This window comes from Devosia sp. ZW T5_3 (assembly GCF_044987315.1).
GTDB lineage: Bacteria > Pseudomonadota > Alphaproteobacteria > Rhizobiales > Devosiaceae > Devosia.
Window position 1 is genome coordinate 1 of record NZ_JBJDRE010000021.1, and the last position, 55,973, is coordinate 55,973.

At 62.9% G+C, this 55,973-nt stretch carries 53 protein-coding genes (1 of these 53 running past the window's edge); 30 read left to right on the plus strand and 23 right to left on the minus strand.

From position 1 onward, the window contains the following. The first annotated feature begins 472 nt into the window (after positions 1-472). Together ACI3KW_RS20650 and ACI3KW_RS20655 are read left to right on the plus strand one after the other, a co-directional pair. The gene (locus ACI3KW_RS20650; RefSeq protein ID WP_404849651.1) at positions 473-2,449 is read left to right on the plus strand and encodes a bifunctional 2',3'-cyclic-nucleotide 2'-phosphodiesterase/3'-nucleotidase; all 1,977 of its coding nucleotides are present in this window, start codon (positions 473-475) and stop codon (positions 2,447-2,449) included. Positions 2,450-2,721: 272 nt separating this feature from the next. Next, the gene (locus tag ACI3KW_RS20655; RefSeq protein WP_404849652.1) at positions 2,722-3,255 is read left to right on the plus strand and encodes a GNAT family N-acetyltransferase; all 534 of its coding nucleotides are present in this window, start codon (positions 2,722-2,724) and stop codon (positions 3,253-3,255) included. Positions 3,256-3,266: 11 nt separating this feature from the next. On the opposite strand, the gene ACI3KW_RS20660 is transcribed toward ACI3KW_RS20655, so the two are convergent. After that, positions 3,267-3,722, minus strand: a complete 456-nt coding sequence (locus ACI3KW_RS20660) for a transcriptional regulator, SarA/Rot family (RefSeq protein ID WP_390888775.1) — start codon at positions 3,720-3,722, stop codon at positions 3,267-3,269. 90 nt (positions 3,723-3,812) lie between these two features. Here ACI3KW_RS20660 and ACI3KW_RS20665 point away from each other — a divergent pair, with 90 nt between their 5' ends. Continuing rightward, a complete protein-coding gene (locus tag ACI3KW_RS20665) occupies positions 3,813-4,241 on the plus strand; it encodes an organic hydroperoxide resistance protein (protein ID WP_262166567.1) in 429 nt (142 codons plus the stop codon). A gap of 61 nt (positions 4,242-4,302) precedes the next feature. Here the strand turns inward: ACI3KW_RS20665 and ACI3KW_RS20670 are convergent, their stop codons facing one another. Further along, the gene (locus ACI3KW_RS20670; protein WP_404849653.1) at positions 4,303-5,529 is read right to left on the minus strand and encodes an MFS transporter; all 1,227 of its coding nucleotides are present in this window, start codon (positions 5,527-5,529) and stop codon (positions 4,303-4,305) included. Positions 5,530-5,780: 251 nt separating this feature from the next. Between ACI3KW_RS20670 and ACI3KW_RS20675 the strand changes: the two genes are divergently transcribed. Further along, on the plus strand, positions 5,781-6,533 hold the full coding sequence (locus ACI3KW_RS20675) for an ABC transporter ATP-binding protein (protein ID WP_404849654.1): 753 nt from the start codon (positions 5,781-5,783) through the stop codon (positions 6,531-6,533). Then, positions 6,530-8,062, plus strand: coding sequence for a permease (locus ACI3KW_RS20680; RefSeq protein WP_404849655.1), 1,533 nt, complete (start codon positions 6,530-6,532; stop codon positions 8,060-8,062). Before ACI3KW_RS20675 ends, ACI3KW_RS20680 begins: the two co-directional genes overlap by 4 nt. A 6-nt stretch (positions 8,063-8,068) precedes the next feature. On the opposite strand, the gene ACI3KW_RS20685 is transcribed toward ACI3KW_RS20680, so the two are convergent. Continuing rightward, entirely contained in the window at positions 8,069-9,253 is a 1,185-nt protein-coding gene (locus ACI3KW_RS20685) for an MFS transporter (RefSeq protein ID WP_404849656.1), read from the minus strand. Positions 9,254-9,365: 112 nt separating this feature from the next. On the opposite strand from ACI3KW_RS20685, the gene ACI3KW_RS20690 reads away from it, so the two are divergent. Both ACI3KW_RS20690 and ACI3KW_RS20695 read left to right on the plus strand, forming a co-directional pair. Then, positions 9,366-9,704 (plus strand): ArsR/SmtB family transcription factor, encoded by a 339-nt coding sequence (locus ACI3KW_RS20690; RefSeq protein WP_404849657.1) that lies wholly within the window; start codon positions 9,366-9,368, stop codon positions 9,702-9,704. Between the two features lie 57 nt (positions 9,705-9,761). Next, positions 9,762-10,229: a GNAT family N-acetyltransferase gene (locus ACI3KW_RS20695; RefSeq protein ID WP_404849658.1), complete on the plus strand. Its 468-nt coding sequence runs from the start codon at positions 9,762-9,764 to the stop codon at positions 10,227-10,229. A 2-nt stretch (positions 10,230-10,231) separates the two neighbouring features. Here ACI3KW_RS20695 and ACI3KW_RS20700 read toward each other — a convergent pair whose 3' ends face one another. Genes ACI3KW_RS20700 through ACI3KW_RS20715 form a run of 4 tightly spaced genes read right to left on the minus strand, consistent with a single transcriptional unit; the run spans position 10,232 to position 12,949 of the window. Beyond that, positions 10,232-11,068: an aldo/keto reductase gene (locus ACI3KW_RS20700; protein ID WP_404849659.1), complete on the minus strand. Its 837-nt coding sequence runs from the start codon at positions 11,066-11,068 to the stop codon at positions 10,232-10,234. An 18-nt stretch (positions 11,069-11,086) separates the two neighbouring features. Continuing rightward, positions 11,087-11,260, minus strand: a complete 174-nt coding sequence (locus ACI3KW_RS20705) for a DUF1328 family protein (RefSeq protein ID WP_404849660.1) — start codon at positions 11,258-11,260, stop codon at positions 11,087-11,089. Between the two features lie 59 nt (positions 11,261-11,319). Further along, positions 11,320-11,592, minus strand: a complete 273-nt coding sequence (locus ACI3KW_RS20710) for a DUF2277 domain-containing protein (protein ID WP_404849661.1) — start codon at positions 11,590-11,592, stop codon at positions 11,320-11,322. Between the two features lie 52 nt (positions 11,593-11,644). Continuing rightward, entirely contained in the window at positions 11,645-12,949 is a 1,305-nt protein-coding gene (locus ACI3KW_RS20715; RefSeq protein WP_404849662.1) for an autotransporter outer membrane beta-barrel domain-containing protein, read from the minus strand. Positions 12,950-13,475: 526 nt separating this feature from the next. Here ACI3KW_RS20715 and carB point away from each other — a divergent pair. The 5 genes from carB (at position 13,476) to ACI3KW_RS20740 (ending at position 19,944) form a co-directional block, all read left to right on the plus strand. Then, positions 13,476-16,787 carry a carbamoyl-phosphate synthase large subunit gene (gene carB, locus ACI3KW_RS20720; RefSeq protein WP_404849663.1) on the plus strand — a complete coding sequence of 1,104 codons (3,312 nt, stop codon included), beginning with the start codon at positions 13,476-13,478 and terminating at the stop codon, positions 16,785-16,787. After that, the gene (locus tag ACI3KW_RS20725; protein ID WP_404849664.1) at positions 16,788-17,651 is read left to right on the plus strand and encodes an aminoglycoside phosphotransferase family protein; all 864 of its coding nucleotides are present in this window, start codon (positions 16,788-16,790) and stop codon (positions 17,649-17,651) included. A 170-nt stretch (positions 17,652-17,821) separates the two neighbouring features. Then, the gene (locus tag ACI3KW_RS20730) at positions 17,822-18,622 is read left to right on the plus strand and encodes a phytanoyl-CoA dioxygenase (protein ID WP_404849665.1); all 801 of its coding nucleotides are present in this window, start codon (positions 17,822-17,824) and stop codon (positions 18,620-18,622) included. 129 nt (positions 18,623-18,751) lie between these two features. After that, positions 18,752-19,393, plus strand: coding sequence for a type B chloramphenicol O-acetyltransferase (gene catB, locus ACI3KW_RS20735; protein WP_404849666.1), 642 nt, complete (start codon positions 18,752-18,754; stop codon positions 19,391-19,393). 56 nt (positions 19,394-19,449) lie between these two features. Further along, the gene (locus ACI3KW_RS20740) at positions 19,450-19,944 is read left to right on the plus strand and encodes a hypothetical protein (protein WP_404849667.1); all 495 of its coding nucleotides are present in this window, start codon (positions 19,450-19,452) and stop codon (positions 19,942-19,944) included. A 30-nt stretch (positions 19,945-19,974) separates the two neighbouring features. On the opposite strand, the gene ltaE is transcribed toward ACI3KW_RS20740, so the two are convergent. From ltaE to ACI3KW_RS20755, 3 genes are all read right to left on the minus strand, one after another. Then, positions 19,975-20,991, minus strand: coding sequence for a low-specificity L-threonine aldolase (ltaE, locus tag ACI3KW_RS20745; RefSeq protein ID WP_404849668.1), 1,017 nt, complete (start codon positions 20,989-20,991; stop codon positions 19,975-19,977). Between the two features lie 60 nt (positions 20,992-21,051). Next, positions 21,052-22,245 (minus strand): glycoside hydrolase family 5 protein, encoded by a 1,194-nt coding sequence (locus tag ACI3KW_RS20750; RefSeq protein ID WP_404849669.1) that lies wholly within the window; start codon positions 22,243-22,245, stop codon positions 21,052-21,054. A 63-nt stretch (positions 22,246-22,308) separates the two neighbouring features. Continuing rightward, on the minus strand, positions 22,309-23,307 hold the full coding sequence (locus tag ACI3KW_RS20755) for a class I SAM-dependent DNA methyltransferase (protein ID WP_404849670.1): 999 nt from the start codon (positions 23,305-23,307) through the stop codon (positions 22,309-22,311). A gap of 510 nt (positions 23,308-23,817) precedes the next feature. Between ACI3KW_RS20755 and ACI3KW_RS20760 the strand changes: the two genes are divergently transcribed. Next, complete coding sequence (locus tag ACI3KW_RS20760) at positions 23,818-24,027, plus strand: cold-shock protein (RefSeq protein ID WP_086470158.1); 210 nt, start codon at positions 23,818-23,820, stop codon at positions 24,025-24,027. A 371-nt stretch (positions 24,028-24,398) separates the two neighbouring features. Here ACI3KW_RS20760 and ACI3KW_RS20765 read toward each other — a convergent pair whose 3' ends face one another. Continuing rightward, the gene (locus ACI3KW_RS20765) at positions 24,399-25,541 is read right to left on the minus strand and encodes a PQQ-dependent sugar dehydrogenase (RefSeq protein ID WP_404849671.1); all 1,143 of its coding nucleotides are present in this window, start codon (positions 25,539-25,541) and stop codon (positions 24,399-24,401) included. Positions 25,542-25,739: 198 nt separating this feature from the next. Here ACI3KW_RS20765 and greA point away from each other — a divergent pair, with 198 nt between their 5' ends. The 5 genes from greA to ACI3KW_RS20790 all read left to right on the plus strand — a co-directional run bounded on the left by greA (position 25,740) and on the right by ACI3KW_RS20790 (position 31,699). Further along, complete coding sequence (gene greA / locus ACI3KW_RS20770) at positions 25,740-26,213, plus strand: transcription elongation factor GreA (RefSeq protein WP_113122318.1); 474 nt, start codon at positions 25,740-25,742, stop codon at positions 26,211-26,213. Between the two features lie 215 nt (positions 26,214-26,428). Further along, on the plus strand, positions 26,429-27,379 hold the full coding sequence (trxB, locus tag ACI3KW_RS20775) for a thioredoxin-disulfide reductase (RefSeq protein ID WP_404849672.1): 951 nt from the start codon (positions 26,429-26,431) through the stop codon (positions 27,377-27,379). 36 nt (positions 27,380-27,415) lie between these two features. Further along, positions 27,416-28,309 (plus strand): LysR family transcriptional regulator, encoded by an 894-nt coding sequence (locus ACI3KW_RS20780; protein ID WP_113122316.1) that lies wholly within the window; start codon positions 27,416-27,418, stop codon positions 28,307-28,309. Positions 28,310-28,639: 330 nt separating this feature from the next. Further along, positions 28,640-29,368: an HAD family hydrolase gene (locus ACI3KW_RS20785; protein ID WP_404849673.1), complete on the plus strand. Its 729-nt coding sequence runs from the start codon at positions 28,640-28,642 to the stop codon at positions 29,366-29,368. A 1,224-nt stretch (positions 29,369-30,592) separates the two neighbouring features. Further along, positions 30,593-31,699 (plus strand): hypothetical protein, encoded by a 1,107-nt coding sequence (locus ACI3KW_RS20790; protein ID WP_404849674.1) that lies wholly within the window; start codon positions 30,593-30,595, stop codon positions 31,697-31,699. Between the two features lie 197 nt (positions 31,700-31,896). On the opposite strand, the gene ACI3KW_RS20795 is transcribed toward ACI3KW_RS20790, so the two are convergent. Beyond that, positions 31,897-33,099: a pyridoxal phosphate-dependent aminotransferase gene (locus ACI3KW_RS20795; protein ID WP_404849675.1), complete on the minus strand. Its 1,203-nt coding sequence runs from the start codon at positions 33,097-33,099 to the stop codon at positions 31,897-31,899. 73 nt (positions 33,100-33,172) lie between these two features. Continuing rightward, positions 33,173-34,243 (minus strand): LacI family DNA-binding transcriptional regulator, encoded by a 1,071-nt coding sequence (locus tag ACI3KW_RS20800; RefSeq protein WP_404849676.1) that lies wholly within the window; start codon positions 34,241-34,243, stop codon positions 33,173-33,175. A gap of 166 nt (positions 34,244-34,409) precedes the next feature. Between ACI3KW_RS20800 and ACI3KW_RS20805 the strand changes: the two genes are divergently transcribed. Continuing rightward, positions 34,410-34,604: a hypothetical protein gene (locus ACI3KW_RS20805; RefSeq protein ID WP_404849677.1), complete on the plus strand. Its 195-nt coding sequence runs from the start codon at positions 34,410-34,412 to the stop codon at positions 34,602-34,604. Here the strand turns inward: ACI3KW_RS20805 and ACI3KW_RS20810 are convergent. After that, the gene (locus ACI3KW_RS20810; RefSeq protein ID WP_404849678.1) at positions 34,601-35,017 is read right to left on the minus strand and encodes a DUF4864 domain-containing protein; all 417 of its coding nucleotides are present in this window, start codon (positions 35,015-35,017) and stop codon (positions 34,601-34,603) included. The two genes, ACI3KW_RS20805 and ACI3KW_RS20810, sit on opposite strands and share 4 nt — an antisense overlap. Before the next feature lie 134 nt (positions 35,018-35,151). Here ACI3KW_RS20810 and ACI3KW_RS20815 point away from each other — a divergent pair, with 134 nt between their 5' ends. Then, a complete protein-coding gene (locus tag ACI3KW_RS20815; RefSeq protein WP_113122309.1) occupies positions 35,152-35,451 on the plus strand; it encodes a hypothetical protein in 300 nt (99 codons plus the stop codon). Positions 35,452-35,605: 154 nt separating this feature from the next. Next, the gene (locus tag ACI3KW_RS20820; RefSeq protein WP_404849679.1) at positions 35,606-36,034 is read left to right on the plus strand and encodes a CBS domain-containing protein; all 429 of its coding nucleotides are present in this window, start codon (positions 35,606-35,608) and stop codon (positions 36,032-36,034) included. Positions 36,035-36,123: 89 nt separating this feature from the next. Here ACI3KW_RS20820 and ACI3KW_RS20825 read toward each other — a convergent pair whose 3' ends face one another. The 6 genes from ACI3KW_RS20825 to ACI3KW_RS20850 all read right to left on the minus strand — a co-directional run bounded on the left by ACI3KW_RS20825 (position 36,124) and on the right by ACI3KW_RS20850 (position 42,422). Continuing rightward, positions 36,124-37,698, minus strand: coding sequence for a DHA2 family efflux MFS transporter permease subunit (locus ACI3KW_RS20825; protein ID WP_404849680.1), 1,575 nt, complete (start codon positions 37,696-37,698; stop codon positions 36,124-36,126). 61 nt (positions 37,699-37,759) lie between these two features. Next, positions 37,760-38,929 (minus strand): HlyD family secretion protein, encoded by a 1,170-nt coding sequence (locus tag ACI3KW_RS20830; protein WP_262166518.1) that lies wholly within the window; start codon positions 38,927-38,929, stop codon positions 37,760-37,762. Further along, positions 38,930-39,400: a MarR family winged helix-turn-helix transcriptional regulator gene (locus tag ACI3KW_RS20835; protein ID WP_113122305.1), complete on the minus strand. Its 471-nt coding sequence runs from the start codon at positions 39,398-39,400 to the stop codon at positions 38,930-38,932. It abuts the gene before it with no gap. 334 nt (positions 39,401-39,734) lie between these two features. Further along, positions 39,735-40,637 carry a 5-dehydro-4-deoxyglucarate dehydratase gene (gene kdgD / locus ACI3KW_RS20840; protein ID WP_404849681.1) on the minus strand — a complete coding sequence of 301 codons (903 nt, stop codon included), beginning with the start codon at positions 40,635-40,637 and terminating at the stop codon, positions 39,735-39,737. A 27-nt stretch (positions 40,638-40,664) separates the two neighbouring features. Then, the gene (locus ACI3KW_RS20845; protein ID WP_404849682.1) at positions 40,665-41,639 is read right to left on the minus strand and encodes a mannonate dehydratase; all 975 of its coding nucleotides are present in this window, start codon (positions 41,637-41,639) and stop codon (positions 40,665-40,667) included. Positions 41,640-41,702: 63 nt separating this feature from the next. Next, positions 41,703-42,422: a FadR/GntR family transcriptional regulator gene (locus ACI3KW_RS20850; protein WP_404849683.1), complete on the minus strand. Its 720-nt coding sequence runs from the start codon at positions 42,420-42,422 to the stop codon at positions 41,703-41,705. A 243-nt stretch (positions 42,423-42,665) separates the two neighbouring features. Here ACI3KW_RS20850 and ACI3KW_RS20855 point away from each other — a divergent pair, with 243 nt between their 5' ends. The 4 genes from ACI3KW_RS20855 to ACI3KW_RS20870 are packed head-to-tail and all read left to right on the plus strand — an operon-like array spanning position 42,666 to position 46,159. Continuing rightward, a complete protein-coding gene (locus ACI3KW_RS20855; RefSeq protein WP_404849684.1) occupies positions 42,666-43,694 on the plus strand; it encodes an ABC transporter permease in 1,029 nt (342 codons plus the stop codon). Positions 43,695-43,747: 53 nt separating this feature from the next. Further along, positions 43,748-44,593, plus strand: coding sequence for an ABC transporter permease (locus tag ACI3KW_RS20860; protein ID WP_262172011.1), 846 nt, complete (start codon positions 43,748-43,750; stop codon positions 44,591-44,593). Continuing rightward, positions 44,580-45,425: an ABC transporter ATP-binding protein gene (locus tag ACI3KW_RS20865; protein WP_404849685.1), complete on the plus strand. Its 846-nt coding sequence runs from the start codon at positions 44,580-44,582 to the stop codon at positions 45,423-45,425. Before ACI3KW_RS20860 ends, ACI3KW_RS20865 begins: the two co-directional genes overlap by 14 nt. Then, positions 45,422-46,159 carry an ABC transporter ATP-binding protein gene (locus ACI3KW_RS20870; RefSeq protein WP_404849686.1) on the plus strand — a complete coding sequence of 246 codons (738 nt, stop codon included), beginning with the start codon at positions 45,422-45,424 and terminating at the stop codon, positions 46,157-46,159. Before ACI3KW_RS20865 ends, ACI3KW_RS20870 begins: the two co-directional genes overlap by 4 nt. Before the next feature lie 199 nt (positions 46,160-46,358). On the opposite strand, the gene ACI3KW_RS20875 is transcribed toward ACI3KW_RS20870, so the two are convergent. Next, positions 46,359-48,275 (minus strand): DUF5054 domain-containing protein, encoded by a 1,917-nt coding sequence (locus ACI3KW_RS20875; protein WP_404849687.1) that lies wholly within the window; start codon positions 48,273-48,275, stop codon positions 46,359-46,361. An 11-nt stretch (positions 48,276-48,286) separates the two neighbouring features. Beyond that, positions 48,287-49,336, minus strand: a complete 1,050-nt coding sequence (locus ACI3KW_RS20880) for a LacI family DNA-binding transcriptional regulator (protein ID WP_404849688.1) — start codon at positions 49,334-49,336, stop codon at positions 48,287-48,289. A gap of 292 nt (positions 49,337-49,628) precedes the next feature. On the opposite strand from ACI3KW_RS20880, the gene ACI3KW_RS20885 reads away from it, so the two are divergent. The 5 genes from ACI3KW_RS20885 (at position 49,629) to ACI3KW_RS20905 (ending at position 55,501) form a co-directional block, all read left to right on the plus strand. Continuing rightward, entirely contained in the window at positions 49,629-50,978 is a 1,350-nt protein-coding gene (locus ACI3KW_RS20885) for an extracellular solute-binding protein (RefSeq protein WP_404849689.1), read from the plus strand. Positions 50,979-51,206: 228 nt separating this feature from the next. After that, complete coding sequence (locus ACI3KW_RS20890; protein WP_404849690.1) at positions 51,207-52,142, plus strand: carbohydrate ABC transporter permease; 936 nt, start codon at positions 51,207-51,209, stop codon at positions 52,140-52,142. Between the two features lie 3 nt (positions 52,143-52,145). After that, positions 52,146-52,976, plus strand: a complete 831-nt coding sequence (locus ACI3KW_RS20895) for a carbohydrate ABC transporter permease (RefSeq protein WP_113122293.1) — start codon at positions 52,146-52,148, stop codon at positions 52,974-52,976. A 12-nt stretch (positions 52,977-52,988) separates the two neighbouring features. Continuing rightward, positions 52,989-54,101: an ABC transporter ATP-binding protein gene (locus tag ACI3KW_RS20900; RefSeq protein WP_404849691.1), complete on the plus strand. Its 1,113-nt coding sequence runs from the start codon at positions 52,989-52,991 to the stop codon at positions 54,099-54,101. Further along, positions 54,098-55,501 carry a CehA/McbA family metallohydrolase gene (locus ACI3KW_RS20905; protein ID WP_404849692.1) on the plus strand — a complete coding sequence of 468 codons (1,404 nt, stop codon included), beginning with the start codon at positions 54,098-54,100 and terminating at the stop codon, positions 55,499-55,501. The genes ACI3KW_RS20900 and ACI3KW_RS20905 overlap by 4 nt, the downstream gene beginning before the upstream one ends. A gap of 229 nt (positions 55,502-55,730) precedes the next feature. Here ACI3KW_RS20905 and ACI3KW_RS20910 read toward each other — a convergent pair whose 3' ends face one another. Next, positions 55,731-55,973, minus strand: partial view of a GNAT family N-acetyltransferase gene (locus ACI3KW_RS20910; RefSeq protein WP_404849693.1) — the 3' portion only. The gene runs 144 nt beyond the window's last position; only the last 243 of its 387 coding nucleotides appear in the window; its start codon lies off the right edge, out of view; the stop codon is at positions 55,731-55,733.

Below are 55,973 nucleotides of genomic sequence, written 5' to 3' on the forward strand. Positions count from 1 at the left end.
GGGGGCGCCTGTCCAGTGGGGTTGGAAACTCGGCAGCCGGACCTGCAAGAATGGTACCGCCTGAACCGGACCCTGCACAAAAGCGGATCGTGACGGGCGGCCTTTGGCTCCCCTAGACTAAACTGGCTCGAGTCAAAGGCCGCCCGTTACCGTGCAACCGCGACGCCTCAGGGCCGGGCGGCGTTTTCGGCTGTCCAGCAGCGGCATTTGGCAACGGGCTTTGCTGACAATTGCCAGCCTCCAAACCACCTCCAAAAATTCCTTACCCGCCCCACCGTCATAAATTGACCAACCGGTCAAAGTTTCCTAGCTTGGCCGCCGTCCTGTCATGGCAACGTCACCTGCCAGCGGCATGAGCATGCCCACCCGGCTGTGCCGGTTCGCAAATTCGCCGGACCACTCCGGCTGCGCGGGAGCCAGCAGCCCCCGAGCTGATTTCAGTTCATCAGTGAATGCCCAAGGGAGACGGATAATGAATTTCCTGCCAAGACTGTCGCGACGCACATTCCTCGCCGGTTCGGCGAGTCTGGGGGCCATGGCCGCGATGCATCCTTTTGCCACCAGTGCCCAGGCCAATCAGGCCCATCTGCGCATCATGGAAACCACCGACTTGCACGTCGCCGTGTTCGCCTACGATTACTATGCCGATGCCCCCAATGACACGATGGGCCTGGCGCGTACTGCCTCCATCATCGAAGCGATCCGCGCCGAAGCGGGCAATTCCATGCTGATCGACAATGGCGACATCATCCAGGGCAATCCGATGGGCGATTACATCGCCTATGAAAAGGGCCTGGACGGCAATGTGCACCCCATCATCGCCGCCATGAACACCCTGGGCTATGAAGCCGCCACCCTGGGCAATCACGAATTCAATTATGGCCTCGAATATCTCGACAAGGCCCTAGCCGGCGCCACCTTCCCCTTCGTTTCGGCCAATCTGGTCAAGGGTGAACTGGCCGCCGATGCGCTCAGCGACACCACCTATATCAAGCCCTATCTGATCGTCGAAAAACAGTTGGTCGACGGCTCGGGCGCCACCAAGACCATCAAGGTCGGCCTGATCGGCTTCCTGCCGCCTCAGATCATGACCTGGGACGCCACCCACCTCACCGGCAAGGTCAGCACCCGCGATATCGTGGAAACCGCGACCGCTTATGTGCCCAAGATGAAGCAGGAAGGCGCCGATATCATCATCGCCCTCTCCCATTCCGGCATCGCCCCCGACCAGACCAATGGCGCCGAAAACGCCTCGCTCCAGCTTGCCGCCATTGACGGCATCGACGTCGTCCTCACCGGCCACCAGCATCTGGTCTTCCCCGGCCCCGATTATGAAGGCGTCGAAGGCGCCGATATCGCCGCCGGCACGCTCAACGGCAAGCCCGCCGTCATGGCCGGCTTCTGGGGCAGCCATATGGGCCTGATCGATCTGCTGCTCGAGCAGGACGCCGACGGCAAATGGACGATCGCCTCCCACACCTCCGAAGCCCGCCCGATTTCCGAGCGCGTCGAGGGCAAGGTCCACGCTCTAGTCGAAAACGAAGCCGAAGTCTCCGCCGCCGCCCAGGCCGATCACGACGAAACCCTCGAATATATCCGCCGCCCCGTGGGCGAAACCGCCGCCCCGCTCTATTCCTACTTTGCCCTCGTGGCCGATGATCCGTCCGTCCAGGTCGTGAGCCAGGCCCAGACCTGGTATATCGAGCAGATGATGAAGGGCACCGAATGGGAAAGCCTGCCGATCCTGTCGGCCGCTGCCCCCTTCAAGGCCGGCGGCCGTGGCGGCCCCGATTATTACACCGACGTCCCCGTCGGCCCCGTCGCCATCAAGAATGTGGCCGATCTCTACCTATATCCCAACACGATCCAGGCCGTGGTCATCACCGGCGCCGATGTGAAGAACTGGCTCGAACGCTCCGCCGGCATTTTTAACCAGATCGAGGCCGGCTCCACCGATGCCGAACTGATCAACCCCGATTTCCCGTCCTACAATTTCGACGTGATCGACGGCGTCACCTATAAGATCGACCTGACCCAGCCCTCCCGCTTCTCCTCGGACGGCAAGGCCGAGCCCAACCCGGACGCCAGCCGCATCGTCGAGCTGATGTATGACGGCAAGCCGATCGATCCGGCCCAGAAGTTCGTCGTCGCCACCAATAATTACCGCGCTGGCGGCGGCGGCACCTTCCCCGGCATCGGCGCCGACGTGATCGTCTTCAAGGGCCCCGATACCAATCGCGACATCATCGTCCGCTACATCGTGGAAAACGGCACCATCGACCCCAAGGCCGACAGCAATTGGTCGCTCGCCCCCATCCCCGGCACCAGCGTCCTCTTCGCCACCGGCCCCAAAGCCGCCAACTATGTCGATGACGTCACCGCGATAAAAATCGAAGCCACCGGCAACACCAATCCCGACGGCTTCGGCATCTACCGCATCACACTGTAGGACCAATCGACATTCAGCTTCCAAAGTCAATTTCGGGAGCCACGATCCACCTCCCTCCCCCTTGAGGGGAGGGATTGAGGGTGGGGGTGTCGGACTATCCACCGGCATAGGGTTCGTGGAGGGCAAACCGAGACGTGTAATGGGGCCTCCCCACCCACAATGTCACGCCTGCGCAGGCAGGGGCCCATCCCGAGATACGGCAACACACCACCAAGTCGATAAGTTATCCCCTCGGTCCTCACGGGGCCATAAGATGCCCACAAGGGGGAGCGATGCCACCAATTCTCAAAACACCGAACCTGACCTTGCGGCCCGCAATCCCCGCCGATGCGGACCGCCGGTTTGAAATTGGCGCCGAGCCTGATGAGAACCTTAGGCTCTATGGCATCCAACCCGAGACCGCCCCGCCCTTCACCCGCGAGCGGGCCGACCTCTGGGTGCAATCACTTATGGAGCACCCCTATGCCTGGCTCATCGAGGGGCTGGACCTCATCGGCACTGCCCGCCTGGATCGCGTTGATCTCGTCGATCGTCGCGCCTCGTTTGCCATTGGCATCTGGAAAACCGAGCATCTCGGAAAGGGCATCGGCACCGAAGCGGCCAGAGCGGTTTTGAACTTCGCCTTCTCCAGCCTAAATCTTCACCGGATTTCCCTGCGCGTTCTGGCCATCAACGAACGTGCCATCAAGTCCTATCAAAAATGCGGCTTCCAAATCGAAGGCTGCGAGCGCGAAACGGCTTTTCTCGATGGAAAGTGGCACGACGACCTGAACATGGGGCTGCTCGAACACGAGTTTCAGTCGTGAACCCCTGCTCCTCACTCAATCCCGTCCAACCGCTCCCGCAGGCTCACCAGCTCGCGCCGCAGCGCATCGGCGCCGTCCATGCTGAGCCCGCTCGCCTTGCCCACAGCCAGCGGAATGCTCTGCGCCTGCTCCCGCAGCGCCCGCCCCGCCTCGGTCAGCAAGACCCGCACCTGCCGCTCGTCCTCGGCATCGCGCCGCCGCTCGACCAGCCCGCGCGCTTCCAGCCGCTTGAGCAACGGGGTGATCGTGCCCGAATCCAGCAACAGCCGTTCCCCCAGCGCCTTGACGGTCAGCCCGTCGCCTTCCCACAGCACCAGGAACACCAGATATTGCGGATAGGTCAGCCCCAGCGCGTCCAGCCGGGGCTTGTAAAATCGCGTGAAGGCATGCCCGGCCGCATAGACGGCAAAGCACAGCATCGAATCCAGCTTGAGCAGGTCCGGTTTCTCGGTCACGCCAGTCTCCATTCCACAACCATTGTTGAGAGTGTATCACGATAAATTAGATTGCGCAAAATTCAATTGCGCGCTATGCATCCTCATCCAAGGAGACCCAAAATGATCAAATCAGCCATCTACACCGCCCACGCCACTTCGACCGGCGGGCGCACCGGCACCAGCGCCACCGATGACGGCCGCCTGTCGATCACCCTCGATACGCCCAAGGAAATGGGCGGCAATGGCGGTCCGGGCACCAATCCGGAACAGCTTTTCGCTGCCGGCTATTCGGCCTGCTTCCTCGGCGCCATCAAGGCCGTCGCCCGCGGCGAAAAGATCAAGGTTCCCGACGAAACCAGCATCAATGCTGCCGTCTCCTTCGGCGAAAACGCCAATGGCATCGGCTTCGGCATCGCCGTTGCGCTGGAAGTCACCATTCCCGGCATGGACCATGAAGCGGCCCTGGCCCTGGTCGAAAAAGCCCACCAGGTCTGCCCCTATTCCAATGCCACGCGCGGCAATATCGAGGTCAAGCTCAGCGTCGCCTGATAACAAACAGCCGCCCGGACCTGCGTCTGGGCGGCTGCAAACTCTTACAATGACGTTAGTTTCAGGCGGCTTCCGCCACCACATCCAGCGGTTCCCAGCGCTGCGTCTTGCGGTCCAGCGCCAGCGAGATGAAGAACAGGATCAGCCCGCCAACGGCCATGATCGCCCCGACCACGCCGGTCGATCCCCAGCCATAACCCGCCGAAATCGCCAACCCGCCCAGCAGCGCCCCCAGCGCATTGGCCATGTTGAACGCCGCATGGTTGAGCGTCGCCGCCAGCGTCTGGCCCTCTGCCGCCACATCCATCAGCCGGGTCTGCAACGCCGTGCCGATGGCCACGGTAAAGCCTACCAGCAGCACGCTGATCGAGGCCGTCAGCCAGAATTGCGCCGTGAACGGAATGATCGCCAGGCTGACAACATTGAAGGCCAGCATGCCGCCAATCGTCGCCATCAGCGCCTTGTCGGCCATATAGGCGCCCAAAATATTGCCCAGCGTCATGCCGACGCCGAACAGCGCCAACACCAGCGGCACCCAGACCATGGGAATACCCGTCACCTCGGTCAGCAGCGGCACCACATAGGTGAACACCGCAAACATCCCGCCGCAGCCAACCGCGCTGATCGCCAGCGTCAGCCACACCTGCGGGCGCTTCAGCGCACTCAATTCACGCAGCGGGCTCGCCCCATCGGCCAACGCCACCATGGGCACAAACCGCGCGATCATCACCAGCGCCAGCACGCCGACAATGCCCACACCGGTAAAGGTCGGCCGCCAACCCATATATTGGCCCAGCCACGTCGCCATCGGCATGCCGACCAGCGTAGCAATGGTCAGCCCCAGCATCACCCGGCCCACGGCGCGGGCGCGATAGCCGACATCGACCATGGAGGCCGCCACCAGCGCGACAATGCCGAAATAGGCGCCATGCGGCAGCCCGCTGACAAAGCGCAGCGCAATCAGCGACAGATAGTCCGGCGCTGCGGCGCTGCCGAAATTGCCCAGCGCAAACAGCGCCATAAGTCCCAGCATCAGCGGCTTGCGCGGCACTTTGGCAAAGAGGATCGCAATCAGCGGCGCCCCCACCACCACGCCAAGCGCATAGGCGCTGATCACATGGCCTGCCTCGGGCTCGGATATCCGCAGATCGCCCGCCAGATTTGGCAACAGGCCCATGATCGCAAATTCACCCGTACCGATGCCGAAGGCGCCAATGGCCATGGCAAAGATCGCAAGCTTGGTGGACAGCGAGCCGAGCCCGACAGAGGGACGGGAAGAATCGGTCACGGCAAATACTCCGGCAGACGCAAGGGCTCGGCGCGCTGGGCCGTTGCCGTCAGCAATGTGGGATGCCCGCAGGCGAGGCTGCGGTTCACCTCGACACTAAAATGTCAGCGCGCCACCCCGCAATGCCGCTTTGTGCAAGGCGGCGTTGCAGCAATCGAGTGTCCAACAAGGATAATCTTTAACGCTGCCGATTCACCGCGAGGAAAGGGCTGGCCGGATAGTCTCTATTCCGGATTTCCCGGAGCGAGCTCATGTCCGTCCCTGCCCTCGCCATCTCCAGCCTCTCCAAACGCTTTGATCGGCCGGTGGTCACCGATTTGGCACTCAATGTCCGGGCGGGCGAATTCTACGCCCTGCTCGGCCCCAATGGCGCGGGCAAAACCACCATTCTGCGCATGGTTGCCGGGCTGCTGCGGCCCGATGAGGGGCAAATCTCCATCTTCGGCATCGATGCCCGCCGTGACCCGATCGCCGCCAAACGCATCGTCGCCTGGGTGTCGGACGAACCCATGGTCTATGACCGGCTCACCCCGCTCGAATATCTCGAATTCGTCGCCGGCCTCTGGCAGATCGACGCCACGACCGCCCGCCAACGCGCCAGTGACCTGATCGACTGGCTGGGCCTGGGCCCACACGCCAATGAACTCTGTGGCGGCTTTTCCAAGGGCATGTTGCAAAAGGTAGCGCTGGCCGGCGCCTTGGTGCACGAGCCAAAACTGATCATTCTCGACGAGCCGCTGACCGGCCTCGATGCCGGTTCGGCCCGGCAGGTCAAGGACGTACTGCTGGGCAAGGTGCGCGACGGCGTCACGGTGATCATGACCACCCATATTCTGGAAGTCGCCGAGCGCATGGCCGAACGCATCGGCGTCATTGCCCAAGGCAAGCTGATTGCCGAGGGCACGCTGGCCGAATTGCGCACCCGCATCGGGCGCGAAACCAGCCTCGAAGAAATCTTCTTAGATCTGGTCGCCCAAGGCGAAGCCGCGGCCGCCGCCGCATGAGCGCCCAACCGGCGACCCTCGCCTGGTTTGCCCGCCACGAGTTGAACCTGGCCTGGCGGGAATGGGTCGCTATGATGACCGGCGGCCGCCGCGCCCGCGGTGTCGGCGTCGCCATCGTCATCGCCGTGGCCTTGCTGCTGTTTCACCTATTGGCCTTTGGCCTCGTCCGCCCCTGGCTGACCCACGGCATTGCACCCGACAAACCAACCCTGGTCATGCTGGTCGGCAGCGGCGCGCTATTCTGGTCGGTCATGCTGTCCCAGGCCCTGGAGGCAGTGACCCGCGTCTACTACGCCCGCTCCGACCTCGACCTCATCCTCTCCTCCCCCGCCTCCTCGCGCCGCCTCTTTGCGGTCCGCACTGGCTCGGTCGCCCTCTCCACCACCCTGCTGGCGGCGCTGCTCGCGAGCCCTCTGATCAATATGCTGACCCTGCTGGATGGCCCCCGCTGGCTGGCCGGCTATGGCGTGCTGGCCGCTGCCGGGGCCCTCGCCACAGCCTTGGCGGTCGGCGCCGCCATCCTGCTGTTCCGCTTTGTCGGCCACAAGCGCGCCCGCCTCGTCGCCCAGATCATCGCGGCCATTGTCGGCGCCGGTTTTGTCATCGGCATTCAGGCCGCCGCCATCCTGCATTATGGCAGCCTCTCCCGTTTCACCCTGTTCCAATCGGCCGATGTCGTCGCCATGGCGCCGGCACTCGACAGCGCCTTCTGGATACCCGCCCGCGCCGCCATGGGCGATCTGCCCGATCTCGCCATCGTCATGGCCGTCGGCTTCGGCGCCCTCGGCATAGTCCTCGCGCTCACTGCCTCAAGCTATGGCCGCCACGCCATTTCGGCCACCGGCCTCAGCCATATTCGCAGCCGCCGCAATCCGCGCGCGGTCAGTTTCCGCCCCGCTTCGCAGCGCCAGGTGTTGCGCCGCAAGGAATGGCGGCTGTTGCAACGCGACCCATGGCTGCTGTCACAAACGCTGATGCAGATCCTTTACCTGCTGCCGCCCGCCCTGATGCTGTGGATCAACTATGGCGACATCGCCGGCGCCAATGTGGTAGTGGTGCCCGTGCTCGTCATGGCCGCCGGGCAATTGGCCGGAGGTCTCGCCTGGCTCGCCATCTCCGGCGAAGACGCCCATGACCTGGTGGTGACGGCCCCGGTTAGCCCCCGCTCGGTCCTGGTCGCCAAGATCGAGGCGGTGCTCATCATCATCGCCGTGATATTGATCCCGCTGATCGCCATGCTGGCGCTGTCGTCGCTCTATATCGCTGCCGTCACCGCCCTCTGCGCGGGGCTGGCGTCGGGCTCGGCCACCGCCATCCAGCTCTGGTTCCGCGTCGTCGCGCGCCGCTCCATGTTTCGCCGCCGCCAGGTCGCCTCCCGCGCCGCCACCCTGTGCGAGGCCTTCGCCTCGATCATGTGGGCTGGCGCAGGCGCGCTTTTGGCCGTGCAATCCGTACTCGCCGCCGCCCCGATCCTGATCGCGATTGCTGTGCTTGGCATCGCCTTGCTACTCAGTCCGAAGCGGCGTTAAGAGGAACTAGCCGAGGCGCGCCATGCTGGGACGTGCCTCATGCCGCCGGATTGCCGACAACCCGATGCCCACCAATGCCAGCGCCGGCAGTGTCGCACCGACCCAACCCAGGTCATTCACCGTGCCGAATTGCAGCACTAGCCCCGCAATCAGCGACCCACTGGCAATGCCCAGATACAGCGCCGAAGCATTGAGCGAGAGCACCAAGGGCGCGCTATTGGGCGCCAGGCCCAGAAGATAGCTCGACTGTGCCGGCGGAAAGGCCCAGCCCGTCGCGCCCCAGGCCAAGATCAGCACGAAGAATGCCGGCCCGATGATGCCGCCCGGCAAATGCGCCACCAGCGAGATCCCCACCAGCATCAAGGCATTCAACGCCGCCGCCGCAATCACCGTCGGCCGCGCGCCGATCCGGTCAGCCAATTGCCCGCCCGCCGCATTGCCAAACGCCGCACCGATGCCAAAAGCCAACAACACCGCCGGCACCAGTTCTGGCGCCAATCCCATCGACCGAGTGGTCACCACCGCAAGATAAATAATGACGGTGAAAGCCCCGGCCAGATTGAGCCAGGTGGTCAGCAATGCGCCGGGAACGCCGGGCAACGCCACCGCCGCAATACGTTGACGCAGGCTCAACTGGGCGCCGCGCAATCCCGCCGGCAGCATGACCCAGATCGAGGCCGCCGCGATAATGCCGAACAGCGCCACCATCCCATAGCTGCCGCGCCATCCAACGAGGCCCGCCACCAGCGCCCCCAGCGGCGCGCCGAACGCCACTGCCATGGTCGTGCCGCCAACGATGACCGAGATAGCCCGCGCCCGGTGATCGGCCGACGAGATCGCCACCCCGGTTGCCTGCGCCGTTGCCGTATAAAGCCCGGCGGCAAAAGCCATCATGATACGGGCCGCCATCAGGTCGAAATAGCCCCGCGAGAATGCCGCGCCAATCGCCCCCAGCGAGAAGACCAGCGCAGTGATCGTCAGGGTCCGGCGCCGATCTGCCGTGCCGGTCAGCGCCGCCAATACGGGCGAGCCGAAGGCATTGGCCAGCGCAAAGGCAATCACCAGATAGCCAGCCTGGGTCAGGCTGACGCCGGTGGAATCGGCGATTTGCGGCAACAGGCTCGGTACGGCAAAGCTCTCGACGCCGATCGCGAACGTGCCAACTGCCAGCCAGATGAGACGGATATCCATGAGCAGCGTCCTTGTCCAAAATTTATTGAACAATTGAACCTCACGGATCATTGTGTCAACTGCTAGTCCAAAGCTTATTGAACAAAACGCCGTCCGGAGCTACATATCAGCCATGTCACCGCCGCATCCCGATGCCGATCAGATCACGCTGTCCACCGTTCTCGCCGCCCTTGGCGATGAAACCCGGTTGGCCATCGTCGGCCATTTATCGCTCTGCGAGAATGTGGGCATGGTCTGCGGTCAATTTCTGGATCTGACCTCCAAGACCAACCTCACCTATCACATTGCCAAGCTGCGCGAGGCCGGTGTGGTCAATGTTACGCCCGAGGGCACGCGCCGCCGCGTCACGCTACGCCGCGCCGATCTCGATGAGCGTTTTCCGGGTTTTCTCGACACCATCATCGCCGCCGCAATCAAGTCGCCCCTCATGGCCTCGGTTTCTGCCGCCTGACTTGCCATCGCGCCGGCAAACTGGTCATTTGCTCCGGCATTTCCCAGAGCGACGACCATGACCGACCTGACCTTTCGCGACGCCACACCCGCCGATATTCCCACCATGCTTAGGCTCAGCCATGCCGGCGATGCCCGTGGCGCCGATACGCCACCGCTCGATCCCGCCACACTGGACGATCCGCGCTATCGCGCTGCCTTTGACGAAATCGTTGCCGACCCCAGGCATCGCCTGGTGGTCGCCGAAAAAGACGGCGAAGTCGTCGGCACCTTGCAGATCAGCTTTTTGCCCGGCCTGCCCAATTTCGGCATGAAGCGGGGCCTGCTGGAAAACGTGCATATCCGCAGCGACCTGCGCGGCGGCGGCCATGGCAGCACCATGGTAAAATGGGCTATCGAGCGCTGCCGCGAGGCCGGCTGCGGCTTGGTCCAGCTGACCTCCAACAAGGTCCGCGTGGACGCCCACCGCTTCTATGAAAAGCTCGGCTTCGCCAAAAGCCACGAAGGCTTCAAGCTCAAGCTGTAGCCCTACCAGATCGCGTTATTGGTCGCCGGATCGCTGCCGATCTTGCCATTGGCGCGGTCCAGCGCCGCGATCTTGGCCATGTCATCCGCATCGAGTTCAAAATCGAACACCTCCGCATTGGCGCGGATGCGGTCGGGATGGACCGATTTTGGAATGACGATCAGCCCCTCCTGGATATGCCAGCGAATGATCGCCTGCGCCGGGCTCTTGCCATGCTTGCTGGCGATTTCGCCAATCGCGGCATTGTCCAGCGCCGCACCACTGCCCAGCGGGCTATAGCTTTCAATGGCGATATTGTGCCGCTTGTGCAGTTCGCGCACGTCGCGCTGCTGGAATTCTGGATGCAGCTCGATCTGGTTGACTGCCGGCGCCACCCCGCTATCGCCAATAATGCGCTCAAGATGCTCGGGCAGGAAATTGGACACCCCGATCGAGCGGATCCGGCCGTCGCGCTGCAATTGCACAAAGGCCTTCCAAGTGTCGGAATATTTGTCCTCCGCCGGCACCGGCCAGTGGATCAGGAACAGGTCCAGATAGTCGAGACCCAGCCGGTCGAGCGACCCCATGAACGACTTGAGCGTCGCATCATATCCCTGGTCGCGCGTGCGCAGCTTGGAGGTGATGAACAGCTCCTCCCGCGCCAGCCCGCTATCCCTGATAGCGGCGCCCACGCCCTGCTCATTGCTATAGCCCTGCGCCGTGTCGATGGAGCGGTATCCCGCCTGCAGCGCCACGGCAATCGCCGCGCCCACTGCGTTATTGGGAATTTGCCAGACGCCAAACCCCAATTGGGGAATGGTTCGGCCGTCATTGAGCGCGATTGTCGGAATACCCGCCATCGTCAAAAATCCTTTGATCTAGAAAATGATTGCCAGGCCCGTCAGCGCCAGCACGACAATGATGGCGATGCCGATCAGCATGATGAAGAAGATGATCTTGGCCAGCGCTGCGGCGCCCGTCGCTATGCCGGTGAACCCCAGCACACCGGCCACCAGGGCGACAACGACGAGAAGAATGAGCAATTGCAGCATGATGAATTCCTTGTGGCAGTCTACGCTCGACAACGCGCCGCCACCACAGGCCGTTCCCGTTAGGTCATGCCGTAGCGCTCCTTGGCCCGCTCCCGCGCCTTGGCCGCGACCACTTCGCGGTCTTTGGGCGGCGCATCGGTATCGAGCGATTTGAGCAGTTTGCGCACCACCGCCTCGATCTCCTCGACCGCAGCGTGGAACGCGGCCTCATTGGCCTTGGAAGGGTGCGTATAGCCCGAAATCTTGCGCACGAATTGCAGCGAGGCATCATGCATTTCGTTACGTGTGGCGGGCGGCTCGAAATTGAACAGGGTTCGAATATTGCGGCACATGGCGTCTCTCCTCATGCCCCAAGGCTGACTCCATCTTGTTCTCGGTGCAAGCCTATCGCAGCGGCACCGTCAGCGTGCCACTCGCATTGAACAGGCGATTATCCGTGCCGATGCCGCCATAGCCCAGCGTGGTTTTCCAACGCATCCCCTCGGGCAACGCGATTTCGACATTGCCTTCCAGTCGCCCTCTCAAGCCTTCAAAGCCATCCGCGCTGTCGCTGCTCAACACCGTCGCGCTGGTATCGAGCCGCAGGCCGGCATTGATGACCACATTGTTTTGCGTCGTCAGCCGATAGGACACGCCCGGCCCGATGGCGAGCCTGCCGCGGCCCAGTTCCTGCCCGAACACCAGATTGCCGGCGCCATCGAGATATGGCGCAACCCGCTCGTCGAAATAGCTGAACCGAGCTTGTGGGCTGAACGTCCACCGCCCCGAAGTCCATTGCCCCAGCAAGGCCGCCGTCATCAGCCACGTGTCTGCCGCAAACCGGCCGTCTATGCCCTGCGCCCGGGTAATCCCGGCCGACGAGCCGCCGCTGCCCATCACGTCGAGATAGACATTGTCGAGCACCCGCATCGTGGCATAGCCCCCGGCCATCCAGCCGCCCCGCACCAGTGCAGAAGCATCGCTCCAGTCCCGGATCATCGTGTCGGCCTCGACAAAGCTGCCGACCAACAAATCCTCGCCCAACACCCGGTCGATACCCAGCGCCGCCACGCCGTACCGGCCCGCCGCCCCCTGCTCCGTCGCCAGTGCAAAAGTGCCGCGCATCCACACGTCCCAGGCATTGCGCTGCTCATTGCCCAATAGCTTTTCAAAAGCGCCCAGCGACGCTGCCACCGGAATGGGTCGTCCGGCTACAATGCCCGGCAGGGCATTCATGAACCGCTGCGGGGAGGCCGCCACCGACACCGCGCCCTTGAGCCGGTCGATGCGATCCTCGCTCGGCGGCAGGCTGGCCAGCAGCAAATCCCCTCGCGCCGGCACCAGGCTCTCAATCAACGCGGCGGCCCGTTCAGGCGCGCTCGTGACGCTGAACGTGCAAACCAGCAACTCGCCCGGGTCGAGCACCAGTTCCGCCGAACCACTGGCCCCGTCGCCCACGCTGTTGTCGTCCGAGCAATCGATCGCCCGCACGCTCATGCCCATGCCACTCAGATCATCAATGCCAATGCGGTAATCTCCCGCCGGCAGGGTGATCGGCAAGCTCTCGGCCATCCCGCCAATACTGGCCAGATGCAGATTGAGCGGCGGCGTCAGCGAGGAAAAGCCGAACATCGCATCGGCGCCGCTGACCCGGATAACCACCAGGCCCGGCTCGCTCGCGGGCTGGGCCAACGCCGGAGCAGCAGCCACCAGAACCAGCCACAAAGCGTTTAGCCCGCGCCGGAAAAGCCGGGCGAGCGAGAATATCCCGCATTGTCTCGCCCGGCATGGTCCGGGCAATCCAGTCATGTGCAATTGCGGTCCTTGCCTGCTCGGCGCCTTGCGCGCGACCGGGCCGGCCACACAGCGCGTCACTGCGTCTGGAGAGCCCCAGGACTGACGCTGGCTCTCCGCTCACCCCTCGGGGCTACAGCCATGGTCGCCCCATTTGGCGTCACGAGCCACCCCGCTGACCGCAAGGGAGTCATGACCTGAGAGGGCAACTGGCCGATTGGGGACAAGCACACCCCGCCGCGGTGTCCACGACAAAGGGGCAAACCACCCCTTCCCTTTCCGACGCTTCTCCGCTAGACAGCCCACCTAACCACCCCGTCCAAGCCTTCCCCAAGCGCCGCAACGCCCTGTTGTCGTGCGCGAATGGTGCGGGTGGCCTGAGCGCCGGGTGATTCTTCCTCGCCCGCCCCGTCTGTAGACCGAGCCGAGCGAGCCCAAAGAAATGCCAAAACGTACCGACATTAAATCGATCCTCATCATCGGTGCGGGTCCGATCATCATCGGGCAGGCTTGCGAGTTCGATTACTCGGGCACCCAGGCGTGCAAGGCGCTCAAGGAAGAGGGCTACCGCATCATTCTGGTGAACTCGAACCCGGCAACGATCATGACTGATCCGGACCTGGCCGACGCCACCTATATGGAGCCGATCACCCCCGAAGTGGTCGCCAAGATCATCGAAAAGGAACGCCCCGATGCCCTGCTGCCCACCATGGGCGGCCAGACGGCACTGAACTGCGCGCTCTCGCTGCGCAAGATGGGCATTCTCGAAAAGTACAATGTCGAAATGATCGGCGCCACCGCCGAAGCCATCGACAAGGCCGAAGACCGCGAGCTGTTCCGCGACGCCATGAAGAAGATCGGGCTGGAAACACCCCGCTCCATGCTGGCCCACAACACCATCGAAGCGCTGCAGGCCCTTGAGGTCATTGGCCTTCCCGCCATCATCCGCCCCAGCTTCACCCTGGGCGGCACCGGCGGCGGCATTGCCTACAATCGCGAAGAATATCTCGCCATCGTCGAAAGCGGTGTCGATGCCTCCCCCACCAATGAAGTGCTGGTGGAAGAAAGCGTGCTCGGCTGGAAAGAGTACGAAATGGAAGTTGTCCGCGACAAGAAGGACAATTGCATCATCATCTGCTCGATCGAGAATATCGATCCGATGGGCGTCCACACCGGCGACTCCATCACCGTCGCCCCGGCCCTGACGCTGACCGACAAAGAATACCAGATCATGCGCGACGCCAGCTTGGCCGTTTTGCGCGAAATCGGCGTCGAGACCGGCGGCTCCAACGTGCAGTTCGGCATCAACCCCGCTGATGGCCGCATGGTCGTCATCGAGATGAACCCGCGCGTGTCCCGCTCCTCGGCCCTCGCGTCGAAGGCCACCGGCTTCCCCATCGCCAAGGTCGCGGCACGCCTCGCCGTCGGCTACACGCTGGACGAATTGGACAACGACATCACCGGCGGCATGACCCCGGCCTCGTTCGAGCCGACCATCGACTATGTCGTGGTGAAAATCCCGCGCTTTGCCTTCGAGAAATTCCCCGGCGCCGACAATCGCCTGACCACCTCGATGAAGTCGGTCGGCGAAGCCATGGCCATTGGCCGCACCTTCCAGGAAAGCCTGCAAAAGGCCCTGCGCTCGCTCGAAACCGGCCTCACCGGTCTCAACGAGATCGGCATTCCCGGCCTGGGCGAAGGCGAAGACAAGAACGCCATCAAGGCAGCCCTTGGCACGCCCACGCCCAATCGCCTGCTGCACGTTGCCGAGGCCATGCGCCTGGGCATGAGCCTTGAAGACATTCACGAAGCCTGCAAGATCGACCCCTGGTTCCTGGAACAGATGCAGGGGATCGTCGATACCGAGGCCAAGGTGCGCGAATTCGGCCTGCCGCAGGACGCGGTCAATCTGCGCGCCCTCAAGGGCATGGGCTTCTCCGATGCCCGCCTCGCCCAGCTCGCCGCCCTCAAGCCATCCGACGTGCGCAAGCTGCGCCACTCGCTCGACGTGCGTCCGGCCTATAAGCGCATCGACACCTCCGCTGCCGAATTCGCTTCGCCAACGGCCTATATGTATTCGACCTATGAGACGACCTTTGCCGGCGCCGTGGCCGACGAGGCTCGTCCGACCGACCGCAAGAAGGTCGTCATCCTGGGCGGTGGTCCCAACCGTATCGGCCAGGGCATCGAGTTCGATTATTGCTGCTGCCATGCCGCCTTCGCGCTGGCTGACGCCGGCTATGAAACCATCATGGTCAACTGCAATCCCGAGACCGTCTCGACCGACTACGACACCTCCGACCGGCTCTATTTCGAGCCGCTGACCGAGGAAGACGTGCTCGAAATCCTGCTGCGCGAAAAGCAGAACGGCACGCTGCATGGCGTCATCGTCCAGTTCGGTGGCCAGACCCCGCTGAATCTGGCCGAAGCTGTGCTCAAGGCCGGCGTGCCGATCCTGGGCACCCAGCCGGACGCCATCGATCTGGCCGAAGACCGCGATCTCTTCTCCAAGCTGCTCAACAAGCTGGAGTTGACTCAACCCAAGAACGGCATCGCCTATTCCCTTGAACAGGCTCGTCTTGTTGCCGAACGCCTGGGCTATCCGCTGGTCATCCGCCCCTCCTATGTGCTGGGCGGCCGCGCCATGGCCATTGTCCACTCGGCCAATGATTTCGAGCGCTATGTGCAGGACACGCTGACCGGCTTGGTCCCGCCCGATATCCTGCAGCGCTACCCCAACGACAAGACCGGCCAGATCAATTCGGTCCTCTCCGACAATCCCCTGCTGTTCGATGCCTATCTCAGCGGCGCCACCGAAATCGACGTCGATGCTCTTTGCGACGGCAAGGACGTGTTCGTTGCCGGCATCATGGAGCATATCGAAGAGGCCGGCATTCACTCCGGCGACAGCGCCTGCTCGCTGCCCCCGCAGAACCTGACGCCCGAGGTCATGGCCGAGCTCAAGCGGCAGACCGCCGAACTGGCCTTCTCCCTCAAGGTCGGCGGGCTGATGAATGTGCAATATGCCCTCAAGGACGGCGTCATCTACCTGCTCGAAGTCAATCCGCGCGCCTCGCGTACAGTGCCCTTCGTCGCCAAAGTGATCGGCCAGCCCATCGCCAAGATCGCCAGCCGCATCATGGCCGGCGAGAGCCTGGCCAGCTTTGGCCTCGTGGAAAAGACCTTCAAGCATGTCGCCGTCAAGGAAGCCGTGTTCCCGTTCAACCGCTTCCCCGGCGTCGATACGGTCCTCGGGCCCGAAATGAAGTCGACCGGCGAAGTGATTGGCCTCGATACCAATTTCGCCATGGCTTTCGCCAAGTCGCAAATGGGTGCCGGCTCCAAGGTCCCCACCAGCGGCACCGCCTTCATCTCGGTGCGTGAGGCCGACAAGCCCTATATCGTGGACATGGCCCGCCATCTCGCCGAAGCCGGTTTCACCATCCTCGCCACCAGCGGCACCCAACGCTATCTGGTGGAAAACGGCATCGCCGCCACCAAGATCAACAAGGTGCTCGAAGGCCGTCCGCACATCGTGGACTCCATGAAGAATGGCGGCGTGCAGCTGGTGATCAACACCACCGATGGCATGAAATCGATCTCGGACAGCCGCGACATCCGCCGCACCGCCCTGCTCGCCAAGATCCCCTACTACACCACCATCGACGGCGCCCTCGCCGCGGTGGAGGGGATCGTTGCCCTCAAGCAAGGCAGCATGCAGGTCCGCTCGCTGCAAAGCTACTTCGCGGTTTAGATGAGCCAGAACCTCTCCCCGGACACTACGGCGAGGGTTGAAAAGCTATTGGGCTGGGCGCCGGAGCACTGGCGTCCAGTTTTCGGAGGCTACACGCCGGCCGCGCGCTATGCCGTGGCGGCCGGCGAGCGCACCGGCTTCGTCAAGATCGCGACGACCGAGATTTCGGCGCGGCAGGTCAACAGCGAAATCATCGCCTATGCCGGCATTTCTGGCCCGTTCGTCCCCCGCCTTCTCGGGGCGGAGCCGCATCCGACAACCCCAATCCTCATTATCGAAGACCTCAGCAGTGCGACGTGGCCTCCGCCATGGACCGACGAGCTGCTTGGCCGGGTTCTCGACACCATCGCCGAAATGCATCGAACGCCATCCATGCTCGCTCATGGTGGTCTGTTGCAGGGCCGTGAAGCAGGTTGGCCGAGCGTCGCGGCCAAACCCGACCCTTTCCTCTCGCTCGGGCTCGTTTCGTCGCAATGGTTGGAACGCGCCTTGCCCACGCTGCTGGCCGCCGAAGCGGCTTGTCCGCTAGCCGGCGATGCGCTGACCCATCTCGACCTCAGAAGCGACAATCTTTGCGTCACTGCTGAGGGTGTCAAAATCATCGATTGGGCCGAGGCCTGTCGGTCCGATCCTGGCGTTGATCTCGGCTTCTTCCTGCCAAGTCTGGCATATGAGGGCGGGCCGCTTCCCGAAACCATTCTGCCGGAGCGCGCCGACGTTGCCGCGACTGTCGCCGGCTTCTTTGCCGCCCGCGCCGGGCTGCCCGATATTCCGCTCTCGCCCTTCGTCCGGCGTGTGCAGCGCGAACAATTGTCCACGGCCCTGCCATGGGCAATCCGCGCACTGGGCCTGCCGCAGAGTTGACAGCGGATCACTCCTGCCTATGATCGATCTCACCATGATGATGTCCGAAGCAACTAAGTTCGCAGTGCACTTGAACGCCTAACGGCGCTCATTGGAGCACGTCCGACGAGCGGTTACCGCTCGATCCGGCTGTCCGCTGCGACGGCCACGCGAACTTATGGACATATCTCATGCCCTCTCATTCTGCTGCGCTTAGCCAAGCGCAAATCGCTGCCTTCATTTCCGACGGCTTTGTCCGCATCGACAACGCCTTCCCCCGCGAACTAGCCGATCAAGGCCGCGCCATCCTCTGGCGGGACACCGGCTGCGACCCGGATGACCCCACAACCTGGACCAAACCGGTGATCCGGCTAGGCGGTTATTCCGACCTCCCCTTCCGCACCGCGGCCAACACGCCGCTCCTGCATGCCGCTTATGACCAGCTTGCCGGCAAAGCCAGGTGGGTACCGCCGCAAGGTCTGGGGACGTTCCCGGTGCGCTTCCCCTCGCCCGATGATCCCGGCGATGCAGGCTGGCATGTCGATGTCAGCTTCGGCTGGCAGGAAAACCCGACCGACTTCCTGGCCTGGCGCGTCAATGTCAGCTCGAAAGATCGGGCCCTGCTGATGCTGTTCCTCTTCTCCGATGTGGGGGAATTGGACGCGCCAACCCGTATCCGGGTCGGCTCGCATCGCGACATTGCCCGCCAGCTGGAACCGGCCGGGGAAGCCGGACTAAGCCTGCGCGAGCTGGCCGCTGACGGTTTTGCCGGCACGGCCCACTGCCCGGAAGTCCTAGCGACCGGCGAAGCCGGCACGGTCTATCTGTGCCATCCGTTCCTGGTCCACGCAGCCCAGCCGCACCGGGGAACGCGACCGCGCTTCATGGCCCAACCGCCGCTCCAGCCCAGCGAACAACTCTCGCTCGACCGGTCCGACGGCGCCTATTCCCCGGTCGAAACAGCCATCCGCCAGGCGCTCAACCGCGCCTGACATCTACCAGTAGACCTCATGGTGAGCCCGTCGAACCACGAGGTCGTGGCACCATCTCGCCACGACCTCGCCCTTCGACAAGCTCAGGGTGAGGTCTGCTGGGGAAACCACCATTCCTCAGAGACAAAAATGACCAACTATTTCAAAGACGCCTTCAGCGGCATCCGGCTCGATGAGCAGGTGACCAATCCCAACATCATCGTGGGCCGCTACAGCTATTATTCCGGCTATTACCACGGCCATAGCTTCGACGATTGCGCCCGCTTCCTGATGACCACGCCCGGCGTCGACAAGCTGATCGTGGGCAGTTTCTGCTCCATCGGCTCCGGCGCCGCCTTCATCATGGCCGGCAATCAGGGCCATCGCTACGATTGGGTCAGCTCCTTTCCGTTCCACTACATGCCCGAAATCCCCGGCTTCGGCACGGCGGCGGACGCCTTTGCTCCAGCCGGCGACACAATCATCGGCAATGACGTGTGGATCGGCACCGAAGCCATCATCATGCCCGGCATCACTATCGGGCATGGCGCCGTCATCGGCACGCGGGCGCTCGTCACCAAGGACGTCGAGCCCTACGCCATTATCGGTGGCAACCCGGCCAAGGTGATCCGCAAACGCTTCAGTGACGAGCACATCGCCATGCTGCTTGAAATGGCCTGGTGGGACTGGCCACACGAGCAACTGCTCGCTGCAATGCCGCTGATGACCAGCGACGATATCCCCGCTTTGCACGCCCATTGGTGCAATGTCGTCGCGCCTTTGGGGGATTGACGCCAAGCCTACCGGGGACCCAATTTGGGTCCTCGGCATTTCCTCTCGGAGACATTATGCGGCTCATCTGCACCATCCTGCTGGCGGCCTCCATTGCCACGCCAGCCCTGGCCCAGAGCACGGATTTCAACCCCTACCAGGCCGTACTCGATCAAATGCCCCAGGCCGAGGCAGAGGCCCTGATCGAAGCGGCCTATGGCCCGATCACGACCCGTCAGCCGGGCAATCCGGAGGTCGATGGCGATAGCGAGATGGTTTACGCCGAGGGCAGCGGCCAGAATTTAAAGGTGTTTCTCTTCTGCGATGGCAAGCTCGCCTATGCGTCGGCACCGATTACCGCAAAGGTCGCTATGGACATCCTGCGCCCGATGACGAGTTCACCAGATTTGGGCAAAGTCTACCCAACCGAAGACGGCGTCACCTTCTTGCTGCGCGATGGCGCCTTGAACGTCACCTATTGGGGCACTGGCACCGACGCCAGCGGCGTAGGCGTTGCCTACCCCACCCAGATATTTAACAATTACGAAGGCTGCAAAGGGATCTCGAAGTAAGCGCCGCTTTCGCGCCGCCCGCCTTGCCGACTAGCGGAAAAATTCCGCCACGTCGGTCAGCGCGCCTTCGATAGCCTCGTCATCGACATCGAGATGCGTCACCCAGCGCTGTCGGCCATAGCGGCCGGTGGTCCCGATGCCGCGCTCGGCGAGGAACGTATTGAACCGCTCGCCCAGCTCCGCCTCGCAATTGAGGAAGATGATATTGGTATGCGGCTCGGTCACCTTGAGCTGGTCAAACGCCGCCAGCCCCTCGGCCAGCCGCTTGGCCCGGCGATGATCATCGGCCAGCCGCGCCACATTATGCTCCAGCGCATAAAGCCCCGCCGCCGCTAAAATCCCCGACTGGCGCATGCCGCCGCCCAGCATTTTGCGATTGCGCCGCGCCGTCTCGATCAGATCGGCCCGCCCGACCAGAACCGACCCCACCGGCGCGCCCAAGCCCTTGGACAGGCAGATCGAAACCGTATCGAAATCAGCGGTAAAATCCTTGATATCCATGCCCAGCGCCACGCTGGCATTGAACGCCCGCGCACCATCGAGATGCAGCCCTAGCCCATGCCGCCGCGCCAGCTCGGCCACCGCGGCCATATACGCCACCGGCAGGATCTGCCCGCCATGGGTGTTTTCCAGCGCAATCACCCGCGTCGTCGCAAAGTGGCTGTCATCGACCTTGATCGCCGCCTCGATATCACTGAGCGCCAGCGTGCCGTCGGGCTGATGGGCGATCGGCTGCGGCTGGATCGAGCCGAGCACCGCCGCGCCACCGGCTTCCCAGCGGTAGCAATGGGCATTCTGCCCGGCGATATATTCGTCGCCGCGCCCGCAATGGCTCATCAGCGCCAGTAGATTGGACTGCGTCCCCGACGGCACAAACAGTGCCGCGTCCTTGCCCAGCATGGCCGCCATACGCTGCTCGAGCTGGCTGACGGTGGGGTCGTCACCAAACACATCATCGCCCACCTCGGCCTCAACCATGGCCGTCCGCATTGCAGCGGATGGCCTGGTGACAGTGTCGGAGCGGAAATCGTAGCGAATGGTGTTCATGCGGCAACCTCAATAGACTTCGCCATGAGGTCTATTGAGGCGCGGCTGGCTTGTCAGCCCCTACTCGTGCAACCCTGCCTGAATGGCATCCCATAGCGGATTGGGCTTGTAGGGCATGACGGGCGTCTGCCCCTTTTCCACGGCTTCCCAATATTTCCAGCCCAGCGCGTCGCTGCCCAGCTCATAGTCGAACCCGTCATATTCATCCTCGCGGAACGAATAGAAGGCCCAGTGAATGTCATGCGCGTTGAGATTGGCCATCACGTCGGTCAGGTAATCAGCGCAGCCCTCATTGCGCCGCATACAGCCAAATTCGGCAGCCACAATGCGGTTGGCGGGGATGGCCTGCTTGTCCGCCCAATCATAAACCGGCTGCAGGAAGGCATTGATTGTGCTGGCATTCCAGGCCACATCGCCCGTCCCGAACGGCACCGTGCCGGGATAGACGTAGCCCAGCTTGTCGCGGAAATTCTTGCCGGCGGTAAAGTTATAGGGCTCGTACATATGGAAGGCGTAGAGCACCTTGTCGTCGCTTAAGGCATCAGGCCAGCCGCTGAACGCTCCGGCATTGGCGTACCAGCCAGCATCTACCATGATCGGCGTATCGGGATCGACCGAGCGGATAGCGGCGATGACCATTTCGTAAAATGCCGGCAGGTCGCGCGCCGTACCTTTGTTGGCCTCGGCAAAGGCAATGTGGCTCGAAACGTCGCCCGGCGCGGTGTTTTCCGCCGAACCCGTGCCGCGCTCCGGTGCCGGTTCATTGACGATATTATAGGCCAGCACGCCCGGATTATCCTTGAGCTCAGCGGCCAGATCGCGCCAGAAATCGGCCGTCTGCTGCCAATAGGCCTTGTCCTCCCAGATGCGGCCATCGAACTTGTCGCCATTGTTCTGGCTCCAGCGCATTCCTGGCAAACTCAGTGGCGTGATGACCATGTCGACCCCGGAATCGTGAGCCATTCCAAGCACTTGCTTGAGCCGCGCCAGGTCCGGCTGCACCAGCCCGTCATAGTGATCGGCATCCCCGATCAGGAAGTCGCGCTCGGTGGCGTCCCACTTGTCATAGGCCAGGCGGCCCCATTGAATGCCGGCGGCATGCGCCTCGACAAACCGCTCGGCTGAAGGCTTGACGGAAAAGAAGTTACTGCCTTTGCGCTGGGTGTCCCAGAAGCCGATCGTATCGCCCGCCAGCGCCGGAAAGCTGGCCAGGAACAATGCGAGCACGAGGCCCGCCTTTGCTGCAATTTTCATAAAAGTCCCGCTTGTTGTGCTGGCCGGGACACGAGGCCCCAAACGGGGCGCGACTATGGCGGGCTAGGCCGCGGCGACGCCGGAGACGGCAAATTCGGCTACCATCTCGTCATCTAACGTTAGCAGACTGTTAACGTTGACGGGCTTGCGCGCTAAAACCAGGATACCCTCGATGGGCGAGCCTCGGTCCTGCCGCAGCGTCGCCTTCTCGAACCTCAGGATTTCGAGGCCCGCATCGAGCAAAGCCTGCCGCGTTGCCGCAACGCCATGGGCATAGCGCAACGATGGCCGCAGGAACACCGCCTCCTCGCCGTCATGGGCTTCGAGTGAAAATGCCAACAGCCCACCGGGCAGCATGGCCGGCACCACGGCGGACAAAACCGGCCGCAGCGCGCCGCAATAGATGAACACATCGGCTGCGGTCACGAGATCCGCCTCGGCCATCCGGCCTGCCAGCGCGGCGACCAGTTCGGCCTTGTCGAGGCGATCGTAAATGCCCTTCTTGCCGGTCTCGGCAATCATGGCGGCACTGAGGTCGACGCCTTCGAGATAGGACACCTTGGCCCGCACCCGCTCGCCCATCAGTCCCGTGCCGCAGCCCAGATCGATGGCCAAAGCGAAACGCTCTATGCCCAGCCGCCCCATCTCCGCGACCAGCATGGCGTCGAGCAGGGCCGGCACCTGATAGCCCAGATTTTGCAACAAGGCGCTTTCAAAGCGCGGCGCATATTGGTCGAACAGCGCCTCGACATAGCTGACCGCGGTGCCTTCGCTGGCGCTGGCCGCGCCATGGGCCGCCAGTTTCAGGCCGGCACCGAACAGGCCATCATCGTCCAGCGCTTCAAGATGGCGCCAGGCCGAAATGGCGCCGGAAATATCGCCCGCCTTCTCGCTGTAATTGCCCAGCAATTCCCAGCCGGCCGCCCATTGGGGTGTCAGCTCGAGCGCCTGCGCCATCAGATCGGCCGCGGCAGCATGATCCCCGCCCTCGGCCAGCATCTTGGCATAGCCGGCACGACGGTCGGCGATGACATCGCCGGAAGAATGAAACGCCTTGGTCAAGACGAAGTGATCTCTGGAGGGCTACCGGTCCCGTTGGCCCGGCGAGCGGGGGATTTGCAGCAAATCCGGGCCGAAATCAAGCAGCTCTTTTGCACTGCATAGCTGGGGTGCGACCAAGAGCGCGGTAGCCAATGCCTGCAATTGGCGTAGTATGCCTTGGTCCCAGTCGCATTGTTCGCATCCGATCGGCGACAGGATGCCTTTGGCCGCAGGCTCATCGCGTGTCCGCACCGGGTTCCCCAAGACCTGGCGCAAATACTTGACGGAATTCAGCTTTCCCCCGGCAAATCAGCAGATTGGCCGGGCGCTTTGTCATGTGTAAACAAATTATTGAACGCCGCTTTTTTTGGGGCTAAGCTCATCGGATCGAATATTGCGGCCGACCGATCTGATCCTGCGAATACCATTCGCGCATGCTGACGTCACTTTCCGATATTTCGATATCATCAAGTCCTGGTCATCATGACTGGGACCGTCTACCGCAGCGATTGCACGAGGGAAACGCGCATCATGGCAACCGGCACTGTAAAGTGGTTCAACGGCCAAAAGGGATATGGCTTCATTCAGCCGGACGAAGGCGGGGCGGACGTGTTCGTCCACATTTCCGCTGTCCAGCGCTCGGGCCTCAATGGCCTGGATGAGGGCCAGAAGGTCAATTACGAGATCGTCAAGGACAAGCGGACCGGCAAATCCGCCGCCGACAATCTGACGGCCTCCTAATCTAATCTAGCTTCAGCAAATCAATGAAGGGCGCATCGAGGGGATGCGCCCTTTTTGTTTGTGGGGGTGGTGGCCACCATTGCTCCCAACATCACCGCATCTCCCTCGGGCCCGACCCGAGGGCCTCTATGGGCTGGCGCAAGCGGCGAGTGGCCCTCGGGTCGAGCCCGAGGGAGAGCGGTGGGGAGGTGAGATTTGGCGCCTCCATTCGGTGGAATTGTGCACCGATCGTTCAACGAACCACGGCGTCATTCCGGCGCAGGCCGGAATCCATGCTGCGCCCTCTCCCCACACTGGATGCTAAGGATGATCCTCAGCATGGATCCCGGCCTGCGCCGGGATGACATTGTGGGTGGGATGGTTTGGGGGCCTCACACCCCTTCCGGCGCCACCCGGATCACTTGCCCATTACCTGCATCGGTCAGCGCATAGATCGCGCCATCGGGGCCCACCCGCACGTCGCGGATGCGGCCCAGCTCGCCCTCGAACAGGGGCTCTTCGCCGACGACCGTGTCGCCGTCCATGTCGAGCCGCACCATGACCTGGCCGCTGAGGCCGCCGGTGATCAGATCGCCTTGCCAGCCCTCGATCAGGTCGGCGTCATAAAAGGTCAGGCCCGATGGCGAAATCGAGGGGTCCCAATAGTGCAGCGGCTGCTCCATGCCGTCCTGTTCGGTGCCCTCGCCAATCGGCGCGCCGGAATAATCCACGCCATAGGTAATGACCGGCCAGCCATAATTGCGCCCGGCCTGCGGCATGTTGATCTCGTCGCCGCCGCGCGCGCCATGCTCGACGGTGAACAGCGCGCCATCGCTCTGGCGCAGCGTTGCGCCCTGCGGATTGCGATGGCCCTTGCTCCACAATTCGGCTGCCCAGCCCTCGAGTTGTGGATTGTCTGCCGGGATCGAGCCATCCGGCGCAATCCGCACCACGGCGCCCGCCAGGTCGGCCATGTCCTGCGCCCGTTCGGCCTCGCCCCGCTCGCCCAGCGTCACGAACAGATTGCCGTCCTGGCCGATGACGATGCGCGAACCGTAGTGCCGGTCGGTGCCGGTGAACTTGTTCATGCGGAAAATCACATTCTGCTCGCTGAGCGAGCCGCTATCACCCTCGAGCGACAATGTGGCCGAGAGTACCGCCGTGCCCTGCCCGCCTTCGCCCGCTTCGGAAAAGCTCAGATAAATCCGCCCGCTTTCGGCAAAATCGGGCGCCAGCGCCACGTCGAGCAAGCCGCCCTGCCCCCGCGCCACGACCTCCGGCACGCCCTCGATCGGCGCGCCGACTGACCCATTCTGGTCGACCACACGCAATTGCCCGCTGCGCTCGGTCACCAGCATGCGGCCATCGGGTAGGAACCCCATGGCCCAGGGATGATCGAGCCCTTCGGCGATGACCGTCGCGGTCAGCGGCCCCGCCGAAGTCTCGATAGTTTGTGCCGATGCGGGCGCGGCCAGCAGCAGGGCCAAAGCGACGCCGGTCAAAACCGGCAGGCGAGAGGGAGAAAGATGAAACATCCTTGGGCCTTTCGTTTGCAAATGCGCTAAATCTTGAATGGGCATGTGGAGATAACCATCTTCATTGTGCACACCCGCTTGACCGCAACGCGGCGGGCGGGCAATTTGAACCTATCTCCCCCAAAAACTTATCGTGATGCACACGCCGGGTTTGGCTGGGGAGTTTGACGTTTTTGCCGTGCCGAATGGAGGCGACGAATGGACAAGATCCCGATGACGGTCGGAGGCCACAAGGCTCTGACCGCCGAATATGAGCACCGTACTGCAACTGAGCGCCGTCGCATCATTGAGGCGATCGCCGAAGCACGCGCCCATGGGGACCTGTCGGAAAACGCCGAATATTCGGCCGCCAAGGAACAGCAGAGCCTCAATGAAGGCCGCATCCAGGAACTGGAATCGATTCTGGCTTTGGCCGACATCATCGATGTGACCAAGCTCTCCGGCGCCAGCGTCAAGTTCGGCGCCACGGTGACCTTCCTCGATGAGGATACCGAAGAAGAAAAGACCTATCAGGTCGTGGGCGATCCCGAGGCCGACGCCACTGGCGGACGCGTGTCGATTTCCTCGCCGATTGCCCGCGCCATGATCGGCAAGGAAGAAGGCGATTCGTTCGAAGTTTCAGCCCCCGGTGGGTCCCGCAGCTACGAGATCGTCAAGATCCAGTACATTTAAGACGTCCCGGCGCTCATTTCTTGGGCATTTGCCCAAGGCAGGCTGTGACATTTTAGTGCGATCCACAGCCGCGAGCGCCACAAAAGCGACTTAGCCTTGAAAGAGTACACCTTCGGCCATTAACCTAGGACCAATCGACATTCAGCTTTGGCTGGATGGCGGCTGGCCCAAAAGGGAGGGCCGAGGGCTACTCGCATTTGTTGGAGAGCGTTGCGATGCACGCGAAAGTCATCATCATCGGTTCCGGTCCAGCCGGCTACACCGCCGCCATCTACGCGGCGCGCGCCATGCTGGAGCCTGTGATGATTCAGGGCCTGCAGCCCGGTGGCCAGCTGACCATCACCACCGATGTGGAGAACTATCCCGGCTTTGCCGACGTCATCCAGGGCCCATGGCTCATGGACCAGATGAAGGCGCAGGCCGAGCATGTCGGCACGAAAATTGTCAACGACCTCATCGTCAATGTCGATTTCGACAAGCACCCCTTCATGCTGACCGGCGATAGCGGCGATATCTACACCGCCGATAGCCTGATCATCGCCACCGGCGCCCAGGCCAAATGGCTGGGCATCCCATCCGAGCAGAAGTTCCAGGGCTTTGGCGTATCGGCTTGTGCCACCTGCGACGGCTTTTTCTATCGCAACAAGGAAGTGCTGGTGGTCGGCGGCGGCAATACCGCGGTCGAAGAAGCCCTGTTCCTCACCAATTTTGCCAGCAAGGTCATCGTTGTGCACCGCCGCAACGAATTCCGCGCCGAACGCATCCTGCAGGATCGCCTGTTCAAGAATCCCAAGATCGAAGTGCGCTGGAATACCGAAGTTGCCGAAGTGGGCGGCTCGTCCATGCCCACCTCGGTCAATACGGTCACCCTGCGCGACACTACGACCGGCCGCACTTATGAACAGCCGATCGACGGCATTTTCGTTGCCATCGGTCATGCCCCAGCAACGTCAATATTTGCCGGCAAGCTGGATATGAAGCCGGGCGGCTATTTGCAGGTCAAGGCCGGCACAACCGAAACCAATATACCTGGCGTCTTTGCCGCCGGGGATGTCACGGACGATGTTTACCGTCAGGCAATCACTGCCGCAGGCATGGGTTGCATGGCAGCGCTTGAAGCAGAACGATACCTGGCTGAACACGAGCTCGCCGAAGCGGCGGAGTAGACTGACCGACGACCCAAATAGAAAGCGTCACAAGAAATGCTCGACTGGGACAAGCTCCGGATTTTCCACACCGCCGCCGAGTCGGGCAGTTTCACTCATGCCGCTGAAAAGCTCGGCATGAGCCAGTCCGCCGTCAGCCGCCAGATCTCGGCGCTGGAGGATGATCTGGGCTTAAAACTCTTCATCCGCCATGCGCGCGGGCTGGTGCTCACGGAAGTCGGCGAGCAATTGTTCCGCACCGCCCACCGCATGCATTGGGAGCTGCAGCAGGTCGAAACCCAGATGTCCGAAAGCCAGGACGTCCCCACCGGCCCGCTCATCGTCACCACCACCGTGGGTATCGGTTCGACCTGGCTATCCTCGCGCCTTGATGAGTTCCTGAAGCTCTATCCGCTGATCCAACTCGAAATCCGCCTCAATGATGCCGAGCTCGATCTGGCCATGCGCGAGGCCGACGTCGCCATCCGCCTGCACCGGCCCAACCAGTCCGAGATGATCCAGCGCAAGCTGTTCACGGTGCACAATCACTTCTACGCCACCAACAGCTATATCGACGAATTCGGCATGCCCGCCACGGTCGACAACCTCGAAGACCATCGCATCATCAGCTTCGGCGAACCGGTGCCGTCCTATCTGGGCGACATCAACTTCCTCGAACGCATGGGGCGCTCGGATTCCAGCCCCCGCCGCGCCGCGCTCAAGGTCAATTCGATCTATGGCATGCTGCAGGCCTGCCGCGCCGGCATCGGCATCGCCATGCTGCCCGATTACGTGACGGAAAAGGAAGACGGCCTGGTCCAGGTGCTGCCTGAGATCGAGCTGCCGGCCTATGAAGCCTATTTCGTCTATCCCCCCGCGCTGAAAAATTCCAAACGCGTCGGCGTGTTCCGCGATTTCCTCGTCGGCAAAGCCCGCGAATGGAGCTTCTAATATTCCTCTGAGACCTCATGGCTGAGCTTGTCGAACCACGAGGTCGGGCGCACTAGATCGCCCCTCTCACAGTGTCATTCCCGCGAAAGCGGGAACCTCTGTTTGGGAAGCTCTGATTCGGTTTGAGGGGAGCCACGATCCAATCCCCTCCCCCTTGAGGGGAGGGCTAGGGTGGGGGTTCTGCGCCCTCAGCGAACTCTATGCCGGTGCAGAATTCAGAACCCCCACCCTCAATCCCTCCCCTCAAGGGGGAGGGAGGTCCGCTTTTTCGCATACGCGAAAAAGCTGGGATCGGGGCTCTCGCAGTAAATGTGGAATATGGAAAGCACCATGCCCCTCATCACCACCATCGCCTTCGATGCCGATGATACGCTCTGGCAGAACGAGCAGTTTTTCCGGCTGACCGAGCAGCGTTTTGCCGATCTGCTCAAGGACTATACCGACGCGCCCGATCTTAATGACCGCCTGATCAAGGCCGTCACGGCAAACCTGCAATATTACGGCTTCGGCATGAAGGGCTTTACCCTGTCCATGGTGGAAACCGCGCTGGAAGTGACCGATCACCGCGTGCCCGGCACCGTCATTGCCGAAATCCTCGCCGCCGGGCGCGAATTGCTGACCTACCCGCTGCAGACCCTGCCCTATGTCGACCAGGTGCTCGGCCAATTGCAGGATAGCTATCGGCTCATCATCATCACCAAGGGCGACACGTTCGACCAGGAGCGCAAGCTGGCGGCCTCCGGGCTGGCCGATTATTTCGCTGCGGTCGAAATCGTCACCGACAAGAATCCCGCCACCTATGCCCGCATCTTCGAGCGCCATAGCGACGGGGCCGCGCGCACGCTGATGGTGGGCAATTCACTGCGTTCCGATATCCTGCCCCCGCTCGCCGCCGGCAGTTTCGCCGTCTATGTGCCGCATGCGCTGACCTGGTCCTATGAGCATGCCGACGAGCCGGAAGGAGAATCGCGCTATGCAAAAATTGAGCATATCGGCGAGTTGCCTGCCGCTATTGCCGCCTTCGAATCCAGCCATGGCGGAGCGGGCGTGCCTCTATAAAGGCATTTTCACCGCGAGCCTGCCTGCGACATACTGTACCGGGCTGTGCGGCACTATTTGATTTCATTGATATTTCGGCGCCAGCATGCTCGAGGCGCATGGCTGGCATGAGGTCTGCCTAATTGTTGAGCGCGGTGCCGCCTCTTATATGAGCGTCATCACAGCGGCGCTTCCCTCCTCCCTTGCGCGCTGCTGCGTTCCCTCCTGGCGGGATTTATCCCGCTCCCTTGTGGCTTCGCTCTCCCCTCGAGCGAGGCCACTTTTGTTTTTGCCTGCAGCTTTTGCATGGCTGACATGTCAGCTTTCGTATTGCCGACTAGTTCAGTAGAGTTCATATAGAAGGCCTCGCTGAGGCGCGCTCCGAATCCTCCTCCCTCGGATCCCGTATCGCGACACCGAACCTGAGCCGTATCCTCCTCCCTCGGCAAAGGTTCAACGGTAGAGCGCATATCCTCCTCCCTTGCTCTCTACCCCACTTCAGATTTGGCTTCGGCCCGGTCATCGGCCCCATCTTCGGATGGGGCCTTTTTTTTCGCGCCATGCCACGCCGCGCATAGCTCCGCTGCCCAAAGAATGGACAACTTGTCGCAGTGCCTATTGCATGGCTGACATGTTGCGAGGGCCATTGCTGACCGAACGGTCAAATTCTATATGTGTATTCGTCGCTGGAAACGCCGCTCCGTATCCTCCTCCCTCGGACCCGCGTTTAGGCGACACCGGATCTAGGCCGTATCCTCCTCCCTCGGCTTGGGTCCACCCGGTTTGGTGCATATCCTCCTCCCTTGCACCGGACCATTACTTACGATTTGGCTTCGGCCCTATCATCAGGCCCCATCTTCGGATGGGGCCCTTTTTTTGTTCTGAGGTACGTGGAGCACGGGCCTCGGCTCTTTCGCCTCCCTCCCCCTTGAGGGGAGGGAGGGCAAGAACCGAGAGCACGCCCCCAATTCCTCGGCCTTGCATGGCTGACCTTCCCATTGAGCGTTTGTTCCCCCGCGCCACATAGTCGATAACGGCCTTAGGTTTTCCGCTTCGGCAGAAAGCCCCTGGCCTCGCCCATCCCCTCGGGCGGGGCCTTTTGCTTTCCGGGCCGGACAATTCTGCCGCTATAGGGCAAATTCTGCCGCCCCGGACCGCGCCCGCTCTCCTAACCTCTTGAAACCATTGGGCCGCCAAGCGGCACAGTGCTTGCAACGCGCTTCTGGCAAAGCCAGGAGAACGCCCATGGTTGCCGTCAGCACTGCCTATAGCGCCAACACCTATTATTCTGTCGCGGCAAGCCAGACGGCCAATGCAAAAACCGCCGGCACGGCCAGCCCCGCCGCGAGCACAGCAACGGACGCCGCCGCCACCTCGGTCACCCTTTCCGACGCCGCCAAGGCCGCGCTGGCCGCCAAGGACTTTGCCACCGTACTGGCCGAGGCGCGCGCCAAGCTCAATGCCCTGCTCACCGAAGCGGGCCGCACCAATCCGCTGGAAAAGGACAAGCTGGCGCTCGATCTGTCGAGCCTCGATGCCCGCGAACTCTACGCCATGGCCAGCGACGACAGCTTCACCAGCGACGAGCAGAAGGCCGCTGGCCTCGAAATGCAGCGCCGGCTCGAAGCCGCCCTGGCCGGCCCTGCCGCCGTCGCCAAGGTCACCGGCAATTACCAGGGCCTCTACAAGGCCGCCGCCGAATATCTCGATAGCCTGGGCGCCGAGGAAAAAGCCGCCACCGACTGGATCGCCGCCCGCGCCGCCGTCACCGAAGGCCTCAAGCAGCTCCAGACCGACCCCAAGAAATTGCCCGATGCCGGCGAGGACGATCCCGTCGCCATCTATCTGGCACTGGTCAAGGCCGGCGAAACCACGACGCCGCGCCCCATCACCGACGTGGCCACTTCCGCCCGCAGCACGCTCGACGCGCTCTATGCCGATGCCACCGCCGCGGGCAAGGCGCCCACCTTCAACAAGAATACCACCGTGGGCACCTATATCGATCTGTCCAAATTCGATAGCCGCACGCTGTCGTCGATCGTGCTGGACACGTCAGGCAAATTCACCCCCGAAGAAACCCGCGCCGCCGACCAGGCCCTGCGCGCCAAGAGCGGGGCCGCCCTGGTCGCCGGCTTCCAGAACGCCGCCAAATCCAGCGACCCCACCGCCTTCAGCCAGAACATCATCTCGATCTATTCCGCGATGAGCCCCGAAGAACGCCAAGCCGCCGGCTGGAGCGAGGACTTCTACAAAGCCGCCCTCGGGAGTTACCAATCGACCTCCCAACTGGTCAAAATGTTCGCCGATGCCGGGGGGACGAGCACGAGCTTTTTAGGGCTGCTGGGACAGTAGGGTTCCCGGCCGCCTGAGTTTTCTCAACCGAGGGGATTCGGCCGCGGATCGCTCAACACCCACCGTGTCATTCCGGCGCAGGCCGGAATCCAGGTCCGTGGTGATCCGCATACATCCAGCGCCGGGATGATCTTCAGTATGGATTCCGGCCTGCGCCGGAATGACATCGTGGTCGGGTGAGATGGTGGGGCGGGCCCCTAGTGGATCCCCGCGCAAAACCCCTGGATCCGCCGCACTGCCTCTTCCAGCTCGGCATTGCTGGCGGCATAGCTCAGGCGGAAATGGCCGGGCAGGCCGAAGGCCGTGCCATGGACCAGCGCCACGCCGGTTTCTTCCAAGAGGGCCATGACGAAATCCTCGTCACTGGTCAGCAGCTTGCCGCCGGCGCTGATTTTGCCCAATAGCCGCTTGCACGAGGGGAACACGTAGAAGGCCCCTTCCGGCACGAGGCAATCGAGGCCGGTATTGGCGTTGAGGCCGGCGACGACAAGGTCGCGGCGCGCCTGGAAGGCTTGCCGCCACTCGGCCAGAAAGTCCTGCGGGCCGTTGAGCGCTTCGACCGCTGCCCATTGCGAGATGGACGACGGATTGGTGGTCGACTGGCCCTGCAGCTTGGTCATGGCCGCCAGCAGCGGGCGTGGGCCGGTGCAATAGCCGATGCGCCAGCCGGTCATAGCGTGCGACTTGCTCACCCCGTTCATGGTCAGCGTGCGGGGCTGCAAGGCCGGCTCGACCTGGGCAATGGTGGCGAAAACCCCGCCGTCATAGACGAGCACTTCATAGATATCGTCGGTGAGGATATGCACATGCGGATGGCGCAGCAGCACCTCGGCCAGTCCCTTGAGCTCGGCCGCCGAATAGGCGGCGCCCGTGGGATTGGACGGCGTATTGAGGATCAGCCACTTGGTCCTGGGCGTGATCGCGGCTTCCAGCACTTCGGGCCTCAGCTTGAAGCCGGTCGTGTCATCGGCCACGGCAAACACCGGCTCGGCGCCGCAGAGCCGCACGATTTCGGGATAGCTGACCCAATAGGGCACGGGCACGACGACTTCGTCGCCCGGATTGAGCGTCGCCATCAGCGCATTGAAAATGATCTGCTTGCCGCCCGAGGAGACAAAGCAATCGGCCGCCGTCACGTCGAGCCCATTGTCGCGGCGGAACTTGGCCGCCACCGCTTCCTTGAGCTCGGCAATGCCATCCACATTGGTATAGCGCGTCTTGCCCTCGTCCATGGCCCTGATCGCGGCCTGGCGCACATTGAGCGGGGTATTGAAATCGGGCTCGCCGGCCGAGAGCGCGATGATGTCGCGCCCCTCCTCGGCCATGACCCGGGCTTTCTGGCTGATCGCCACCGTCGCCGAGGGGGCCACCCGCGCCAGTGCATCAGACAAGAACGCCATTTTTGTTTCTCCCGGGGAAATACCGGGCAAACTGATATTGCCTCAGGCCCGCCGGGGCAACTGGCTTGATGGCTTATTTCGCCGGTAGCGGCGCCGTGGATTCCCGCACCACCAGCGCGGTCGGCAGCACCCGCCGGCCCTCGACCTGGGTGTCGCCCAATGCCGCATCCACCGCCAGCCGCGCAATTTCGTGCATGGGCTGGGCCATGGTGGTCAGCTTGGGCGTGGCGAGGGCGGCCTCGGGCACGCCGTCAAAACCGATCACCGATACGTCGCCGGGCACATTCCGGCCGGAGCGGAACAGCCAATCCACGGCATACATGGCGATCTTGTCCGACATGGCGAGAATGGCCGTTGGCGGCTCGGGGGACGCGAAGATCTGCGCCATGGCCGCATGGGTGCTGGCCTCGTCTTCCAGCGTGCCGTAGATCGGCACGGACTGCGGATCCATGCCTACAGCCTGCAGCGCCTGCCAATAGCCCAAAGCGCGGTCGCGCGAGGTGGAATACCAGGCCTGCCGCACCTGCGCCTCGTCGGCCCGCCCGGCCTGACCATCGCGCAACATGGTGGAGAGGATCGCCAAGCGACGATGCCCCAGCCCCAGCATATGTTCCGCCGCAAGGCGCGCGCCGTTGAAATTGTCGACGCCGATAGCCGGGATCGATTGATCATCCGCCCCGATCGCCAGCGCCACATAGGGCAATTGGCGTTGCCGTGTGATATCGACCAGCCGCTCCCCGCCTTCGACGCACAGCAGAATGAAGCCATCGACCAGGGCCGAGCCGATATTCCAGGCCAGTCGCTCATCATTGCGCGCCGACACCAACGCCACCCCGGCGCCGCGGTCGTCACAGATATTGGAAATCTCCGCCATTAACTGGCGCGCCCACAGGTCCTCGAAGAAATAGCTCAGCGGCTCGATGGCGGCGACGCCCACTGCATTGACCTTGCCTGCCCGCAACAGGCGCCCGGTAACGCTCGGGCCGCCATAGCCCAGCTCCTTGGCCACCGCATGCACCCGCTCGCGCACTTCCTCGCGCACGATTTCGGGCCGGCTGAACACATTGGACGCGGTGCCCTGCGACACGCCAGCCGCCCTGGCCACATCCCTCAGCCTGATTTTTCCCGGAACCTGCCTGGCCAAAAGCCTCGCCTTTCACTCGTTATCCCATTGACTAGCATCAATTTTGGATCGGTTCAATTTTTGCTTGACTCTGCTACTGCCAAGATCTAGTTTTGAACCGGTTCAACGCATTTCCATGTCGACGAATTGAATCGGTTCAATCCACTATTCGTATCAGGAGGATAAAATGATCCCTGCCAGCTATCTGTTCAAGCAAGCCTATCATCAGCAGTGGGAAGCCGCCGAGCCGGAGGTGGCTCCAGTCACAGCCAAACCGCGCGGTGGCATGACCATTCCCCTGCGCCAGATCATCGCCTTGGCCGCTCGCGCGCTGGATAATCTACGGCACCGGCCGCTGGGCACCCCGGCCCGTCATCACTAAATGCCGATGCCAGGCTGCTTGCGCAGCACGACGCCGGCCACGCGCCAGCCGATATCGGGCTCGTTGCGCATCTGGTAAAATGCCTCGTAGAGGCTGCCATCCTCGCCCACCAGCTGCACAACCTGCGTCACCAATGTCTCGCTCAGCCGGGTCGATGGCCCGAAACTATGCGAACGCGACCCCACGATCGGCCCATAGCCGGTGGCGACAATGGCGGCGAGAAACACCTCGGGATCGGAAAATTGCTGGCGGAAGCCGGCCCCCGCAAAGCCCAGCGCCGCCTCCCCGTCTCCGGCGCGAAACGCCTCGATCTGTCCGCTGACCACCGCCTGCCAGGCCTGCTCTTCGGTCTGCGCCTGAGCCGGCAGCATAAGGGTCAGCAGCATAAAAGCCAAAGCCAGAACCACGCGCATGTCAGCCTCCCCGGCAGCGGCGGCGCCACACTTCTGCCGCCAAATGGTACGCCACACGTCGCATTCGGTCCCAACTCGAACCGCATTCGCGTGGCTTTATGAAATCGTCGCAACGAACATACGACGTCGATCCCATGCACAAATCTACGTCCGCCAAGCGGAAAAGTTTCAAGCTCTATGCCATCGCCTCGTCGGCCACCCTGGCTCTCGGCGCGGCTGGTGCCCTGGTTGCTGGCGTCACACCGGCAAGCGCGGCGAGCTTGGCTCACCAGGTTGACCCGCAAATCGCGGCCTTCATGGTGCCGCTGACCATTCTGCTGTTTGCGATCCTCTACGAAGCCGGCCGCATTGCCCTGCGCGGCAATCTGCCCGTCGAAGCCCCTGCGCATCGCACGGCGCGCCGTTACTGGTCCCCCGGCCGCGGCGAAGGCTGACTTCGAGCACTCTTGATCTCCCAAAGATTCCCTGACCAAAATCCGACTGGACCGGCCCTGTGCCGGTCCTTTTTCGTTACGGCCATGTTCGACCAACCGACTATTGCCCTTGCCGGCCGGCGGGATCACACTCCTTGGTGAGGAGGACTGAACCATGCTGGTTGATACGATACTGCAGAACAAGGGTGCTCTGGTTTACACCCTGCCCGAAACGGGCACGCTCGCCGACGCGGTCGCCATGCTCAACGCGCACAATATCGGCGCGGTCGTCATCACGCATAAGGACGGCACCATTGCCGGCATTCTATCGGAACGTGACGTGGTGCGCCGCCTGGGCGATGGCGCAGCTTCGGCATTGAGCCTCACCATTGCCGAATGCATGACCCGCTCGGTCCACACCACCAGCCGCCAGGCCCATATCGACGACATCATGGAGCGCATGACCATTTCGCGCGTCCGCCACATGCCGGTCACCGAAGGCAAGACGCTGATCGGCATCGTCTCGATTGGTGACGTGGTCAAGCTCAAGATCGAGCAGATCGAGCGGGAAGCCGAGGAATTGCGGGAATATATCGCGTCGTGAGCTGAGAGCCGCGATCCCTGCTTTTTCGCACACGCGAAAAAGCTGACCTCCCTCCCCCTTGTGGGGAGGGAATTGGTTAGGGGCTCCCCCTATTCCGCCATGGCATGCGCCCGCTCGAGCGCTTTTTCTTCTTCCGTCAGCGGCTTGTCGGGCTTTTTTGGCCCGCGCAGCAGCAGGATCAGCGGCACGGCGCCCAGGCTGAGCAGCAGCATCAGCCAGAAGTCGTCGAGATAGGCCAGCATGGCCGATTGCTGGGTGACCAGGCTATTGACGATCGACACCGTCACCGGATTGCCGGTGAGCAAAGCCGGCATCTGGTTCATCACGTTCTGCGAGGTCGCGGTGATCCGCTCGGCCAGCTCGGCATGATTGACCTGCATCATATTGGCCAGCACCGCCGTCACCAGCGAAATGCCCACGCCCTGCCCCATATTGCGCACCAGCGCGAACATCGAGGTCGCGTCAGCCCGGAACCGGGGGGCGATGGTGGCAAAGGCCAGCGTCTGCAGCGGCACGAACAGGAAGCCCATGCCAAAGCCCTGGATACAGCCGGTGATGATCACGGGCCAATAATCCATCTGCAGGTTGAAGCTGGTCATGCCATAGAGCGAATAGGCCATGCAGGCGATGCCGAACAGCATCAGGATGCGCGCATCCACCCGGCCGATCAGGCGCCCCACCACCACCATCGAGAGCAGCGTCGCCACCCCGCGCGGCGCCATGATGACGCTCGACAGCAGCACCGGATAGCCCATCAGGCTCTGCAGCAGCGGCGGCAAGAGCGCCAGGCCCGAGAACAGGGTGATGCCCACGATGAACATCAGGGCCGAACCCAGCGCGAAATTGCGATCCTTGAACAGGCGCAGGTCGATGAACGGGTTCTCCGCCGTCAGGCAATGCACGACGAACACCCATAGGCCGGTGATCACCAGGCCCAGTTCGATCCAGGTTTCGGTGGCGGTGAACCAGGCATTGTCGGCGCCCCGGTCGAGCATCAATTGCAACGCGCCGACGCCCAGCGCCAGCATGCCGAAGCCGAAGAAATCGAAGCGCCGCTGTCGTATCTCGGTTTCCGGCATGAAGGCGACCAGCATGGCCACCGCCATCCCGCCCACCGGCAGGTTGATCAAAAACACCCAGCGCCAGTCAAAGCTCTCGGTCAGCCAGCCGCCCAGCGTCGGACCGATGATCGGCGCGACCATGATTCCCATGCCATAGACGGCCATGGCCTGGCCGATGCGTTCCTTGGGATTGATATTGAGCAGCACGGTCTGCGCCAAAGGCGCGATAACCGCACCGAAAATGCCCTGCATAATGCGGAACAGCACCATTTCGGGCAGGCTGCTGGCAATGCCGCACAAAGCCGAGGCCACGGTGAACCCGATCACCGCGACCAGGAACAGCCGCTTCTGCCCGACGCGGTCGCTCACCCAGCCCGTCAGCGGCGTCGCAATGGCGGCGGCCACGATATAGGAGGTGAGAACCCAGGTGATTTCGTTCTGCGCCGCGCCCAGCGAGGCCGCCATATGCGGCAGCGCCACATTGGCGATCGTGGTGTCGAGCACCTGCATGATGGTCGCCAGCATCAGGGCTCCGGTGAGGAGCCCCTTGTGCTTGACGACCAATGCGGGTGCGGAAACGGCTTGAACCGGAGCTTTGGCCATGTCGGCCTCCAAACGTCTAGCGGCGCGGGCTTTTCGGCGCAGCGTGAACCGCGCCGAAGCCTTATTTGCCCATCATCTTGTCGAGGGTCGAGCGGCCGGTATCCACCGATACGGTGGCGCTCATGCCGGTCTTGAGAATGGCGATTTCAGGATCGGCCGGCAGCGCGATGCGCACTGGCAGGCGCTGCACCACCTTGACCCAATTGCCCGTGGCATTCTGCGCCGGGATCAGGGAAAATTCCGAACCCGTGGCCGCGCCCAGGCTGTCGATGCTGCCATGCAGCACGCCCGGATAGGCGTCGACATGCACAGCCACCGGCTGCCCGACCTTGAGCTCGGCCAGCTGGGTTTCCTTGAAATTGGCCTGGATCCAGGTCGACTCCGTCTCGACCAGCGAGGCGATCGTGGTCCCCACGGCAATGAACTGGCCGACATTGAGGCTCGACACATTGGAGACAATGCCATCGGCCGGAGCCGCAACGGTGGTCTTGGTCAGGTTCCGCTGGGCCTGCTCGACCGCCGCCAGGGCGGACAGTACGGCAGGATGAGTGTCGGTGGCAATATTGGGATCGCCCGCCAGCGCCGCCGTTGCCGCCGCCACTTGCTGGTTGGCCAAATCCACCTCGCTCTGCGCCTGCTGGTAAGCCAGCTTGGTGTCATCCAGCGTCGCATTGGCATTGATGCCCTGGGTCACCAGCGTGCTCTGGCGATCAAAGGCCGCCTTGCGAATGGCCAGCGTGTCCTCGGCGGATTTGAGCTGCGCCTGCGCCGTGCCATAGCTCACCTTGAGCTGCTCGACATTGACGCGCGCCGTCGCCAGCGCCGCATTGGCCTGGCTCAGCGCGATCTCATAGGGCTGCGGATCGATGGTGAACAGCACATCGCCTGCCTTCACGGTCTGGTTCTCGACCACTTTGACATCGGCGACGCGGCCCGCCACATCGGCGCTCAGCGACACCTTGGACTGCTGCACATAGGCATTGTCGGTGTCTTCATAGCGGCCACCGGTCAGCCAGAACCAGCCGCCAGCGGCGACCAGCAGCAGCGGAACACCGGTCATCAGCAGCAGGCGGCGGCCATTTTTCTTCTTGGGTGCGGCGGCAGGCTTTGCGGCCTCGGCGGCGGGCGATGGGCTTTGAGGCGCCTCGGCAGCCGGCGCCGTCTTGTCGGTGCGCGGCAGGGTGACGACGCTAGCTTCACCGGCTTTCGGATCAGTAACGCGGGCGTTCATTTAGACAGCTTCCTTTTCTTGGTCGGCCTCAGGGCCCAGATTGACGAGATTTTCCCGAATGCGGGACAGCCCCGCGATAACCGCCTGCCGTTCGGCCTCGGACAGGCCAACCAGCGAATTCCGATACAGTTCAGCGCCCACATGGCGCGCCTCGCCCACCAGAGCCACGCCGGCTTCGGTCAGGCGGGAGAGCTTGGCGCGGCTATCCTCGGGATGGGCATAGCGCTCGATCAGGCCGCGCTTTTCCAGCCGGTCCAGGATCCCGCTCACCGTCATCGGATCGGCGTCGATAGCGCTGGCGAGCGCCACCTGCGTGACAGCTTCTTTCCAGTGGATCGTGCCGAGCGCCTTCCACTGCGCCAGCGTCAGGCCATGCGCCCGCGCCTCTTCCTCGAAGCGCCGGCGATAAAGCCGCGCGACGTCATGGATGAGATAGCCGATCGGCCGCTCTTTCTGGACATCGGGATGCATCTGCGCCTCATAAGTGTACTTATTGTCAGGCGGTATATAATAAGTACATAGGCCAATTCAATCGCAATCGCATCATCGCTTCCATGCACTGCCATCACGGCTGGGGGCACAAAAACAATCCGCGCCGCCCTGTTCGGGGTGACGCGGATGAAAAGATGTTGGCGGCATTAGGCGGGGAGCCCCGATGCAGTTCCCTCCCCCTTGTGGGGAGGGCTAGGGTGGGGGTGCTGCGACCTCCAAATGCCCGGTGTTTATGGCGACCTCGGCACCCCCCACCCTCAATCCCTCCCCACAAGGGGGAGGGAGGCAGATCGGGGCTCCCACACGGAACGGATCAAATATTCGCCTCAACCAACGCCTTGAGTTGAGCCATCTCATCCCCAGTCAGATCGACCAGCGGCGGACGGACCGGACCCGCCTTGCGGCCGCGCACTTCGAGGCCTGCCTTGATGATCGAGACAGCATAACCCTTGCGGCGGTTACGCAGCGTAGTCAGGGGGAAGAAGAAGTCTTTGAGGATCGCGTCGGTGGTCTTGGTGTCGCCGGCCCGCAATCCCTTGTAGAAGCGCTGCGCCAGTTCGGGCACGAAGTTGAACACGGCCGAGGAATAGGTGGTGACGCCGGCGGCGAAATAGGCCGTGGCGTAGAGTTCATGCGTCGGCATGCCGCCGATATAGGTCAGGCGATCGCCCAGCTTGGTGGTGATCTCGATCACCCGATCGACTTCACCATAGCCGTCCTTGAAGCCGATCAGGTTGGGGCATTGGTCGCACAGCTTTTGCAGGCTATCGGCGGTGAGCACGATATTGTCGCGGTTATAGACCACGACGCCGATCCCCACCGCGTCGCACACCGCCTTGACGTGGGCGACGAGGCCTTCCTGCTCGGAGAACATCAGGTAGGGCGGCAACAGCAGCACGCCATCAGCGCCGGCAGCTTCTGCAGCCTTGGCCATTTCGACAGCCATGGCCGTGCCATAGGCCGCGCCGCCCAGGATTGGCGTCTTGCCCGCCGTGGTCTTGGCAATCTTGGTGACATGGGCGACTTCGGCCGGGGTCAGCGAGAACAGCTCACCCGTGCCACCGGGAGCGAACAGCACGGCGGCACCAAACCCGTCCAGCCAATCGATATGGGCGCGATAGGCGTCCTCATCGATGCTCAGGTCGGCATTGAACGTGGTGACGGGGAAGGAGAGCAGGCCGCTGCCGAGCGCTACCTTGAGTTCGCTGGGGGTCATGGAAAAGAGATCCTCTAAGTCGGGAAATTAATAGGTATCGAGCGCCTGCAGCAGCGCGGCGGTGTAGCCATAGCAATAGGCAAAGGCGACGCCTTGCGGGTCGCGGCCGGCAATGGTGGGGACGTGGTCGGGCATGACCATGTATTGGTAGCCCACTTCCTTGTAGACCTTGAGCGAGGCCGCCATGTCCATGTCGCCTTCATCGGGGAAGGTTTCCATGAAGGACAGCTTGTGGCCGCGGATATTGCGGAAGTGCAGGTTGAAAATCTTGTTCCGGCTGCCGAACCAGCGGATCACGTCCTCGATTTCTTCGCGCGGATTGTCGAGCATTTCGCCCACCGTGCCCTGGCAGAAATTGAGGCCGTGATAGGGGCTCTCATGCAGGGTGACGAACTTCTTGAGCCCCTCCACCGTGCCTAGCACGCGGGTGACGCCCTTATAGCCGGGCGGCGTATAGGGATCATGCGGGTGGCAGGCGAGGCGGATCTTATTGGCCTCGGCAACGGGCACCACGCGGGAGAGGAAATAGTCGATCCGCTCCCAGTTTTCCTCTTCCGAAAGCACCCCGGCTAGGCCCGGCGCGGCGTTCTGGTCGGTCTTGTCCCAGCGGAAGGACGCGTTGAGCGAGCCGCCGCGACCCAGCTCATCCGGAGTGCGCGGAATGCCGATCAGGTTGAGATTGTACTTGGCGGCCGGAATGCCGGCGATCGCCAGGTTTTCGATCAATTGGCAGATGGCGTCGAGCTGACGATCGCGCTCCGGCCCGGCCAACAGGATATCGGGATAGGTCGCGGTCTCGATGGGGCTCGAGGGTAGCGGCAGCTGGATCATGTCCAGGATCAGATCGAAGCTCTCGACCTTGTCGCGCAGGCGCTTGAGATCATCCAGCGTCCAAGTGCCGAGCTTGGTCTCGGGATCGGCGCAGATGTGCTTGATGCCAAGCTGCGCCCAGACGCGATAATCATCGTCATCGCGGGCGGCGAGCTGAGTTCCTACATACATGACATACCCCTCGTTCAATCAGTGAGGTATGACATAATATGAATTTTGAAGCCTGTCGAGCGATTAGCGCGCCAGCCGGCGATATCGCTTCTGGCTGTTGAGCAAATGTTCGCGCATCGCGCTGCGCGCGCCATCGGGGTCCTGATCGGCAATGGCGTCGATGATCCGGCCATGCTCGGCAATGACGCCGGTTAGGTAGTCCACGTCCTTGGCGTCGGGCAGTGTGGGAAACTGGCTGCGCGGGATCGAGCGGGGGCCAAAACGAGCCAGCGATTCGCTGTAGTAATGATTGTTAGTGGCGCGGGCGATGGCCAGGTGGAAGGCGAAATCGGCATCCACCGTGGGCGCGCCGGCGCGGATATTGGCGATCATGTGCTGGTTGGCCTCGCGAATCGCCTCTTCCTGCTGCGGCGAGCGGCGATAGGCCGAGATAGCGGCGGATTCGACCTCGATGGCGAGGCGGAATTCCAGCAATTCCAAGGTTTCGGGAATACTCTTGATCTCGCCGGGCGTCAGGTGGACCTGGCTGCGGTCGCCCTGCGGCTCGGCCACGAATATGCCCTTGCCCTGCACGGGAGTGACGAGCCCGGCGGCGCGCAATTCGGCAATCGCCTCGCGCACCACGGTGCGGCTGACGCCGAATTCGAGTTCGAGCTGAATTTCGGTGGGAAGCTGGGCGCCGATGCTGAGATCGCCGGTGACGATGCGGTCGCGCAAGGCATCGATGACAGCCTGGGCCAGTCGCTGGCGGCGGCGGATCGGGCTCTTGCTGTCGCTACTCATCTATCCCCCTCGGCATCATCGGCCCGTGATTCCAACCGGCTTGCCAGCCATCATCACATAAAGTAAGTCATATGACGAGATACCAATGACGTCTTAGCGCCAAAAGGTAGCAATGCCGGAGGAAAAATGGAACTGTTTTCGAATCGACTGGCCCCGGACGCTGCCCGGTCGGTATTTCCACATCCGACGGTCGCGCCTGGCAAGTTTGCCAAGCCGCATGCCATCTGAAACCGAGCGGCCGACATGAAAGAATTCAACTTCAAGGAACTGGGCCAGCGCTTCGTGCAATTGCTGGTCAGCCTGTTCATCCTGCTGCTGGTGACCTTCTTCATCGGCCGCGTGTTGCCCACCGATCCGGTTGGCGCCATTGTCGGCGAATTGGCCGACCCCGCGGCGTTCGAAGCCATGCGGCAGCGGCTGGGGCTCGATCTGCCGCTCTACCAGCAATTCTGGATCTATGTGACCTCGCTGCTGCATGGCGACATGGGCACCGCCATTCTCACCGGCAATCCGGTGACGCAGGATCTAGCCTCGGCCTTCCCCGCCACGCTGGAACTGGCGACTTTGGCGGTGATCATTTCCACCGTGGTCGGCGTGCCTTTGGGCATGGCGGCGGCGCTTTATCGCGACTCGCTGGTCGACCAGATCGCCCGCGTCGTCTCGCTGGTGGGGCACTCCATCCCCGTCTTCTGGTTCGGCATTGTCGGCCTCGTGATCTTCTATGCCGGCCTGTCCTGGGTTGGCGGACCCGGCCGTGTCGATATCTATCTTGAGGGGCTGGTCGAGCCGCGCACGGGTCTGTTGCTGGTCGATAGCCTGCTGGCTGGGGACACGGAAGTGTTCTGGAATGCCATCAGCCACATCATCCTGCCGGCCTGCATCCTGGCCTATTCGGCCATGGCTTATATTACCCGCATGACGCGCAGCTTTACGCTGGAGCAGCTCAACCAGGATTATGTGACGGCGGCGCGCGCCAAGGGCGTGTCCTCGGCCGGCATCGTTATCGGGCATATCCTGCCCAATATTTCGGTGCAGCTGGTGACCATTCTCGCCATTTCCTATGGCAGCCTGCTCGAAGGCGCCGTGGTCACCGAGATCGTGTTCTCCTGGCCCGGCATCGGCCAATACATGACCAATGCGCTGATGATCGGCGACATGAACGCTGTGCTGGCCTCGACGCTCATTATCGGCCTCATCTTCATGCTGCTCAATTTCGTGGCGGACCTCGCCTATGTCTTCCTTGATCCCCGTACCCGCGAGGCGACCTCATGAGTAATGTCGAGACCCTTCCCGGGCGTGGTGGTTTTGGCCGCCTGCTTGGCCGCATGGCGACCACCGTGCGGCTCAGCCTCTCCAAACTGTCGCGCGAACCGCTGGGCATGCTGGGCTTTATCGTCTTGGCCCTCTTGGTCGTCATAGCGATCTTTGCCCCATGGATTGCCCCCTATAGCCCCACCGCGCAGAACCTGCCGCTGGCCTTGCAGGCGCCGAGCTGGGCGCATTGGGCTGGCACCGATGAATTCGGCCGCGATATCCTGTCGCGCCTCATCCATGGCACGCGCATCACCATCCAGACCGTGCTGGCGGTGACGCTGATCGTCGGCCCGGTCGGGTTGATCGTCGGCGTCGTCGCCGGCTTTGTCGGCGGCCGCACCGACGCCATCCTGATGCGCGCCACCGATATCGTGCTGTCCTTCCCCTCGCTGATCCTGGCGCTGGCCTTTGCCGCCGCCATGGGCGCCGGGCTGCAGACCGCGATCATCGCCATTTCGCTGACGGGCTGGCCACCGATCGCGCGCCTGGCGCGGGCTGAGGCCCTGGTCGTGCGCAATACCGACTATGTCGCGGCCGCCCGGCTTTATGGCGCTTCGCCCCTGCGCGTGCTGTTCCTCTATATCGCGCCCATGTGCATCCCCTCGGTGGTGGTGCGGCTGACGCTCAACATGGCCGGCATTATCCTGACCGCTGCGGCCCTGGGCTTTCTCGGCCTCGGCGCACAGCCGCCGGCGCCGGAATGGGGCGCGATGATTTCGAACGGCCGCAAATTCATGCTGGATTATTGGTGGGTCGCGGTAATGCCGGGCCTGGCCATTCTCATCACCAGCCTTGCCTTCAATCTGGTGGGCGATGCCCTCCGTGACCTGCTGGATCCGCGCCATGTCCGCTCCTGATCAGACTATTCTCAGCGTCAGCAAGCTCTCGGTGCGGTTCGCGCAGAGCCAGGTGCTGGCGGTGCGCGACGTGAGCTTCGAGCTGGGCGCCGAACGGCTGGGCATTGTCGGAGAATCCGGCTCGGGCAAATCCACCGTCGGCCGCGCTATCATGCGGCTGCTGCCCAATTCGGCCAAGGTCGAAGCCGAACGCCTCGACTTCGAGGGCGCTCCCCTGCTCGGGCTCAACGAAGCCCATATGCGCAAGCTGCGCGGGCACAAAATGGCGCTGATCATGCAGGATCCGCGCTATTCGCTGAACCCGGTGCTCTCGGTGGGCAAGCAGGTGGCCGAAGCCGCCAAGCTGCATCTGGGCCTAGGCAAGCGCGAGGCTTATGCCGCGGCGTCCGCCATGCTCGAGCGCGTCCGCATTGCCGATGTCGAACGCACGATGCGGCTTTATCCGCACCAGATTTCGGGCGGCATGGGGCAGCGCGTGATGATCGCCATGATGCTGCTGGCCAAGCCGCGCGTTGTGATTGCCGATGAGCCGACCTCGGCGCTCGATGTCAGCGTGCGCGGCGACGTGCTCAAGCTGCTCGACGAATTGGTCACCGAGAACAATTCGGGCCTGGTGCTGATCAGCCATGATATCCGCATGGTCGCCGCGTTCTGCCAGCGCATCCTGGTCATGTACAAGGGCCATGTGGTGGAAAGCCTGACCCGGCTGGAAGATGCCAGCCACCCCTATACCAAGGGCCTGATCGCGGCCATGCCCGATCCCCGCCATCCGGTGCAGCGCCTGCAGGTGCTCGACCGCAAGGCCATCGACGCAGCGGAGGCGCGGCCATGATCGAAGTCGAAAATCTCGAAGTCGCCTTCGGCAAGGGTGACGATCGCAAGCAGGTCGTCAAATCGGTGTCCTTCAAGGTCGCCAAGGGCGAGACGCTGGGCATTGTCGGCGAATCCGGCTGCGGTAAATCCACCGTGCTGCGCTCGCTGGCGGGGCTCGACCGGCACTGGACCGGCCGCATCGCGCTGGCCGGGCAGGATGTTGCCAAGGAGCGCACCAAAGAACAGTTCGAGCTGGCCCAGATGGTGTTTCAGGACCCCTATGGCTCGATCCATCCGCGCCACCGCATCGAGCGGGTGCTGGCCGAACCGCTGCGCGCCATGAAGCGCGGCGAAGGCTGGGATCGTGTCGTGCCGGCGCTGGAGCGCGTGGGCCTGCCGGCCGCTTTTGCCGAGCGCTTCCCCCATGAGCTGTCCGGTGGCCAGCGCCAGCGCGTGGCCATTGCGCGGGCCCTGATGCTGGCGCCGCAAATCCTGCTGCTCGACGAGCCCACTTCGGCGCTGGACGTATCGGTGCAGGCCGAAGTGCTCAATCTGCTGAGCGATCTGCGCGAACAGCAGCAACTGACCTATGTGCTGGTCAGCCACGACCTCTCGGTCATCGCCCATATGTGCGACCGCGTGCTGGTGATGAAGGAGGGCGTATTCGTCGACGAACTCACCCCCGACGCCTTCCGCGGCGGCGAGATCACCCAGCCCTATTCCAAGACCCTGTTTGAAGCGAGTTTCCTGTAGGCTTTAAGGGGCGCGGCGGCATCGCACCCCTCACCCTGTAATTTCTTCTGAACGAAGAAATTACTGTCCCTCTCCCACAAGGGGCGAGGGTGGCTTCGAGCCCGACCAACCCACCGAACCACCCTTCTCCCCTCGTGGGAGAAGGTGCCCGAAGGGACACCGAATTCGCGAAGGCGAATTTCGGTTGGGATGAGGGGGCCTACCCCACCTCTAGCACCAACCGGCTGACAATCGTCCCCTCACACCACATGGGGAAATTGGTCCCCCATTTATTGTTGTGCACATTCACCCGAAAGCCGCCGGAAAAATCCGGCCGCTCCGGCTGAAACGGCACAAACTCCGCCCCCGCCGGCGCCACCAGCGCACTATCCAGCAAGCTCACGCTAAACGGCACATTACCAATCGCCGCTCGCACCGCCTCCACCGCCTGCAATTGCCCGCCACCGCGTTCGACGATGTTGCCCGCATCCTGCCACAGCCCCATCTTGCGCAATGCCCATCCGCTCGCCCCAAAAGGCGTGAACGACACAAAACTGGCCTCCGGCATCCGATTGGCCTTCTTGTCGCGCAGCACGAGCGCAATCTCCAACTGCCGCCCATCCAGCGCCTTGATCGTCACCTCAACCTGCCGCGGCGCCCCCAGCGTGGCATACGCCAGCGCCGGCATTTCGCCTACCGCATTCCGCCCCGCAACGCCCTTGAGAACCGGCGCAAAGCTCTGCGTCGCCGCCGTCTTGGCCGCAGCCAGACCCGGCTTGTCGTGATCCAGAATCGCCCATTCCAGCCGATGCTGCAGATAGCTATCCAGATGCCGCTGCAGCTCGGGCCAGTCATAGCTTTCATAACGATAGCCCAGCAGCGACCCACCCGTGCCCGCGATGACCACACCGGCCGGCGAAGCCACTCGCGCAATGTCCCCCGTCACCGGATCAAGCGTCACCACCCAGCCGCCATCGCGCAGCTCATGCCCAGCCGTCAGCGCGCCGACCACCTCCGGCTCCCGCACCACGGCCTCAGCCAAGGCCCGATCCTCCGGCCCCAAAGCCGCGACCGCTGCATCGAGATAGTCGCGCTGCTCGGCCCAGGACTGCTCGGCATAGGCAAAGCGATAGTCGCCCTTGCGCGCCGCCTCGAATGCCGGCCGGTCCCATGCCTTGTCATCCCGCAGATAGGTCTTGATATCGACGCCCCAGGTATGTTCGGCCACCATGGCCAGCCCACGCCCAAAGGCCAGCCGTTCCGGCGTCAGCGTGGCCTCAAACCCATCATAAAGCCGTTGCAACGCCCGGAACCGCGCCACTTTTTCGGGATCGCTCCCGGCCCCATGAATCCAGCTATCGCCAATTTCTTCCGTCACCACGGGAAAGCTCTCACGCCGCGCCCACATGGCGGCGCCGAAAGCATCCAGCGTCGACGCCACGATCTCAGCATCCGGGTGAGCATGCCCCAGCGCCCGCACCGCTTCGACCGTCTGCCCCACGCTTTGCGGCCCGATATTGTCGCTGGTATGGGCAAAACTGAGCCCAATGTCCGCGCCCGCCGGGAAATCCGTCTCCCCGTACGAGGCCTGATACATCACTACCACTTCGGACCCATCCGGCGCCCGCCAGCGGAAAATCGGCGGCACGTCGGGCACGGGGCTAGCCGTATTCACCCCCAGATGCAGGAATTTGACCCCAGCCCGGGCCAATAGCGGCACCATGCCCAAAGTATGTCCCGGCACATCCGTCATCTTGGCCGCAATCGTGGCCTTGCCCAAGCGCTGGTCCAGCTCCTGCGCATAGCTCAGCCCAGCCCGAAACACCGAAGGCGACATCAGCTCGGTATGGGTCGTAAACGGCAGCGCGTGCCAGGCAATCAGCCCCCGCTCGATGGCCCGCTCCAGCCGCTTGACCCGCTCGGGGCTCTGGCTGTTGAGGTGGTCCCAGATCAGCCAGGCCCCCGTCGTCCAGATAAAGGCCGGTTGCTCGGGATTTTCCGCAAAAAAGTGCTCGCCCGTGGCAAGGGCCTGCGGAATGAACTGCTCATGATATTGGCGCCGCACCTTGGCCGCATGGTCGGTAAAGCCAATGTCGAGATGGGTCTTGAAGACCAGATGGATACGCTTGGTATTCATGAAAATTCCGATCAGCCGACCGTGCCACGCACGACGAGCCTGGTTTGCAAAGTTTCGACAAAGGCCGGCGCGCCGGGATCGTTCAGCCGCCGCAGGATCAGCCGCACCAACGCCCGCACGCGCTCCGCCAGGTCGATCTTGACCGTGGTCAGGCTGTAGCTTTTCCAATGCGATTGCTCGATATCATCGAAGCCGACGACCTTGACGTCCTGCGGCACACGCAGCCCGAATTCATGGCGCAGCGCATCGATCACCCCGAACGCGCCCACGTCATTGGCGGCAAACACCGCATCCGCCCCCTGCCCCACCCGGAACAGATCGACGGTCGCGGCATAGGCGGTGTCATAGGTAAAATCGCCGGGAAAGACGATCGGCTCATCCAGCCCGCGATCGGCCATCACCGCGCGCAAGGTCTGCTCCCGCGCCACGCTCGCCAGCGATCGCGGCAGGCCCGAGAGATACGCAATCCGCCGCGCCCCATAGCCGTGCAGCAGCGCCACCGCCTGCTCGATGCCATTGCGCTGCATGATATTGAGCCGGTCATGCAGTGTCTTGTCAGTCGCCAGCACGCCCGTTTCGGGCTGCCCTTCCAGCGGATAATGCACATAGATCGGCACCGCCCGGTCGAGCACACGCGCCAATGTCGCCGGCTTGATATTCTCGACAAACGCAATGACCGCGTCGGGATTGAACCCCTTCATATAGGTCAGCAGCGTCTGGTCCATGCTCATGTCGGTCTGCGTCTTGAACAGCAGCGTGGCAAAGCCCTCATTCTGCAAGGCCGTGGTCAGCGCATCGATTTCCTGGCTTTCCCAGGGGCTGCACACATCGGGCACGATCACGCCCACCAGATGCGAACGCCCGCTGACCAGCGCCCGCGCCGCGCGGTCCGGCGTGTAATTCAGCTCCTGCGCAATCTTGAGGATCAGTTCGCGCTTCTCCGGCTTGAGCGAAGTATGCGGATTGAACGCCCGCGATACCGCCACGCGCGACACCTTGGCCCGCTCCGCCACCATCTGTGCCGTCGCACGCTCTCGCGCAGGCGCCCCGGTCTCGCTCAAGCAATCCTCCCATGCGATATGAAATCGTGTTCAAAACACTGGCTTTCGCCCGCCGCACTGTCAAGCACGGGCATTTTCCCCGCGCAATCGAAATCGCTCCTTCTGTCACGCAACCTTTGCAAAACATGGCCACCATGCATCGGCACGTTTGCACCCTCGCTGCGCCGCGCATTGACGAGTCGTGAAAACGTGTTCATTGTTGAGGGGTTCATGCCCTTCCGGCCCCGCCGGAAGCCACGAACCAACACCGGCTACCGGACCAATCCGGAGCCAAACATGGGAGGTTTTTGCGATGAGCAATCGTCTGCGCGCCCTGGCCTTTGGCCTTGTCGGCGCTACTGCAATGGCCGGTCCGGCTTTCGCCGTCGACCTCGAAATCACCTGCCGCTGCGTCATTGGCGGCGTCAACAGCGCCACCGCCGAGTGGATCCAGAACAGCGTCATCCCCGCCTTCGAGGCCGCCAATCCCGATACCAAGGTGACGCTCAACCAATTTGGCGGCGAAGACGCCCAGCTCACCCAGCAATTGGCGCTGGATTTCTCCACCGGCGCGGGCCCCGACGTCACCGCGTTCGATGGCTTCCTCATCCCGAGCTTCGTTGAAGGCGGCCTGCTCAAGCCCCTCAACGAAGTCGCCGGCCCCGAAGTCGATGACTGGTCCGGCTGGGCCGCCCTGTCCGAGGGCTCCCGCGCCCTGATGATCTACGAGGAGCAATATTACGGCATCCCGCTCGGCACCGACGTGCGCATGCTTTACACCCGCAAGGACATGCTGACCGAAGCCGGCATCGACGCCGAGACCTGGCAGCCCACATCCTGGGCCGACATTCTCGATGCCGCCCGCGCCATCAAGAAGGTCAAGCCCGACAGCTTCCCCATCCAGCTCAATGCCGGCGTCGCCATGGGCGAGGCCACCACAATGCAGGGCTATTGGCTGGCGCTACTGGGCACGGGCGAAACCGTGCTCGACGAGAACGGCAAATGGATCGTGGGCAGCCAGGGCATTCTGGACACCCTCAACCTCTACAAGACCATCTATGTCGATGAGCAGCTTGGCGATGCCCGCGCCCAATTGCTGGCCGATGGCCGCAACCGCTCCTTCGCCAATTTCCGCGATGGCGTCACGGCCCTGCTGTTCGAAGGCGATTATTTCTACCGCTCGGTCACCCCGGAAGGCTCTGAATTCGCCGTGCCCGATCGCGACAAGGTCATGGGCTGGGTCAAAATCCCTGCCGAAACCCCCGGCAAGGGCATCCGCGGCCAGGATTTCGTCACCATTTCGGGCGGCACCGGCTTCGTGCTCAATCCCGCCACGGACACCCCCAAGGAAGCCTGGGCGCTGCTCTCCTTCATGAACGAGCCGGCCCAGCTCGAAGCCTTCCAGGCGATCCAGCCGCGGATCACCGCGCGTACCGACGTGGCCATCCCCAACAGCCCGTTCCTCACCCAATCCAGCCAGGAATTGCTGCCGATCACCACCGCCCGGCCGAACGATCCCGACTACAACGCCGTCTCCGCCGAAATCCAGCGCATGACCGAAAGCGTCGTCTCGGGCGAACTCTCCCCGGAAGACGCCATGGCCCAATACCGCGACGCGGTCATCCGCATCGTGGGCGAAGACAACACCGTCAGCTTGCTCTGACGGCACGAGGTTCCTCCCAGGACCGCCCGGTGTCCCACGGGACATCGGGTGTTGGGATGGCCGCTTGGCACCAACCTCTCCTCCCCTCGGTGTCACCCCGGCGAAGGCCGGGGCCCATCCTGAGATCGCGAGGCTTGGCATCATCTCAGGATGGGTTCCGGCCTTCGCCGGAATGACACCGGGGTGAAACTGACACCGTGAATAAAACTACTTTGGGAAAGACGCGGCATGACAGCTGAACCAACCACACCACCAGCCAAACCCGCCCGCCGCTTCGCCCTGCTGTCCAATCGCGCCGGCGCCGTCTTCCTCACCCCGGCCGGCCTGCTCGTTGCCCTCTTCGTGATCATCCCCTTCTTCTGGGTGATCTTCGTATCCTTCACCAACCGCACCCTGCTCGGCCGCACCGCGCTCAATCCCGAATTTGTCGGCCTCGCCAATTACTTCGCGCTGTTCGACCCCGCCAATTTCTTCCAGCGCGGCCAGTTCGGCTTTTCGCTCATCCTCACCACCCAATTCGTGCTGGCCTCGGCGCTGATCGGCCAGGCCCTGCTGGGCCTGTTGCTCGCCTGGCTGATCCAGACCGTGCCGCCCTGGATCAAGCGCCTCACCGAGACCTTCGTCATCGCCGCCTGGATCCTGCCCGAAGTGGTGATCGGCTTTGCCTGGTTCGCTTTCCTCGATCGCGATCAGGGCACGCTCAATGCCATCCTGGGCAGCGTCGGCCTGCCCAAGGGCGATTTCCTGCTGCAGCAACCCTTCTGGGTCATCGTGGTGTTCAATACCTGGCGCGGCGCGGCCTTCTCCATGATGCTGTTCAACTCGGCCTTTTCCTCGATCCCGCCCAGCTATTTCCAGGCGGCCGATGTGGCCGGCGCCTCCTCCTGGCAGAAGTTCAAGGATATCGCCCTGCCCCTCATCCGGGGCCATGTGGTCACCGATCTGATCCTGATCACCATGTGGACCTTCAACACCTTCACCCCCTTCCTGCTCACCAATGGCGGCCCCTCCTACCGCACCGAATTGCTCTCGATTTACAATTACCGGGTGGCCTTCCGCGATTTCGAATTCGGCAAGGGCGCGGCCGTGGGCGTCATCATCATGCTGATCAATCTGGCCTTCGCGCTGATCTATCTCACCATCGGCCGCAAGAAGAAGGCTTGAAGCATGAAACTCACCTTCCCCGCCTTTGCCGGCCGCATCGCCTTTTCCGCCCTCGCCGCCCTGATCGGTGCCGTCTTCGCGCTGCCGCTGATCTGGTTCATCTTCGCCCCCTTCAACGCGCGGGCCGAACTGGGCGTCGCCATCCCCGATCCCTGGACGCTGTCCAATTTCATGACCGTGTTCCAGAACAATTTCGCCATGCAGGCGCTGTGGAACAGCCTGATCCAGTCCATTGGTGGCGTCATTCTCGTAGGCGCGGCAGCAACGCTCGCCGCCTATGCCCTCAGCCGCTCGTCCATCCCCGGCAAGGGCGCCGTCACCTATATCCTGCTGCTGTTTTCCTCGGTCGTATCGGGCTCGGCCGCCATGGTGCCGATCTTCCTCATCGTCTCGGCCATGGGGCTGATCGATAGCCATTTGGCCGTCATCCTCACCTTTGCCGGCGGGCTGCTGCCCACCGCCATGTTCATCCTGCGCGACTTCATCGATTCCATCCCCAAATCCTACGAGGAAAGCGCCATGGTCGCCGGCGCCTCGCCCGTCCAGGCGTTTTTCGATGTCGCTTTGCCGGTGATCCGTCCGGGCATTGTGGTCGTCGTGGTTTGGGCCTTCGTGAATATCTGGGGCAGCTTCCTCATCCCCTTCATCCTGCTGCGCAGCGACAAACTGATGCCGGCGTCGGTCGCCATCTATTCCTTCTATTCGGAAGCCGGCACGCCCACCGTCACGCTGCTGGCGGCTTATTCGCTGATCTATTCGCTCCCCGTCATCATTCTCTACCTGTTCGTCAGCTGGAAGTTCGGCTTCCGGTTCTTTGGCGGCATCAAAGCCTAGGGCCCTCATTTCATGGCTTCAGTCGAATTCAAAAACGTCACCAAGAGCTTCGGCGCCTTCAACGCCGTTTCCGATGTCAGCTTTGCCATTGGCGATGGTGAATTCGTGTGCCTGCTCGGCCCCTCCGGCTGCGGCAAGACCACGAGCCTGCGCATGATTGCGGGCCTTGAAACCCCCAGCCATGGCCAGGTGCTGATCGGGGGTGATGACGTTACCAATCTGCACCCCAAGGACCGCCAGATTTCCATGGTGTTTCAGGATTATGCGCTCTACCCGCATATGAACCTGGCCGACAATATCGCTTATCCGCTCAAGGTGCGCGGCGAACCCATCCAGAAGCGCCATGGCCGCGCCAGGGAAGTGGCCGATGTCCTCAAGATCGGCCATCTCATGGATCGCCTCCCCAGCCAGATTTCCGGCGGCCAGCAACAACGCACGTCGCTCGCCCGCGCCCTGGTCTACCCCTCCCGCGTCTATCTGTTCGATGAACCGCTTTCCAATCTGGACGCCAAGCTGCGGCTGGAAGCCCGCGGCTTCCTCAATCACCTGCAGCGCGACATGGGCATGACCGCGGTTTACGTCACCCACGACCAGGCCGAAGCCATGGCGCTGGCCACCCGCATCGCCGTGATGGACCAGGGCCGCATCGTGCAATATGCCCCGCCCATCGAAATCTATCGCCGCCCCGCCACCACCTTCGTCGCCAATTTCGTCGGCAACCCGCCGATGAACCTAGTGCCGGTGGAAGCCGCCCATGGCGACGGCCAATTGCAGCTCAAGGCCGATGGCCTGACCTTGTCGTCCCTCCCCATGTCCTCCGGCATCGCTGCCGCCCTCGCCAAGGCCAAGAGCCTCACCCTGGGCATCCGCCCCGAACACCTCGCCATCGCCGAGCCGGGCATCGCCAACACCATCACCGGCACCCTCTTCGCCAACGAAAACATGGGCCCCGAAAGCCTCGTCACTATCGAGCGCCCCGACACCTCCCGCCTCACCGCCCGCATCTTCACGGATGACCACATCACGCTGAGCGAGGCGGTGACGCTTAGCTTCGCCCCCGAGCACATCCACCTGTTCGACAGCACCGGGGCCCGTATTCCGGCCGACGGGGAACAGCCGCTGTGACCACGATCACCACCCCCATCACCCGCGCCGACCGGTCAAAAAACCCCTATTTTTACATTCCTTTCGACGTCCCCGCCGGCACCACGCGCATTGATGTCATCCTCACCTATCCCAAGGCCGAAGACTGCATCATCGACCTCGGCGCCTTCGACCCGCGCGATACCGGCTACCCCACCGAACACGGCTTCCGCGGCTGGAGCGGCGGCGCGCGCGACCATTTCTTCATCGCCACCGATGACGCCACACCCGGCTATATCCATGGCGATATCCCGCCCGGCCGCTGGAACGTCATTCTGGGCCTCTACAAAATCCCCGAAGCCGGCACCGAGGCCACGGTTACCATCACCCTCGACAATGCCGCGCGTTCTCTCGCGCCGCAGCCCGCCCGTACCTTCCCCGTCCGCCGCGAACCGGGCTGGTACAAGGGCGATCTGCACTGCCACACCTACCATTCCGACGCCAAGGGCGCCCCCGAACTGCTCCACGCCGCAGCCAAACAGGCGGGCCTCGACTTCCTCGCCATTGCCGACCACAACACCATCACCCAGCGCCGCTATTTCCACCCGCAGTCGTCGCCCGATCTGGTCTTTGTGCGCGCCATGGAAATCACCACCGCTATCGGCCATGCCAATGTCTTTGGCGTCGATGACTGGATCGATTTCCGCATGACCCAGCCCTCCGATGCCCACATTCTGGCCCAGTCGGTGCATGAAAAAGGCGGCCTGCTCTCGATCAACCACGACAAGCCCACCATCCCCTGGGATTACGAGCTGCCCGAGATCGAATGTATGGAAGTCTGGCAATCCACCTGGCTGGCCTGGAACTGGATTTCCCTCGAACGCTACCAGCGCCGCCTCGCCGCCGGCCTGCGTATCTCCGCCATTGGCGGCTCCGACTATCACCAGCCCGACCGCCTCCTGCCCGAAGGCCCGCAGGTCCTCGCCCGCCCCACGACGGTTCTCTGGCTCAACGAACTCTCCGAAGCCGCCGTCCTCGCCGCCATGCAAGCGGGCCACGGCTACATCACCGAAAGCCCAACCGGCCCCCATCTCTCCATCACCGTCGATGGCCATCCCATGGGCTCGACGGTCAGTGGGGCCACCACAGCCACCGCCACCATCCACGGCGCCGCCGGCGACCGCCTCATCTGGATCGACGCCGCCGGCCCCCTCGCCGAAACCGTGATCCCCAGCGACGACTGGCAGACCGATCTCGCCGTGTCCGAAGCCAAAACCTTCATCCGCGCCGAAATCATCGCCGAAGCAAGCCGCGCAAAGCTGGTCGCCGATTTCACCGGCGCCCTCGACAGCCCCGGTCTCCCCTGGGACCTCAAGGAAAGCGACCTAGCCCACCAGCCAATAAGGCGAGCACTGAGCAATCCGATTTATCTAACGCGCTAAAAAGCTTGCTGCAGCGCAAGCGAGCCCCCTCTTCCCCTCGCCCCTTGAGGGAGAGGGACTGTAATTTCTTCGTCCAGAAGAAATTACTGGGTGAGGGGTTCTGCGCCATCCCATGCATGGATGCCCGCACCCCACAATGTCATTCCCGCGAAAGCGGGAACCTCCGTTTTCTTCTCCAGCATCCCGCTTTCGCGGGAATGACATTGTGGGGGTGAGGACTTTAGTGCCCTCACACCAACCGCATCACCCCCGCCGCACTCGGCGCAAACCCGCATCTGCGATAAAACCCCTCCAGCTGCGATTCAAAATCCACATGCAGCCATTCGGCGCCCCGCACCCGAGCCAACTCCGCCGCCCGCTGCACTAGCGCGGTCGCGATCCCCTTCCGCTGATGCTCCGCATGCACACACGTATCGAGCACAAAGGCATGCACGCCCCCGTCCCACGCGACATTGACAAACCCCACCAGCAC

What these genes read in the sequence shown, in the direction of transcription:
- ACI3KW_RS20650 (WP_404849651.1), top strand. Translation starts at nt 473, where the DNA reads ATGAATTTCCTGCCAAGACTGTCGCGACGCACATTCCTCGCCGGTTCG.
- ACI3KW_RS20655 (WP_404849652.1), top strand. Translation starts at nt 2,722, where the DNA reads ATGCCACCAATTCTCAAAACACCGAACCTGACCTTGCGGCCCGCAATC.
- ACI3KW_RS20660 (WP_390888775.1), bottom strand. Translation starts at nt 3,722, where the DNA reads ATGGAGACTGGCGTGACCGAGAAACCGGACCTGCTCAAGCTGGATTCG.
- ACI3KW_RS20665 (WP_262166567.1), top strand. Translation starts at nt 3,813, where the DNA reads ATGATCAAATCAGCCATCTACACCGCCCACGCCACTTCGACCGGCGGG.
- ACI3KW_RS20675 (WP_404849654.1), top strand. Translation starts at nt 5,781, where the DNA reads ATGTCCGTCCCTGCCCTCGCCATCTCCAGCCTCTCCAAACGCTTTGAT.
- ACI3KW_RS20680 (WP_404849655.1), top strand. Translation starts at nt 6,530, where the DNA reads ATGAGCGCCCAACCGGCGACCCTCGCCTGGTTTGCCCGCCACGAGTTG.
- ACI3KW_RS20685 (WP_404849656.1), bottom strand. Translation starts at nt 9,253, where the DNA reads ATGGATATCCGTCTCATCTGGCTGGCAGTTGGCACGTTCGCGATCGGC.
- ACI3KW_RS20690 (WP_404849657.1), top strand. Translation starts at nt 9,366, where the DNA reads ATGTCACCGCCGCATCCCGATGCCGATCAGATCACGCTGTCCACCGTT.
- ACI3KW_RS20695 (WP_404849658.1), top strand. Translation starts at nt 9,762, where the DNA reads ATGACCGACCTGACCTTTCGCGACGCCACACCCGCCGATATTCCCACC.
- ACI3KW_RS20700 (WP_404849659.1), bottom strand. Translation starts at nt 11,068, where the DNA reads ATGGCGGGTATTCCGACAATCGCGCTCAATGACGGCCGAACCATTCCC.
- ACI3KW_RS20705 (WP_404849660.1), bottom strand. Translation starts at nt 11,260, where the DNA reads ATGCTGCAATTGCTCATTCTTCTCGTCGTTGTCGCCCTGGTGGCCGGT.
- ACI3KW_RS20710 (WP_404849661.1), bottom strand. Translation starts at nt 11,592, where the DNA reads ATGTGCCGCAATATTCGAACCCTGTTCAATTTCGAGCCGCCCGCCACA.
- carB (WP_404849663.1), top strand. Translation starts at nt 13,476, where the DNA reads ATGCCAAAACGTACCGACATTAAATCGATCCTCATCATCGGTGCGGGT.
- ACI3KW_RS20725 (WP_404849664.1), top strand. Translation starts at nt 16,788, where the DNA reads ATGAGCCAGAACCTCTCCCCGGACACTACGGCGAGGGTTGAAAAGCTA.
- ACI3KW_RS20730 (WP_404849665.1), top strand. Translation starts at nt 17,822, where the DNA reads ATGCCCTCTCATTCTGCTGCGCTTAGCCAAGCGCAAATCGCTGCCTTC.
- catB (WP_404849666.1), top strand. Translation starts at nt 18,752, where the DNA reads ATGACCAACTATTTCAAAGACGCCTTCAGCGGCATCCGGCTCGATGAG.
- ACI3KW_RS20740 (WP_404849667.1), top strand. Translation starts at nt 19,450, where the DNA reads ATGCGGCTCATCTGCACCATCCTGCTGGCGGCCTCCATTGCCACGCCA.
- ltaE (WP_404849668.1), bottom strand. Translation starts at nt 20,991, where the DNA reads ATGAACACCATTCGCTACGATTTCCGCTCCGACACTGTCACCAGGCCA.
- ACI3KW_RS20750 (WP_404849669.1), bottom strand. Translation starts at nt 22,245, where the DNA reads ATGAAAATTGCAGCAAAGGCGGGCCTCGTGCTCGCATTGTTCCTGGCC.
- ACI3KW_RS20760 (WP_086470158.1), top strand. Translation starts at nt 23,818, where the DNA reads ATGGCAACCGGCACTGTAAAGTGGTTCAACGGCCAAAAGGGATATGGC.
- ACI3KW_RS20765 (WP_404849671.1), bottom strand. Translation starts at nt 25,541, where the DNA reads ATGTTTCATCTTTCTCCCTCTCGCCTGCCGGTTTTGACCGGCGTCGCT.
- greA (WP_113122318.1), top strand. Translation starts at nt 25,740, where the DNA reads ATGGACAAGATCCCGATGACGGTCGGAGGCCACAAGGCTCTGACCGCC.
- trxB (WP_404849672.1), top strand. Translation starts at nt 26,429, where the DNA reads ATGCACGCGAAAGTCATCATCATCGGTTCCGGTCCAGCCGGCTACACC.
- ACI3KW_RS20780 (WP_113122316.1), top strand. Translation starts at nt 27,416, where the DNA reads ATGCTCGACTGGGACAAGCTCCGGATTTTCCACACCGCCGCCGAGTCG.
- ACI3KW_RS20785 (WP_404849673.1), top strand. Translation starts at nt 28,640, where the DNA reads ATGCCCCTCATCACCACCATCGCCTTCGATGCCGATGATACGCTCTGG.
- ACI3KW_RS20790 (WP_404849674.1), top strand. Translation starts at nt 30,593, where the DNA reads ATGGTTGCCGTCAGCACTGCCTATAGCGCCAACACCTATTATTCTGTC.
- ACI3KW_RS20795 (WP_404849675.1), bottom strand. Translation starts at nt 33,099, where the DNA reads ATGGCGTTCTTGTCTGATGCACTGGCGCGGGTGGCCCCCTCGGCGACG.
- ACI3KW_RS20805 (WP_404849677.1), top strand. Translation starts at nt 34,410, where the DNA reads ATGATCCCTGCCAGCTATCTGTTCAAGCAAGCCTATCATCAGCAGTGG.
- ACI3KW_RS20810 (WP_404849678.1), bottom strand. Translation starts at nt 35,017, where the DNA reads ATGCGCGTGGTTCTGGCTTTGGCTTTTATGCTGCTGACCCTTATGCTG.
- ACI3KW_RS20815 (WP_113122309.1), top strand. Translation starts at nt 35,152, where the DNA reads ATGCACAAATCTACGTCCGCCAAGCGGAAAAGTTTCAAGCTCTATGCC.
- ACI3KW_RS20820 (WP_404849679.1), top strand. Translation starts at nt 35,606, where the DNA reads ATGCTGGTTGATACGATACTGCAGAACAAGGGTGCTCTGGTTTACACC.
- ACI3KW_RS20825 (WP_404849680.1), bottom strand. Translation starts at nt 37,698, where the DNA reads ATGGCCAAAGCTCCGGTTCAAGCCGTTTCCGCACCCGCATTGGTCGTC.
- ACI3KW_RS20830 (WP_262166518.1), bottom strand. Translation starts at nt 38,929, where the DNA reads ATGAACGCCCGCGTTACTGATCCGAAAGCCGGTGAAGCTAGCGTCGTC.
- ACI3KW_RS20835 (WP_113122305.1), bottom strand. Translation starts at nt 39,400, where the DNA reads ATGCATCCCGATGTCCAGAAAGAGCGGCCGATCGGCTATCTCATCCAT.
- kdgD (WP_404849681.1), bottom strand. Translation starts at nt 40,637, where the DNA reads ATGACCCCCAGCGAACTCAAGGTAGCGCTCGGCAGCGGCCTGCTCTCC.
- ACI3KW_RS20845 (WP_404849682.1), bottom strand. Translation starts at nt 41,639, where the DNA reads ATGTATGTAGGAACTCAGCTCGCCGCCCGCGATGACGATGATTATCGC.
- ACI3KW_RS20850 (WP_404849683.1), bottom strand. Translation starts at nt 42,422, where the DNA reads ATGAGTAGCGACAGCAAGAGCCCGATCCGCCGCCGCCAGCGACTGGCC.
- ACI3KW_RS20855 (WP_404849684.1), top strand. Translation starts at nt 42,666, where the DNA reads ATGAAAGAATTCAACTTCAAGGAACTGGGCCAGCGCTTCGTGCAATTG.
- ACI3KW_RS20860 (WP_262172011.1), top strand. Translation starts at nt 43,748, where the DNA reads ATGGCGACCACCGTGCGGCTCAGCCTCTCCAAACTGTCGCGCGAACCG.
- ACI3KW_RS20865 (WP_404849685.1), top strand. Translation starts at nt 44,580, where the DNA reads ATGTCCGCTCCTGATCAGACTATTCTCAGCGTCAGCAAGCTCTCGGTG.
- ACI3KW_RS20870 (WP_404849686.1), top strand. Translation starts at nt 45,422, where the DNA reads ATGATCGAAGTCGAAAATCTCGAAGTCGCCTTCGGCAAGGGTGACGAT.
- ACI3KW_RS20875 (WP_404849687.1), bottom strand. Translation starts at nt 48,275, where the DNA reads ATGAATACCAAGCGTATCCATCTGGTCTTCAAGACCCATCTCGACATT.
- ACI3KW_RS20885 (WP_404849689.1), top strand. Translation starts at nt 49,629, where the DNA reads ATGAGCAATCGTCTGCGCGCCCTGGCCTTTGGCCTTGTCGGCGCTACT.
- ACI3KW_RS20890 (WP_404849690.1), top strand. Translation starts at nt 51,207, where the DNA reads ATGACAGCTGAACCAACCACACCACCAGCCAAACCCGCCCGCCGCTTC.
- ACI3KW_RS20895 (WP_113122293.1), top strand. Translation starts at nt 52,146, where the DNA reads ATGAAACTCACCTTCCCCGCCTTTGCCGGCCGCATCGCCTTTTCCGCC.
- ACI3KW_RS20900 (WP_404849691.1), top strand. Translation starts at nt 52,989, where the DNA reads ATGGCTTCAGTCGAATTCAAAAACGTCACCAAGAGCTTCGGCGCCTTC.